The organism is Pseudomonas sp. P42 (assembly GCF_017973755.1).
GTDB classification, from domain to species: domain Bacteria; phylum Pseudomonadota; class Gammaproteobacteria; order Pseudomonadales; family Pseudomonadaceae; genus Aquipseudomonas; species Aquipseudomonas iridis.
Window position 1 is genome coordinate 459024 of record NZ_JACOPU010000005.1, and the last position, 57009, is coordinate 516032.

Below are 57009 nucleotides of genomic sequence, written 5' to 3' on the forward strand. Positions count from 1 at the left end.
TGTTCTGACGCAACTGGCTGATGAGCACAGCGATCTCTTCGTCGGCCGCATTCGGCTGTCGTTCCAGTTGGAACGCGACGTCATCGAGCTGCTCGGCTTTTGCGCCGAGAAACTCCACGATGTTGCTGGCATTGCGCCTGGCTTTTTCATCCTGCCTGGCGATTCTAAGGTGGGCTTCGCATTGCCCCATTCGCTCATTGGCCAATGCCATCAGCGTGGGCAACGCCATGTCCGGAGGCGGTGCCTGTCGGCGCCATTCGCCATCGCGGCGCTCGTACGTCTGCCAGACCTGCTCGACACTGCCGGGGTCTGTGACATCAATCACTTCTTCGCCTGAAGCGGTGCGTCGGGGAAGGCCGACACTGATTTTGTACACGTCGTGGTGGCGGGCCCGAAACAGGCGCCGGCGTGCAGGTGCCTGCCCGGCGTTTTCCTGATTGGGTACGAAGTCAAAGTCGATGACCTCGTCCTGCGCCGGTATCGCCAGAGTGGTCAGCTGTTCGCGGTGATAGCGACTTGCCCGCTTTTCCAGGGTCTCCTCAAATGATTGCATGACCTCGATGATTTGCCGGCGGACACCGGCCTCGGCAGAATCCGGCGCGAACGCGAGGTTTTCGTATGAGGCCTTGATCGCGGCGGTCTGGTCCAGCAGACCGGTGATGATCGCCAGGCGCGCCTGTTGCGGAACGCTGTCGATGTCATGGAACGCCGAAGCCGTTTCAATGTACGAGCGGGCCCATTGCGCCAACGCTGATTGGCTATCGCCGGGGTCGCCGCTGAGCAGTCGGCTGCGGGCCTCGACCCAACCGGAGGTAATCACCTGCAGGTCCATCGAATGCGTCGTGGGCAGGGCGGTTTCGAGCGCCGAAGAGCGTGATTGTCTGAGAATGTCGTCGACCAGTTGCTGACGGATCTGGAGGATCTCGCGTTTTTTCCACAGGTGCTCGGCAATGGCCTCGTACATTGCGCGCGTGCCGCGCAAATCACCCAGCTCGATGAGCTTGCGCCGGTCGCTGGCGCCAATCAGACGGTCACAATTGTCGACGCTCAGCACGCGCAATTCGTGCAGTTCGTTCCTGAAAATGCCTTCCGGTTTGACCCGGCTGATCCAGTACCCCTCGTTTACATACCGGCCGATGTAGGCCTTGAGCAGATCCAGCTCTTGCCGAAGACGCACCTCCAGCATTGCCAGTGCGCCTCTTTCACCTTGGCTGCCCTGCTCCTGAGCGCGCCAGTTATCGGTTGCCTCTGAGCGTTTTTCACCGGCTGCCTGCACGAGCAATCCTTCGGTTTCGAGGGCGAGTGTCTTGTCGACAAGTTGCTGGTGCATGGCTTGGCCTCGGTGCACGCGCTGCATCCCGCCTGCGCCCTGGATGCTGGCGCCGACCCACCCACGCCGGGCATCGAACACGACCGGCTCCGAGCGGCCAGGCCGCATGCTGAAGTAGACATTGTTTTCATCGTGGGCCACGGCATCCCCGGCGCGCACGATACGCATCACCTGGGTGTCGGGTGTTGAGGCATCGGTGTCATGCAGAACCTGATAAGCGCGAGTACGAATGACGGCGTAGAGCTTGCCGGCAAAGCGGTAGAGGCCGTCGCTGCCGGGTTCGATACCGGTGAAGTCCAGGTCACAGCGAAAAGCTTCGAGGCGGGTATCGGACAGGTCATGGGGCGCCTGATGTTGATCTTCCTGCCAGTATCGGCCATCGGCATCGGGCACCAGTCGCGGCCCCGACGGTACGCGTTCACTTGATCGCGTGGCCCGATAACCACCCGTTTCCGGGTCCGCCGCAACCTGCACGAAGCGGCCGTTCGCCAGGGTCACGTACTGGCGCCCTTCGATCGTGCGCACCCCCTGAACATCGGGCTCCGGTAAGCCCGGGGGCAGCGCGATCCAGAAGTCCTCCAGCGTCGGCGCCGCCGTTTGCGCCGCAAGGCCAGTGTGCGCAGGCAAGCCACTGACCTGCACGGCCGGTGCCGGGGTGATTGCGTCGATGTCGCCGCCCGCGCGCGTGGGCGCCGCCGTACCTTGGTGTGCGTGAAAGGTGCCGCCAGCAGGATCAATCCGCGCCAGGCCACCAGCCCCCGAGGTACTTGTTTTCGCGGGTTTTACTGCGGTGGGCCCGGACGGGCCCTTGGGTGTTTTGCCGATCATGAATACTCATCCTTGAGCAATCGTCGAGCAGCCCTGTCAGGCAGGGTTGCTGCAAGTCCAGTGAATGTTTGGTTCCGCCATGGAACCTCGCGCCCTACGGTTGCCGAGGGGGCAGTGGCGCGGCGACTTCACTCAGCAGAGTCTGCGGCTGCGCTTCGGTGAAGCCAGCGATGCGCAGGCGAACCAGATACAAGCGCAATTTTTCGAGGGTGGCGGTAGAGAGCGGATTGCCGCGGACATAAATCTTGTTGCTCAGCCTTCCCGAGCTCAGCAGCCGTTCTTGCGGGGGCGAGATAATCGAGTCGGCAATTTCGGTAAGTTGGTTGGACCGCAGATCGAGAATTTCAAGAAACGCTGCCTCGTTCACACCCTCCGGCCAATGCTTCAGCCCTGTGCGCGCCAGTCCGAGTTTTCGCAGAAACAGCAGGCGACTGAGGTCAAGCCTGTCCTTGATCAGGTTGTCGTTCAGCACCACCACCTCCAGTGTCAAGGGCAACGGTGAGCTGTACTTGTCGATGGTAATCCGGTTTTTCTCAAGGTTCAGGTGGGTCAGACCGTGCATTTCACGCAGGTCGTAGGGCAGGTCGATCAGTTCATTTCTCGACAGGTCGAGGCTGGTGATGTGTTTGAAAGGTTTGAGGTGCGTGGCAAGAATCAATTTATTGTTGCTCAGATCCAGGGCGGTCACATGACGCAAGTCGATGCCGTCCAGAGAGGGCAGGTTGGTCAGGCCCAGACCGCTCAGATCAAGTTTTTCGTCCGGCAGCGGGCCAGCGGCGGCCAGATGCAGAATCGCCTTCTTTCTCCAGCAATCGATAATTCGTTGGCGGGCGACAGCCTGGTCGCCGTGGTGCCAGAACAATAACTGGTGCTGCAAGGCGTTCAGTTCCCGTTCGTACTGCGCCAAGCGCGTCGGCGTATCCACGCCCATGTTCTGCAGCATTGCGTTGATCTGGTTCTCGTCCAGGAAGGGGAATAGCGCGCGCACGCGGCGCTGCGGTGACAGCAGCGCGCGCAACCTTTCGCTGTAGGAGTCCGGGATGAACCACGGTCTGGGTGTCTCGGCGCGGTACAGGCCACCGACACCCGGCACCTCCGCTCCGATCCAGCCGTGTTGAGGGTCGAAAACCACAGGCTCCGAGCGGCCCGGTCGAGTGCCCACGTAGACATTGTCGGCATCGCCAGCGACGGGGTCTTGGGCGCGAACGATGCGCCAGACCGGTGTGGTCGGTGTAGACACGTCAAGATCACGCACGACTTGATAGGCGTGGCTGCGGATCAGGGCGTAAAGCCTGCCGTCAAAACGGTGCAGGCCATCGGCGTCGGGCGCGATGCCGGTGAAATCGATCTCGCTGCGAAAGGCCTCCAGGCGACTGTCGCTCAGGTGGCGCGGTGATGCTTCGTGGCGAGGGACTTCGCGCCAGTACTGGCCGTCGGCGTCGGGTTGCAGGGGTGGGCCGGACGGCGTGCGCTCGCTCGAGTGCCTGGCCCGGTAGAACCCGGTTTCAGGATCCATCGCGATCTGCACGATGTGTTTATCGGGCAGTGTGACGTAGGTGCGCCCCTTGATGATGCGTGCACCCTGAGCTGGGGAGTCGTCCCACCCCGGCGGCGTCACCCGGTAATCTTCCAGGCCACGCGATAGCGGGGGCAGCGTCGCGTTCAGCGGCGACTGCATGGCGCTCACCTGTACGGTGGGCGCGGGCATGATGGCGTCAGGGTCGACGCCATCAGGGCGGGTGATCGCAGGTCGATGGGGCAGGACCGCAGGATGAACCGTAGGGATGTCGATGCGCGGATGACCATCAGGTCCCGGCGCGCCGGTTTTCAGTAACGTTGTCGTGGTGGCGCCGCTGGCGCCCTTGCTGGTCTTGCCGATCATGAGTACTCATCCTTGAGTCGTTGTCATGTTCGCCCCGCAATAATGCAAGGCTTGAATATCGTGATTGCATGGCCGGTACGCTTGCCCCGGCAGGGGAGTGGGCGTCCGACGGCCTCTGTGATGCAGGGATGAAGAGAAACCGACCATTGCCGTCGGAATTGGTTAAATTTTGTGCTATATTCCGCGACCGCGATTTTTCATCTCAACACCGGTCGTCCGACATGCAAGCAGCCAAGCCGTTATTTGACTATCCAAAATATTGGGCCGAATGTTTCGGGCCAGCGCCATTCCTGCCGATGAGCAGGGAGGAGATGGATCAGCTTGGCTGGGATTCCTGCGACATCATCATTGTTACGGGAGATGCCTACGTTGATCATCCGTCGTTCGGCATGGCAATCATCGGCCGGCTGCTGGAGTCGCAAGGCTTCCGCGTCGGGATCATTGCCCAACCGAACTGGCAGTCCAAAGACGACTTCATGAAGCTCGGCGAGCCGAACCTGTTCTTCGGCGTCGCGGCCGGCAACATGGACTCGATGATCAACCGCTACACCGCCGACAAGAAAATCCGTTCCGATGACGCCTACACCCCGGGCGGCATGGCCGGCAAGCGTCCGGATCGCGCCAGTCTGGTCTACAGCCAGCGTTGCAAGGAAGCCTACAAGAACGTGCCGATCGTGCTCGGCGGCATCGAAGCTTCGCTGCGCCGCATCGCGCACTACGACTACTGGCAGGATCGGGTGCGCAACTCGATCCTGATCGACGCCTGCGCCGACATCCTCCTGTACGGCAATGCCGAGCGGGCGATTGTCGAAGTCGCCCAGCGTCTGTCCTACGGTCACAAGATTGAAGACATCACTGATGTGCGCGGCACCGCGTTCATCCGTCGTGACACGCCTGCGGGCTGGTACGAAGTCGATTCCACGCGCATTGACCGTCCGGGCAAGGTCGACAAGATCATCAACCCGTACGTGAACACCCAGGACACCCAGGCCTGCGCCATCGAGCAGGAGAAGGGGCCGGTCGATGATCCGGAAGAAGCCAAGGTCGTGCAGATTCTGGCCAGCCCGCGCATGACCCGCGACAAGACCGTGATCCGTCTGCCGTCGATGGAAAAAGTGCGTGGCGATGCGGTGCTGTACGCCCATGCCAACCGCGTGCTGCATTTGGAAACCAACCCGGGCAACGCCCGTGCGCTGGTGCAGAAGCATGGCGAAGTCGACGTCTGGTTCAATCCGCCACCGATTCCGATGACCACTGAAGAAATGGACTACGTGTTCGGCATGCCTTACGCACGTGTCCCGCATCCTGCGTACGGCAAGGAAAAAATCCCGGCCTACGACATGATCCGTTTCTCGGTGAACATCATGCGTGGCTGCTTCGGCGGCTGCACCTTCTGCTCGATCACCGAGCACGAAGGCCGGATCATCCAGAACCGTTCCGAAGAGTCGATCATTCGCGAAATCGAAGAGATCCGCGACAAGGTGCCAGGCTTCACCGGCGTCATTTCCGACCTCGGCGGCCCGACCGCGAACATGTACCGCATCGCCTGCAAGACGCCGGAAATCGAATCCGCGTGCCGCAAGCCGTCCTGCGTGTTTCCGGGGATCTGCCCGAACCTGAACACCGACCATTCCTCGCTGATTCAGTTGTACCGTAGCGCCCGTGCGTTGCCGGGTGTGAAGAAGATTCTGATCGCTTCCGGCCTGCGTTATGACCTCGCGGTCGAGTCGCCGGAGTACGTCAAGGAGCTGGTGACCCACCATGTGGGTGGCTATCTGAAGATCGCCCCGGAACACACCGAGGAAGGTCCGCTCAACCAGATGATGAAGCCGGGCATTGGCAGCTATGACAAGTTCAAGCGCATGTTCGAGAAGTACACCAAGGAAGCAGGCAAAGAGCAGTACCTGATTCCGTACTTCATCGCCGCACACCCGGGCACCACCGACGAAGACATGATGAACCTGGCCCTGTGGCTCAAGGGCAATGGCTTCCGTGCCGACCAGGTGCAGGCGTTCTACCCGTCGCCGATGGCCACCGCCACCGCGATGTACCACTCGGGCAAGAACCCGCTACGCAAGGTCAGCTACAAGAGTGACAGCGTGACCATCGTCAAGAGCGAAGAGCAACGTCGTCTGCACAAGGCGTTCCTGCGTTATCACGATCCGAAAGGCTGGCCGATGCTGCGTGAAGCGCTGCAACGCATGGGCCGTAGCGATCTGATCGGGCCGGGCAAGGATCAATTGATTCCGTTGCATCAGCCGTCTACCGACACCTACCAGAGCGCCCGTCGCAAGAACTCGACGCCGGCTGGCAGCCATAAAGTGGCGAAGGAAGGTAAAGAGAAGACCACCAGGATTCTCACTCAGCACACCGGCCTGCCGCCGCGTGCCAGTGATGGCGGCAATCCGTGGGACAAGCGTGAACAGGCCAAGGCTGCGGCGTTCGCCCGCAACCAGCAGGCTGCCAAGGAGCGCAAGGACGCGGCCAAAGGCAAAGGGCCGAAGCCGACACGCAAACCGGTCGTGCCACGCTAAAGCAAACGCCAACCTTCGGGTTGGCGTTTTTTTTTGAGTCAAAAGATCGCAGCCTGCGGCAGCTCCTACAGTGGGATTCGTGTTTCCCTGTAGGAGCTGCCGCAGGCTGCGATCTTTTGATCTTCGCCACAATTAGGCGCAACTTCGCCAAACCATTTCCTCGCATCGCCCGATTTTGGTGCTGTACTGCCCTGAGCATTCCGCAAAAGCGCCCGAGCCTGTGCATGGCATAAGTCTTGCGCGCTGTCGAATACGCTTAGGGCTCGCAGGAGGCACGCCGTGTCGATTCATGTCGCATTGCATCACGTCACGCATTACCGCTACGACCGCGCTGTCGAACTCGGCCCGCAGATCGTTCGCCTGCGCCCGGCTGCCCACAGCCGCACGCGGATTCTCTCGTATGCGCTGAAAGTCTCGCCCGAGCAGCACTTCATCAACTGGCAGCAGGACCCACAGGGCAACTACCTCGCCCGGTTGGTGTTCCCGGAGAAAACCGACGAACTGCGCATTGAAGTCGACCTGCTGGCGGAAATGGCGGTGTTCAACCCGTTCGACTTCTTCCTCGAACCCTACGCCGAGAAAATCCCCTTCGCCTATGCCGCCGATGAGCGCAAGGAGCTGGCGCCGTACCTCGAAACCTTGCCGCTGACGCCGGCATTCAAAGCCTATCTCGACGGCATCGACCGCACGCCGCTGCCCGCTGTGGATTTTCTGGTCGCGATCAATCAGCTTCTGAGCGAAGACATCAATTACCTGATTCGCATGGAGCCGGGCGTGCAAACCCCGGAGCACACCCTCGAACACGCCTCTGGATCGTGCCGCGACTCGGCATGGCTGCTGGTGCAATTGCTGCGCAACCTCGGACTGGCGGCGCGGTTTGTCTCCGGTTACCTGATTCAACTGACCGCCGACGTGAAAAGTCTCGACGGGCCATCCGGCACCGAGGTGGATTTCACCGATCTGCATGCCTGGTGCGAAGTGTATTTGCCGGGCGCTGGCTGGATCGGCCTTGATGCCACGTCAGGGCTGTTCGCCGGTGAAGGGCATATTCCGTTGGCCTGTAGTCCCGATCCTTCCTCGGCGGCACCGATCAGCGGCATGGTCGAGCCCTGCGAAACCCGGTTCAGCCATGAAATGTCCGTGGAGCGGATTTGGGAGGCGCCACGGGTCACCAAACCCTACACCGACGAGCAGTGGCTGGCGATTCAGGCGCTGGGCCGGCAGATCGACGCCGACCTGCTGGAGGGCGACGTACGCCTGACCATGGGCGGCGAGCCGACCTTCGTCTCCATCGACGACCCGGACGGCGCCGAATGGAACACTGCCGCCCTCGGCGAAGACAAGCGTCGGCTCTCAGCCGAGCTGTTCCAGCGCATGCGTAAACATTACGCGCCGCAGGGGCTGGTGCATTTCGGCCAGGGCAAGTGGTATCCCGGCGAACAGCTGCCGCGCTGGTCGCTCAATTGCTATTGGCGCCGCGACGGCGTGCCGATCTGGCGCAACAACGCGTTGATCGCCGATGAACAGCAGGATTACGCCGCCGATGGCGAACTGGCCGGACGCTTTCTGGCCAGTGTTGCCGAACGTCTGAAACTGCCTGCGCGGTTTGTGTTTCCGGCCTACGAGGACAATTTCTATTACCTGTGGCGTGAGGGCACTTTACCGAGCAACGTCAGCGCCGAAGATTCGCGTCTGGAAGAACCGCTGGAGCGTGCGCGGCTGCGCAAAGTCTTCAGTCAGGGACTCGACAAGGTCATCGGCCAGGTGCTGCCGCTGGCGCGCACCGCCAAGGGCGATCAATGGCAGAGCGGGCGCTGGTATCTGCGCGACGAGCATTGCCGTCTGGTGCCGGGCGACTCGCCGCTGGGCTATCGTTTGCCGTTGGGCGCGCAGCCTTGGGTGAAAGCGGCCGAGTATCCGTTTATCCATCCCCAGGACCCGAACCAGGACTTCCCCGAGCTACCGCAGACTGCGCAACTCTACAGTCACGGCGAACCGGCCTCGGCTGACGAACGCCAACCGAAAATCGACGAATCCGCCGACTGGCTGACCCGCACCGCGTTCTGCGCCGAAGCCCGTGAGGGCCGTTTGTACCTGTTCATGCCGCCGCTGGAGCGGGTCGAGGATTATCTGGAGTTGGTCGCAGCCATCGAAGCCACCGCTGAAGAGCTGCGCTGCCCGGTGCTGCTGGAGGGCTACGAGCCGCCCGGCGATCCGCGCCTGAGCAACTTCCGTATCACCCCGGACCCGGGCGTGATTGAGGTCAACGTGCAGCCGTCGGCGACCTGGGACGAGTTGGTCGAGCGCACCGAGTTTCTCTATGAAGAGGCGCGGCAAACCCGCCTGACCACTGAGAAGTTCATGATCGACGGGCGCCATACCGGCACCGGCGGCGGCAACCACTTCGTCCTCGGTGGCGCGACACCGGCCGACTCGCCGTTTCTGCGGCGTCCCGATCTGCTGCGCAGTTTGATCAGTTACTGGCACAACCATCCGTCGTTGTCCTATCTGTTTTCCGGCTTGTTCATCGGTCCGACGTCCCAGGCGCCGCGTGTCGATGAGGCGCGTAACGACGCCTTGTATGAACTGGAAATTGCCTTCGCGCAGATGCCGGAGCCGGGCGAGGAGTGCGCGCCGTGGCTGGTCGATCGACTTTTGCGCAACTTGCTGATCGATGTCACCGGCAACACCCATCGCGCAGAGTTCTGCATCGACAAACTCTATTCACCGGACGGCGCCACCGGGCGCCTCGGCTTGCTGGAGCTGCGCGCCTTTGAAATGCCGCCGCACGCGCGCATGAGCCTGGCCCAGCAATTGTTGTTGCGGGCGCTGGTCGCACGTTTCTGGCGCGAGCCTTATGCGCCGTCGAAACTGGCGCGCTGGGGCACCGAACTGCACGATCGGTTCATGTTGCCGCACTTCATCGAACAGGATTTCGCCGACGTCATCGTTGAACTCAATAGCGCCGGTTATCCGCTGCGGGCCGAGTGGTTCGCGGCGCATCTGGAATTTCGTTTTCCCAAGGTTGGCGATTACGCGGTCAACGGTATCGAACTGGAACTGCGTCAGGCCCTTGAGCCTTGGCATGTGCTGGGTGAGGAGGGCACGACGGGTGGCACGGTACGTTACGTCGATTCATCCCTGGAGCGCTTGCAGGTCAAGCTCAAAGGCCTGCCACCGCAACGCTACCTGCTGACCTGCAACGGCATCGCGGTGCCATTGCATCCGACCGGGCGAGTCGGCGAGTTCGTCGCCGGCGTACGTTACCGCGCCTGGCAACCGGCCAACTGCCTGCAACCGACCATCCCCGTGCACGCGCCACTGGTGTTCGACCTGCTCGATACGTGGATGGCGCGCTCTGTGGGCGGCTGTCAGTACCACGTCGCGCATCCGGGCGGGCGCAATTACGAATCGCTGCCGGTCAACGCCAACGAAGCGGAGAGCCGGCGCATGGCGCGTTTCTTCCGGGTGGGACACACCCCGGGGAAACTTCCTATACCCAATGTGGAAATAAACGACGAGCTACCGATGACAATCGATTTGCGCCGTTTCTGAATCGCACACAGCGCCCGGATTTTTCGTCTATCCGGGCGTCATGTGCCTGCGTTAGTCTGACCTTTCCCTGCTGTCTGCCGAGCTTTCCATGCCTGACCTGCTAGACCGCTACCCGCTGACGGCGGGCACTTATCACGAACTGCTGGATGCCAGCGGTGCGGTGCGCCCGCATTGGCAGCGGCTGTTCGACCAACTGCAGCGCAGCACCCCGGCGCAACTGGTGCAGCGTCAGGCGTTGCTGGCGCGCCAGATTCAGGAAAACGGCGTCACCTATAACGTCTATGCCGATCCAAAAGGCGCGGATCGGCCGTGGGAGCTGGACTTGCTGCCGCACGTGATTGCGGCGGATGAGTGGCAGCAATTGTCGGCCGGGATCGCCCAGCGAGCACGACTGCTCAATGCCGTGCTGGCCGATTTGTATGGGCCTCAGCGCTTGATCAGCGAAGGCTTGTTGCCGGCGGAACTGGTATTTGGTCACAACAATTTTCTGTGGCCGTGTCAGGGCATTGTGCCGCCGGACAGTGCTTTTCTGCATCTGTATGCCGTGGATCTGGCGCGCACGCCGGACGGGCGCTGGTGGGTGACGGCAGATCGCACGCAGGCACCCTCGGGTGCCGGTTACGCCTTGGAAAACCGCACCATCGTGTCCCGCGCCTTCCCCGAGTTGTACCGTGATCTGAAGGTGCGGCATCTGGCCGGCTTCTTTCGCACGTTGCAGGAAACACTTGCTCGACAGGCGCCCACTGATGACGAGGCGCCGCTGGTGGTGCTGCTGACGCCGGGGCGGTTCAACGAAAGCTATTTCGAACACCTCTATCTGGCGCGTCAGCTCGGTTATCCATTGGTGGAGGGCGGTGATCTGACGGTGCGTGATGCCACGGTCTACCTGAAAACCCTCAGCGGCCTGCGCCGGGTGCACGCGATCATGCGGCGGCTCGACGACGACTTCTGCGATCCACTGGAGCTGCGCACGGACTCGGCGCTTGGCGTTCCCGGTCTGCTTGAGGCGGTGCGGCAGGGGCGGGTGCTGGTCGCCAACGCGCTGGGCAGCGGCGTGTTGGAGTCGCCGGGTTTGCTGGGTTTTCTGCCGAGGATCAACCAATTCCTGTTCGGCGAAGAATTGATCCTGCCCTCCATTGCAACCTGGTGGTGTGGTGAGGCGCCGGTATTGGCTCAGGCGCTGGAAAAACTGCCTGAACTGTTGATCAAACCGGCCTTTCCTTCACAAAGCTTCGCGCCGGTGTTCGGCCGCGATCTGAGTGAAAAGCAGCGCCAATCCCTCGCTGAGCGCATGCAGGCGCGTCCTTACGCCTATGTTGCGCAAGAGTTGGCCCAGCTCTCCCAGGCGCCAATCTGGCAAGCCGAAGACGGCCAGTTGCAACCTCGAGCGATCGGTATGCGTGTGTACGCGACGGCCAGCGGTGATGGCTATCGAGTGCTGCCGGGCGGGCTGACCCGAGTGGCGGCCGAGGCTGACGCGGAAGTGGTGTCGATGCAGCGCGGCGGGGCGAGCAAGGACACCTGGGTGCTGGGCGATCGTCCGCCGAGCGGCGAACAGTGGAAGACTCAGCGCAACGTCGGCGTGCACGATCTGGTCAGGCGTGATCCTTATCTGCCGTCGCGGGTGGTGGAAAACCTGTTCTGGTTCGGTCGTTACTGCGAGCGCTGCGACGACAGTGCGCGGCTGCTGCGCATCATGCTCGCGCGGTATGTCGACGGCGACGACCCGCAAGCGCTGCAAGCCGCGGTCGATCTCGGCGAGCGACTGTCGCTGTTGCCGGACGAAGGTGAACTGCCGGAGCGTTTGCTGGCCGCGCTGCTCGGCGAAGACTGGTCGTTCAGCCTGCGCTCCAACCTGCAACGCTTGCAGTGGGCGGCTTCGCAGGTGCGCGGCAAGCTCTCCCGGGAAAACTGGCAGGCGCTGGTCGAGTTGCAGCGTGAAGCGTTGGAGCTGGAGACCGACGAGCCGGATTTTGGCGAGTTGCTGGATTTTCTCAACCGCTTGGTGATGTCGTTGGCGGCGCTGTCAGGGTTTGCCCTGGACGACATGACCCGTGACGAAGGCTGGCGCTTCCTGATGATCGGTCGGCGTATCGAACGGCTGCAATTTCTCAGCAGCAGTCTGGCGGGGTTTCTGCGTGGCGCCGGTGCGTTCGATCAGGCCGGGCTTGAGTGGTTGCTGGAACTGGGCAATAGCAGCATTACTTACCGCTCACGTTATCTGGCGGTGGCTCAGTTGATTCCGGTGCTCGACCTGTTGCTGCTCGATGAACAGAACCCGCATGCGGTGTTGTTCCAGCTGAAACTGGTGACTCGTACGTTGAAACGCCTGAACGATGATTTCGGCGTGCCACGGGAGGCCGGATTGCCGCAACTGGTCGAGCGTCTGGCACGATTTGATCTGGGCTGCCTGGAGAATCCATTGTTCGGAGCATCCAGCGTGCGCTCGGCGCTCGATGGTCTGGCGGATCTGCTGCAAGAGATCGCCGAAGCCAGCGGGCAAGTCTCGGATCGACTGGCCCTGCGCCATTTCGCCCATGTCGATGATGTCAGCCAGCGCACGGTGTCCGTCTGATGAGCGCGCATTACCAGATCTTCCACGACACCTGTTACCACTACGACAGCCCGGTTTCCTTGGCCCAGCAATTGGCGCACCTGTGGCCGCGCGAGTGCAGTTGGCAGCGCTGTACGCAACGACAATTGCTGATCAGCCCGCAACCATCGGCACGGCGCGATGAGCTGGATGTGTTCGGCAATCCGTTGACGCGGTTGGCGTTCGAGCGACCGCACGATGAGTTGCAGGTCAACGCCCGGCTCACCGTTGAAGTGCTGACGCGACTGTCGCTCGATTTCAACCAGTCTCCGGCGTGGGAGCTGACACGCAATGCACTGACCTACAGCAGCCAGCCGCTGCCCTCCGATCTGCTTGAGGCTTGCCGTTATCGTTTCCAGTCACCGTACGTGCATTTGAAACGCAGTTTCGTCGAGTTCTCGCAAAGCTGTTTTCCACCCGGGCAGCCGTTAATGTTGGGCGTGCAGGCTCTGATGCAGAAGATTTTCAGCGAATTCACCTTTGATGCCGAAGCCACCCAGGTGGCGACGCCGCTCGTGGAAGTGCTTGAGCGCCGTCGTGGGGTCTGTCAGGACTTCGCGCATCTGATGCTGGCCTGCTTGCGCTCAAGAGGCCTGGCGGCACGTTATATCAGCGGCTATCTGTTGACTAGGCCACCACCGGGGCAGCCACGATTAATCGGCGCCGATGCGTCGCATGCCTGGGTATCGGTGTTTTGCCCGGTGCTGGGCTGGGTGGATTTCGATCCGACCAACAATGTGCAGCCGGCGCTGGAGCACATCACTTTGGCGTGGGGACGGGATTTTTCTGATGTGTCGCCGTTGCGCGGGGTGATTCTGGGCGGGGGGAGCCATGATCCGGAAGTGCGGGTCACGGTGATGCCAGTCGAGTGACACAATCCCTGTGGGGGCGGGTTCTCGTGTGGTGTTCGGATGCGGAGGGGAGAACTGTGAGGGCCGGCGGTCATACCGCCAGCCCCTTCACGGATCCGCGGGGTCTGATTTCGATCATCAAACCCGGTGGGGCTCAGGCGTCGGGCGCCTGATCTTTCGGTGCTTCGGTTGCATCAACATCATCATCCGTCGCCACTTCACCGTCAGGGTTCAGTGCCGCTTCTTCAGCTACTTGTTTCTTGCGCTGAAGCTTTTCCTCTTTCTTCTTTTCCTTTTCCAGGTCTCGTTGACGTTTGGCGAAGGAGTAATTGGGTTTGGCCATGGGCGATCCTCTGGGGTCGAAGGTGAGGTTGAGCGGCGCGTATTCTGCCCTGTATCGGTGCCCGGCGGTTAGCCGGGTTTTTGGTCGACCCACTTTGGCGTGACGGTCGGCTTCCAGTTATCCAGGGCGTGGAGCAGCGTTTGCGGCGATTCGCTCACTTGCAGCATGTCACGGTGTGGCTCGCGAACGAAGCCTTCGCCGACGATATGGTCGAGAAAAGCAGTGAGTTTGCTGTAGAAACCCTTCACTTCCAGCAGGCCCAACGGTTTGCCGTGGTAGCCGAGCTGGCCCCAGGTCCAGACTTCGAACAGTTCTTCCAGTGTGCCGAGGCCACCGGGCAGCGCGATAAACGCGTCGCTGAGTTCGGCCATCCGCGCCTTGCGGGCGTGCATGCCGTCGACCACTTCCAGACGCGTCAGGCCTTTGTGACCGATTTCCTTGTCCATCAGGCTCTGCGGGATGATGCCGATCACCTCGCCACCGGCGGCCAGTGCGGCATCGGCAACGATGCCCATCAAACCGACGGCGCCACCGCCATAGACCAACGTCAACTTGCGCTCGGCCAATGCGCGACCAAGGGCCACGGCGGCTTCGGTATAAGCTGGGTCAGTGCCGGCGTTGGCACCGCAAAATACACAAACGGATGTGAGAGACATGCCTTTCTCCGGTATCGAATCAGTCGCACAGGGTACTGGCTGGCACGCCTCGATCCAAGGTTTAGCGTTCGCGCTCCGGCGATTCAAAGGTACCGCTGGCGCCACAGGCATAGGCGGCGAGCAAGCTGCACAACAGGCCGTTAAAGATCATGACAGACGCTCCGTTTCAGTGAGATGCGCCGATCATGGACTCAGCCGGATGTTCTGGCCGTTAGATTGTTTCGATGAGTGTCATAGCCTGAAAGTTGTATACAATTTTTGACTCAAGTCATAGGAACTTGCGAAGATTTCAGGCAGTCTTTCAACCATTAGTGTTTTTGTTAACCCTGCCTTGGAGATTCACCATGTTTTCCAAAGTTGTTGCGGTATCCCTGCTGGCGCTGGCCAGCAGCCAATTGATGGCTGCCGAGTGCAAAACCACCGTTGACTCCACCGACCAGATGTCCTTCAACACCAAGGCCATTGAAATCGACAAGAGCTGCAAGACCTTCACCATCGAACTGACCCACTCCGGCAGCCTGCCGAAGAACGTCATGGGCCATAACCTGGTGATCAGCAAAGAAGCTGACATGCAGCCGATCGCCACCGATGGCCTGGCTGCCGGTATCGACAAGAACTACCTGAAGGACGGTGATGCTCGCGTCATCGCTCACACCAAAATCATCGGCGCCAAGGAAACCGACTCGGTGACCTTCGATGTGTCGAAGCTCAATGCCAGTGAAAAATACGGCTTCTTCTGCTCGTTCCCTGGCCACATCTCGATGATGAAAGGCACTGTGACCCTGAAGTAATCAGGTTCACCGCGTCATCGTTCTTCGCGGGCAGGCCCGCTCCCACATTCGACCGCGATCAACTGTGGGAGCGAGCCTGCTCGCGAAAGGTGCAGTTGCATCGACAGATAATCTGGCCAAAGAAAAGCCCGCTGAGGATCACTCCCCAGCGGGCTTTTTCATTCGTTCACGGATTACGGTGCGAACGGCATCACGCGTTTGTGATGGGTCTTGTTGTACGTATCAACAATGATCTTGAACGCCTCTTCACGCAGCGGCTCACCGTGCAGGAACGCATCGATCTCGGTGTAGGTCACGCCGTGGGACGCTTCGTCCGGTTTGCCCGGCGACAGGTCTTCGAGGTCCGCCGTCGGGACTTTCTCGACCAGCGACTCCGGCGCGCCGAAGCTGCGGGCGATCGCCCGTACCTGGTTTTTCACCAGACCGCTGAGCGGGGCGAGGTCGCAGGCACCGTCGCCGAACTTGGTGAAAAACCCCATCACCGCTTCCGCTGCATGGTCGGTCCCGATCACCAGACCACCCGCCGCACCAGCAATCGTGTACTGCGCAACCATGCGCATCCGCGCCTTGGTGTTACCGAGCACAAAATCCACCGATACCGCGTGCTTGCCTTCGAACGCCGCGACTTCACTGGCCAGCGCTTTTACCGCCGGGCCGATGTTGACGGTGTGGCGTTCGTCTGGATCGATGAAATCCACCGAGGCCTGCGCGTCGTGCTCGTCGAACTGTGTTTCATACGGCAGGCGTACGGCGATGAACTTGTACGCATTGTCGCCGCTACGTTCGCGCAATTCACGCATCGCGCGCTGGGCCAGCAGCCCGGCTGTCAGCGAGTCGACGCCGCCGCTTATGCCCAGCACCAGCGCCTTGAGCCCGGAATTGACCAGGCAGTCCTGAATGAAGGTAATGCGCCGGGCGATCTCGGCTTGCAGGGCCTGATGGTCGGCGAACGGCGGTTGCACCTTGAGCTGTTCAGCAATCTCACGCTGTACGGCTTGCATGAATTCACTCCTTGCTAGATAGACTGGAATCGGCAGGAACCTGGAAAACGTGTCGCAAATAGGCGACAAAATTCGGATCTTTGCAGTGGGTCTTGCCTGGCTCGTCGGAGATCTTTGCCACCGGTTGGCCGTTGCAGGCGGTCATTTTAAGCACGATGCTCATCGGTTCGACACCCGGAATGTCACAGGTCAGGTTGGTACCGATGCCGAAGCTCACGTTGATCCGCTCGTGCAGTGCGCGGAATATCTCCAGCGACCGGGGCAAGGTCAGGCTGTCGGAGAACACCAGCGTCTTGCTCATCGGGTCGATGCCGAGCTTGTGATAGTGGGCGATGCATTTTTCGCCCCAGGCCACAGGGTCCCCGGAATCGTGGCGCAAACCGTCGAAAAGCTTGGCAAAGAACAAGTCGAAATCGCCGAGGAAAGCATCGGTGGTGATGCAATCGGTGAGGGCGATCCCCAGCAACCCCCGGTACTCGCGGACCCAGCAATCGAGGGCGGCGATCTGACTGTCGATCAGCCTTGGGCCGAGTTGCTGGTGCGCCATGATCCACTCGTGGGCCATGGTGCCCAGCGGTTTCATGTCCAGTTCGCGCGACAGGTGCACATTGCTGGTGCCGACGAATCGGCCGGGGAAATCGTGCTTGAGCACGTTCACCACTTCTTCCTGTACCCGGTAGGAAAACCGCCGACGGGTGCCGAAATCGGCGACCTGCAATTGCGATAGTTCATCGGCCGAAGCATTGGCGGTGAGCCAGTCGAACTTGCGATAGAGCTGTTCACGCGCCTGTTCGAGCACGGTCTCGCGGTAGCGATAACGGTTGCGCACTTCGCTGACGATGGCCAGCAGCGGCACTTCGTAGAGGATCACATGCAGCCACGGTCCGCGCAGGCGGATAAACAGTTCGCCGTTTTCGATGCCGGTGTGCAGGTAGCGCAGATTGAAGCGGAACAAGCCGAGGAAGCGCAGGAAGTCCGGTTTCAGGAAGCTGATGCGCTCCAGAAAACTCAGTTGATCGGCGCTCAGGCTCAGTTCGGCCAGACGCTCGATCTGAAAGCGGATCTCGGCCAGATACGGACGCAAGTCCTCACTGTTACGGCAACGAAACTCCCATTCGACTTCGACGTTGGGGTAGTTGTGCAGCACCGCCTGCATCATCGTCAGCTTGTAGAAGTCGGTGTCGAGCAGGTTCTGCACGATGCGATCGGCAAACACACTCTCGCTCATAACGGGGTCTCCAGGTGCGCCGCGCCGTAGCGCGGTCTCGAACAATGGCGCTAGTGGCGCATATCAGTGGTGGGGATTGCCAGCGCTTTTTTAGACAACATCAATCTCTGTGGGAGCGAGTCTGCTCGCGAAAGCGTCATGGCAATCGACATTGATATTGAATGTGGCGGCCTTTTCGCGAGCAGGCTCGCTCCCACAGTTTGAATATGATCAGGCAATGGGACTGTCGATCTGCTCCAGCATCCACTTCACAAAATCCCTCACCTTGGGCACTTCCGCAGAGTGTTCCGGGTAGGCCAGGTAATAGGCGTCGGTGCTGGGCATTGCATGCTGCCAGGGTATGACCAGTTTGCCGTCGGCCAATTCCTCTTCCACCAGAAACCGTGGCAGCAGCGCTACACCGCAGCCGACCTGTGCGGCGCGGATGCACATGTAAAAGGTTTCAAAGCGCGGGCCGTGGTAGCTGTGTTCGGTCTGATGACCCTGACTGTCGAACCAGTCGTGCCAGGCCTGTGGGCGCGAGGCATTCTGCAGCAGCACCAGGTCGGTGAGTTGCGTCGGATCAGTGAAAGGCTGGTCGGGCAAGCTGCCGGGCGCGCACACCGGCACAAGCTCTTCGCCGAACAGCTTCAGGCATTCAGTCCCCGGGCGTGAGCCTTGGCCGAAATAGAACGCCAGATCGCTGCGCCCTTGCAGCAAATCGTCGGCCTCCTGTTCGTTGCACAGGTCCAGATGGATCGACGGATGGCGCAAGCGCCAGCCTTTCAGGCGGGGTACCAGCCAGCGGGCGCCGAAGGTCGAAGGCGTGGAGACGCGCAGGACTTCGGTTTCACCGCCGTAGGAACGCAGGTAGTGGGTCGACATCTCTACCTGCGTGAGGATTTTTCTGACTTCCACCAGGTACAAATCCCCAGCCGGGGTCATCTGCAAACGCCGACGTATCCGGCGGAACAACAAGTGCTGCAACAACTCCTCTAGCTGCGCGACCTGTTTGCTGACGGCGCTTTGGGTGAGGTTCAGTTCCTCGGCGGCCCGGGTGAAACTCAGGTGCCGGGTCACGGCCTCGAAGCACTGCAATGCGGTGATCGAAGGCAAGTGGCGTTTGTTCAGCATGGCCGATCCTTTTCTTGTCTTTCTATGCGCAGCATGAATAAACGGAATGATATCTCGCGTAAAGGTCGTTTGTTGCCTCGCCGTACTGACGCTACAACTAAAGGCCTGCCCGGTCGTGAAAAACCGACCGCACACATTCAGTTTTTTGCTTGAGGAGTGACCCATGGTTGCCGCATTGCTTGATCGTCTTGGTGTGAACCCGGCCCTTTATCAGAACGGCAAAGTGCCGGTGCATTCGCCGATCGACGGCAGCCGCATTGCCGCCGTCAACTGGGAAGGCCCGGCCGAAGTCGAGCAGCACATCAGTCGCGCAGATCATGCGTTCGAAGCGTGGCGCAAGGTGCCGGCCCCGCGCCGCGGCGAATTGGTGCGCCAATTCGGCGAAGTGTTGCGCGAGTACAAAGCCGATCTCGGCGAGCTGGTCTCGTGGGAGGCGGGCAAGATCACTCAGGAGGGCTTGGGTGAAGTGCAGGAGATGATCGACATCTGCGACTTCGCCGTCGGTCTGTCCCGCCAACTGTACGGCTTGACCATCGCCTCCGAGCGTCCGGGCCACCACATGCGTGAAACCTGGCATCCACTGGGCGTGGTTGGCGTCATCAGCGCCTTTAACTTCCCGGTTGCCGTGTGGGCGTGGAACACCACGCTGGCGCTGGTCTGCGGCAACCCGGTGGTGTGGAAACCTTCGGAGAAAACCCCGCTGACGGCGCTGGCCTGTCAGGCGCTGTTTGACCGCGTGGTGAAGAATTTCAGCGATGCTCCGGCGAGTCTCTGCCAAGTGATCATCGGTGGCCGTGACGCCGGTGAGGCGCTGGTCGATGACCCGCGAGTGGCGCTGATCAGTGCAACTGGCAGCACCCGCATGGGCCGCGAAGTGGCGCCCAAAGTCGCTGCGCGTTTCGCGCGCAGCATTCTCGAACTGGGCGGCAACAACGCGATGATCCTCGGTCCGAGTGCCGACCTCGACATGGCCGTGCGCGCAATCCTGTTCAGCGCGGTCGGCACTGCTGGCCAGCGTTGCACCACGCTGCGTCGCTTGATTGCCCACGAGTCGGTGAAGGAAGAAATCGTCACTCGCCTCAAGGCTGCGTACGCGAAGGTGCGTATCGGCCACCCGCTGGAAGGCAATCTGATCGGCCCGCTGATCGATAAACACAGCTTCGAAAACATGCAGGATGCGCTGGAGCAGGCGTTGAGCGAGGGCGGCCGGGTGTTCGGCGGCAAGCGTCAATTGCAGGATCAATTCCCCAGTGCTTACTACGTCTCGCCAGCGATTGTTGAAATGCCGGAGCAGAGCGACGTGGTCTGCAGCGAGACCTTCGCGCCGATCCTGTACGTGGTCGGCTACAGCGATTTCGAGGAAGCGCTGCGCCTGAACAACGCTGTGCCGCAAGGCCTGTCATCGTGCATTTTCACCACGGATGTGCGCGAGGCCGAACGGTTCATGTCGGCGGTCGGCAGCGACTGTGGCATCGCCAACGTCAATATCGGCCCGAGCGGCGCGGAAATCGGCGGCGCGTTTGGTGGCGAGAAGGAGACCGGTGGCGGTCGTGAGTCGGGCTCCGATGCCTGGCGCGGGTACATGCGCCGCCAGACCAACACCGTGAACTATTCGCTGGAGTTGCCGCTGGCGCAGGGCATTACGTTCGACTGATATCAGGGCGGCTCTTTCCCTGTGGGAACGTGGCTGTTCGCGAAGACCATGAGTCAGTCGACATCAAAGTTGGCTGAAACGCCGCTTTCGCGAGCAGGCTCGCTCCCACAGGATCACCAGTGTGTTTGGCAGGTTTCTGTTGGAGTCTGGCAATGCCGTTACGCGAAGAATGTCTGTGGGAAAAGCTCACGCCACTAAGGCCCGATAACACGGCGCTCAAGGGTGAGGTCAAGGTTGATGTCTGCGTGATCGGCGCCGGGTTCACCGGGTTGTCGGCGGCACTGCATCTGTTGGAAAAAGGCAAAACCGTCTGCCTGCTGGAAGCTCATCGTGCCGGTCACGGCGGCTCCGGGCGCAATGTCGGACTGGTCAACGCCGGTATGTGGATCCCGCCGGACGAGATCGAAGCCGGTTTCGGCGAGGCGATCGGCAGCCAGCTCAACCGCATGCTCGGGGCCGCGCCTTCACTGGTGTTCAGCCTTGTGGATAAGTACAGCATCGATTGCCAGCTACGCCGCGAAGGCACGTTGCACATGGCGCACAACGCCAAGGGCGAGGCGGATCTGCGCAGTCGTGAGCAGCAATGGAAACGCCGCGGCGCACCGGTCGAATTGCTGACCGGCAAGGCCTGTGAACAAGCCACCGGTACGCAGAAAATCGCCGCTGCCCTGCTTGATCGTCGCGCCGGCACGCTCAATCCGATGGCGTATGTCACCGGTCTGGCGAATGCCGTGATCAGCCTCGGTGGGCAGATGTTTGATCATTCTCCGGTCACTCGACTTGAGCGCGTGGGGCAACATTGGTCAGTGCAGACCGAGCACGGTTCGGTGCTGGCCGAGCAAGTGGTGATCGCCTCCAACGCCTATACCGAAGGCGACTGGACCGAACTCAAGCGCAACTTCTTCCCCGGTTACTACTATCAGGTCGCCTCGGTGCCACTGACCGAAGATGCCGCGCAGGACATTCTGCCGGGCGGGCAGGGGTCGTGGGATACGCGGCAAGTGTTGAGCAGCATTCGCCGCGACAAAGAAGGGCGGTTGTTGCTCGGCAGTCTCGGCAACGGCAATCAGAAACCGGCCTGGTTTCTCAAGGCCTGGGCCGATCGGGTGCAACAGCATTATTTCCCCAATCTGAAACCTGTCGAATGGGAATGCACCTGGACAGGGCGTATTGCGTTCACGCCCGATCACTTGATGCGCCTGTTCGAACCGGCGCCCGGTCTGGTTGCCGTCACCGGTTATAACGGCCGTGGCGTGACGACCGGCACCGTGGTGGGCAAGGCCTTCGCCGATTACCTGTGTAATGGCAATCCTCAGGCCCTGCCAATTCCCTTTGCACCGATGCAGCCGCTGGCAGGCGTGGGGTTGCGCAGTTGTCTCTACGAGGCCGGGTTTTCGCTGTATCACGCGGGCCAGTGCCTGCGCATCGTCATCTGATTGTTGAAATATGTTGCGTGGAGCGGCGCTTTTTCGCTTAGCGACTAGCCTGTAATGGTGCGGGTTGTAGCAGTCCCGCACCAGCAGTGTGCAGTTCGGTGACGCGGGCTGTTACAGGCTGGTTGCACGTCGATTGGTGCCGCGGTTGCAATGATGGCGCGAGTGGGTTGCGCCTGAAGAAATAAATGGTTTCACCTTCCGCGGTTTAGACGGTTGCACGCCCAATGAAAATGGGAACGAAACAGTCGAAATAACAAGAAAGCAGCGACTTTTTGAAGAATAAAAAACCGATGGCACGGCCCTTGCTCTGAGCATCAGGAGAAGTGAAGTCGCAGTGCCAACTAAAAAAAACCTTGGAGCACCACCTCATGTCCCAGACGTTTTACAAGAAAGGCTTTCTGGCCCTCGCAGTAGCTACTGCGTTGGGTGTTTCTGCGTTTGCTCAAGCTGATGTGAAAATCGGTGTAGCGGGACCAATGACTGGCGCCAACGCGGCATTTGGCGAGCAGTACATGAAGGGGGCACAGGCAGCGGCTGATGCGGTCAACGCAGCAGGCGGCGTCAACGGGGAGAAAATCGTACTGGTCAAGGGCGATGACGCCTGCGAACCGAAGCAGGCCGTGACGGTCGCCAAGGACCTCACCAACCAGAAAGTTGCCGGCGTGGTCGGTCACTTCTGCTCCTCTTCGACCATTCCAGCGTCGGAAATCTATGACGAAGCGGGCATCATCGCGATCACCCCGGGTTCCACCAACCCGCAAGTGACCGAGCGCGGCCTGAGCGCCATGTTCCGTATGTGCGGCCGTGACGACCAGCAAGGCATCGTTGCCGGCGATTACATCGTCGACGTGCTCAAGGGCAAGAAAGTCGTCGTGCTGCACGACAAAGACACCTACGGTCAGGGCCTGGCCGATGCAACCAAGGCCCAACTGGTCAAGCGCGGCGTGACCCCGGTGCTGTACGAAGGCCTGACCCGTGGTGAAAAAGACTTCAGCACCATCGTCACCAAAATCCGCGGTGCTGGCGCCGACGTTGTCTACTTCGGTGGTCTGCACCCGGAAGCCGGCCCATTGGTTCGTCAACTGCGTGAGCAAGGCCTCAAAGACGTCAAGTTCATGTCCGATGACGGCATCGTTACCGACGAACTGGTGACCACCGCTGGCGGCCCGCAATTCGTCGATGGCGTGCTGATGACCTTCGGCGCCGACCCTCGCATGCTGCCCGACAGCAAGGCTGTGGTAGATGCCTTCCGCAAGGCCGGCACCGAGCCTGAAGGCTACACCCTGTATGCCTACGCTTCGGTTCAGACCCTGGCCGCCGCTTTCAACGGCGCCAAGTCCAACAAGGGCGAAGAAGCTGCTGCCTGGCTGAAGAAAAACCCGGTGAAAACCGTCATGGGCGAGAAAGCCTGGGACTCCAAGGGCGACCTGAAAGTCTCCGACTACGTGGTTTACCAGTGGGACAAGGACGGCAAATACCACCAGCTGGAAAAACAGAAGTAAGGGCTGACGTGATTGCCTGAACCCCACCAATCCAATGTGGGAGAGAGCCTGCTCGCGAAGACGGAATGACTGCCAACACATGTGTTGAATGATCGACCGCATTCGCGAGCAGGCTCGCTCCCACAGGAACGGTGTGGGACGGGCGGATCGTGGCTGACATTGCTCCGACGTAATTCTGTATTTTTCCTAGAAGGACCGCACATCAACGATGTGCAGGTTCTCACTGCGTGAGATTGCGTTATGGATGGTATTTTCCTGCAGCAACTGGTCAACGGCCTGACCCTCGGGTCGGTCTATGGCCTGATCGCCATCGGCTACACAATGGTCTACGGCATCATCGGCATGATCAACTTCGCCCACGGCGAGGTTTACATGATTTCTGCTTACCTGGCGGCAATCAGTCTGGCTCTGCTGGCGTACTTCGGTATCGAATCTTTCCCTCTGCTGATGCTCGGCACCCTGATCTTCACCATCGTTGTCACGGCGGTGTATGGCTGGGTCATCGAGCGTGTTGCCTACAAACCCCTGCGTAACTCCACACGGCTGGCGCCGCTGATCAGCGCCATCGGTATTTCGCTGATCCTGCAAAACTACGCACAGATCGCCCAAGGCGCCAAACAACAGGGCGTTCCGACGCTGCTGACCGGTGCATGGCGGGTTGAAGTCGGTACCGGCTTCGTACAACTGACCTACACCAAAGTCTTCATTCTGGTGGCCGCGTTCGTCGGCATGGGGCTGCTGACCTACATCATCAAGTACACCAAGCTCGGCCGCATGTGCCGCGCCACTCAGCAAGACCGCAAGATGGCTTCGATCCTGGGGATCAACACCGATCGGGTGATTTCCTACGTGTTCATCATCGGTGCCGCCATGGCTGCACTCGCTGGTGTGCTGATCACCATGAACTACGGCACCTTCGACTTCTACGCCGGCTTCATCATCGGTATCAAGGCGTTCACCGCAGCGGTACTCGGCGGGATCGGCTCGCTGCCCGGCGCCATGTTGGGCGGGATCATCCTCGGCATCTCCGAGTCGCTGTTCTCCGGCTTGGTCAACTCCGACTACAAAGACGTGTTCAGCTTCTCGCTGCTCGTACTTGTTCTGGTCTTCCGGCCGCAGGGCCTGTTGGGCCGTCCTCTTGTGTCGAAGGTGTAAGCGATGTCTTCAACCACTAAAAAATCCATTGATGTCAAAAAAAGCCTGGTTGAGGCGATTCTGGCCGGTCTGATTGCCTTGATTGTTTTCGGGCCGATCGTCGGTGTCGTACTCGACGGTTACAGCTTCAACCTTGAAATGACCCGCGTGGCCTGGATCATTGCCATCGTCATGGCCGGCCGCTTTGCCCTCAGCCTGTTTCTGCAAACGCCCAAGGGCCTGAAGATTCTCGACGGATTCGAGAGCGCCGGGTCGGGTGTGCATGTATTGCCCGCCGATCACAAATCAAGCCTGCGCTGGATTATCCCGCTGGTGGTTCTGCTGGCCGTGGCCGTGCCGTTCTTCTCCAACTCGTACCTGCTGGGCGTGGTCATCCTCGGGTTGATCTACGTGCTGTTGGGGCTGGGGCTGAACATTGTGGTTGGCCTGGCCGGTCTGCTCGACCTCGGTTACGTGGCGTTCTACGCCATCGGTGCCTACGGTCTGGCGCTGGGTTATCAATATCTGGGGCTGGGTTTCTGGACGGTGCTGCCGTTGGCGGCGATCACCGCGGGGCTTGCCGGCTGCATCCTCGGTTTCCCGGTGCTGCGCCTGCATGGCGACTATCTGGCGATCGTGACCCTGGGCTTCGGTGAGATCATTCGTCTGGTCCTCAACAACTGGCTGTCCCTGACCGGCGGCCCGAACGGCATGCCGGCACCACTGCCGACGTTCTTCGGTCTGGAGTTCGGCAAGCGCGCGAAGGATGGCGGGGTGCCGTTTCATGAGTTTTTTGGCATCGCTTACAACCCGGACGTGAAATACTACTTCATCTACGCGGTGCTGTTCCTCGTGGTGCTGGCCGTGCTGTACATCAAACATCGACTGGTGAAGATGCCGGTCGGTCGCGCTTGGGAAGCCTTGCGTGAAGATGAAATCGCCTGCCGCTCGATGGGCCTCAACCACGTACTGGTCAAGCTCTCGGCCTTCACCATCGGCGCGTCGACGGCGGGTCTGGCGGGTGTGTTCTTCGCGACTTATCAGGGCTTCGTCAACCCGACCTCGTTTACGTTCTTCGAATCGGCCCTGATCCTCGCCATCGTCGTGCTCGGCGGCATGGGCTCGACCATCGGTGTGGTGATTGCAGCGTTTGTGCTGACCGTCGCCCCGGAACTGCTGCGCGGGTTTGCTGAGTATCGCGTGCTGCTGTTCGGCATTCTGATGGTGTTGATGATGATCTGGCGACCACGCGGGTTGATTCGCATCAGCCGTACCGGGGTCAAACCACGCAAAGGTGCCATTCACTACGAGAGGACTGCGCCATGAGTGAAGTCGTACTCTCTGTTGAAAAACTGATGATGCATTTCGGTGGCATCAAGGCGTTGAGCGATGTCAGCCTGAAGGTCAAACGCAACTCGATCTTCGCCCTGATCGGCCCCAACGGTGCCGGCAAGACCACGGTGTTCAACTGCCTGACCGGTTTCTACAAGGCGTCCGGCGGCAAGATCGAACTCAACGTGCGCGGGCAGCAGACTAACGTCATCCAGCTATTGGGTGAGTCGTTCAAACCGACCGACTTCGTTTCGCCGAAAAGCTTTCTCAGCCGGATGTACTACAAGATGTTCGGCGGCACCCATCTGGTGAACCGCGCAGGCCTGGCTCGTACCTTCCAGAACATTCGTCTGTTCAAGGAAATGTCCGTGCTGGAAAACCTGCTGGTGGCCCAGCACATGTGGGTCAACCGCAACATGCTCGCCGGCATCCTTAACACCAAGGGCTATCGCAAAGCCGAAAGCGACGCCCTGGACTGTGCGTTCTACTGGCTGGAAGTGGTCGACCTGGTCGACTGCGCCAACCGTCTCGCCGGTGAGCTCTCGTACGGCCAGCAACGCCGTCTGGAGATCGCCCGGGCCATGTGCACGCGGCCGCAGATCATCTGCCTCGACGAACCGGCTGCCGGCCTCAACCCTCAGGAAACCGAAGCGCTGAGCGCAATGATCCGGCTGCTGCGCGACGAGCATGATCTGACCGTGGTGCTGATCGAACACGACATGGGCATGGTAATGAGCATTTCCGACCACATCGTGGTGCTGGACCACGGCATCGTTATCGCTGAAGGCGGACCTGAAGCTATCCGTAACGACCCGAAAGTGATTGCCGCCTACCTGGGCGCCGACGAAGAGGAGCTGGTATGAGCCAACCGATCCTCGAACTGAAAAACCTGGACGTGTTCTACGGCCCGATCCAGGCACTCAAAGGCGTTTCGTTGCAGATCAATGAAGGGGAAACCGTCAGCCTGATCGGCTCCAATGGAGCGGGTAAATCAACATTGCTGATGTCGATCTTCGGCCAGCCCCGGGCGGCGAACGGGCAGATCATTTATCAAGGCGTCGACATTACCCACAAGTCATCGCACTACATCGCGTCCAACGGCATTGCGCAGTCGCCGGAAGGACGGCGGGTGTTCCCTGACATGACCGTCGAGGAAAACCTGTTGATGGGTACCATCCCGATTGGCGACAAGTACGCCAAAGAGGATATGCAGCGCATGTTCGAGCTTTTCCCACGGCTTGAAGAGCGGCGCACGCAGCGGGCGATGACCATGTCCGGCGGTGAACAGCAGATGCTCGCCATTGCTCGCGCATTGATGAGCCGACCGAAGTTGTTGCTGCTCGATGAACCAAGCCTGGGTCTGGCACCGATTGTGGTGAAGCAGATTTTCGCGACACTGCGGGAACTGGCCAAAACCGGCATGACGATTTTCCTCGTCGAGCAGAACGCCAACCATGCGTTGAAGCTGTCGGATCGCGCGTACGTGATGGTCAACGGCGAGATTCGCCTGACGGGCACCGGTAAGGAGTTGCTGGTGAACGAGGAGGTGCGTAACGCCTATCTGGGCGGGCACTGAGTTACATCGTTATGCACAAGCCCCGACGCGCGAGCCTCGGGGCTTTTTTATCCCTCAAGTTCAACACAATCCCCTGTGGGAGCGAGCCTGCTCGCGAATGCGGTGTATCAGTCACCTGATTATCTGCATGTGCCATCGACTTCGCGAGCAGGCTCGCTCCCACGGGTGAATTGTGTAATTTCCAGAATTGTGGAAAACAAATTCCGCTACCTGCCAAAGCGCGACATATAGACGCTGCAAATGGCTGTTTTTCCACAGTTTTGACTTGTCCCCGTTTGCTGTGGAGCTGGCTGTGAATAACGTGGGAGTAGCTGGCTGAATCCCTTTAAAACCGTGGCTCTCAGGCGTGTGGTTGTTTTTTGACCAGGCGTTTTTGCTGGAGTGGCAGACGTCTTTGTCAACCTTTTTGTGGGGGCCGCATCGCCGCAGTTCTGATGGGTGAAAGCCTGTGGATAAGTCTGTGATTAAACTCTGGAAAGACCCCGCTAAGGGCCGTAATTACTGGCCTCGCGCAATCACTGCTCCAACCGACCTGTCGTGCAAAATGCCATGTGCCGCACAGGTAGCGCTCCATGGTCAAGCAAAAAACTTTCCATTTCGCCCGCAAAGCCTTGTGTGGCGCGGCTTTGCGCGCTTCCACTTGCCCCCGGAAACTGTGGAAGGGACTGTGGATAACATGCGTGCACATGGCTACAGGCCACGCTGGCTATGGCGTCGGAACGATTGTTTGTTTTTTATACAGTGAGCGGGTGTTGCCCGTGCTTGCGCGGCCGGGCATGCTGCCTGCTGATTTTCTATTCCAATGGCTGCCCTCGCGGTCGAAGCAAGGAGAACACGATGTCCAACACCCTGTTTATCACCGGCGCGACGTCCGGTTTTGGTGAAGCCTGCGCCCGTCGTTTTGCCGAGGCTGGCTGGAAACTGGTGCTAACCGGTCGTCGTGAAGAACGCCTCAACGCCCTTTGCGCTGAGTTGTCCAAGCAGACTGAAGTGCATGGCCTGGTGCTTGATGTGCGCGATCGCAAGGCGATGGAGGAGGCGATTGCCAACCTGCCGCCATCGTTCGCCAAACTGCGTGGCCTCATCAACAACGCGGGCCTGGCGTTGGGCGTGGACCCTGCGCCGAAATGCGATCTGGATGATTGGGACACCATGGTCGACACCAACGTCAAAGGCCTGATGTACGCCACTCGCTTGCTGTTGCCGCGCCTGATCGCCCATGGTCGTGGCGCTGGCATCGTCAACCTCGGCTCCATCGCCGGCAACTATCCGTACCCTGGCAGCCATATCTACGGCGCGACCAAAGCGTTTGTTAAGCAGTTTTCGCTGAACCTGCGCTGCGACTTGCAGGGCACCGGCGTGCGCGTCAGCAACATTGAGCCGGGGCTGTGCGAGAGCGAATTCTCGCTGGTGCGTTTCGCCGGTGATCAGGAACGGTACAACGCCACCTACGCCGGGGCCGAGCCGATCCAGCCGCAAGACATCGCCGAGACGATTTTCTGGGTGATGAATGCGCCGGCGCATATCAACATCAATAGCCTGGAATTGATGCCGGTGAGCCAGACCTGGGCCGGGTTTGCCATCGAGCGGAACAAGGCTTAAGACTGCATGACGGCTATCGCTGGCAAGCCAGCTCTCACAGGTAACAAGTCGACTACAAGGTTTGTGTACACCGACGATCCTGTGGGAGCTGGGTTGCCAGCGATGGGCCAAAACAGGCAATAAATCCCGATAAGGTAGACTCCTCTCCCAGCAACCCCACCGCACTCCGCGGTTTTCAAGGTTTTCAGAGGAGGCTACGTGAGTAACCGAGGTGAGCAGTCGCTGCTCAAACAATCGACCATCCTGATGTTCGCCGTGTCGATTGCCGGGATCGTCACCGGTTTTGTTTCAGGTTCCCAATCCATCCTGTTCGATGGTTTTTTCTCGCTGATCGCAACCTTCATCAAAGTACTGATGCTGATCACTGCCAAGCTGATCGCCAAGCAAAGCAATCACCGTTTCCAGTTCGGCTTCTGGCATCTGGAACCCATGGTGCTGCTGATTGAAGGCAGTTTCCTGCTGTTGATTGCCATCTACGCGTTTCTCAACGGTGTGTTCGGCATCATTGACGGTGGCCGGGACATTGAGTTGGGTCTGGTGATCATCTATGCCGCCGTGTTTACCGTGGTCGAGTTCGCGTACTTCTTCTACGTGCGTCGGCGCAATCGCAAGCTCAAATCCAGCCTGATCCAGTTCGACAACATCAGTTGGCTGGTGGACGCGATGCTTTCTGTGGGCCTGTTGATCAGTTTTCTCACGGCGCTGCTGCTCAAGTCCCAGGGCTATGGCGAATGGGCGGTTTACGTCGATCCGCTGATCCTGATCGTACTGGCCCTGACCATGCTGACACCGGCCTTCAAGATCCTCGGCCCGGCATTACGCGATGTGCTGGGCATTGCACCGGACACGCTGAATGACCACGTACGCCAGGTGATGGACGCGGCGAAGGCCGAGCATGGTTTCGACGATTATGTGTCCTACGTGCAGAAGCACGGACGGGCGCGGTTTATCGAGATTCATGTGGTGTTGCCGGCGGATTACCGACTGGAGAACGTCGGGCAACTGGATGCCCTGCGTGAAGAGATTTCCGCGAAGCTGGGCAAACCGGATGCGGCGCGATGGTTGACCATCAGCTTCACGGGCGACAAGAAGTGGATCGCCTAGACACCGTATAACGGCCATCGCGAGCAGGCTCACTCTTAAAGGGGAATTCATTCCAACTATAGGAATGAGCCTGCTCGCGATAACGGTAGATCAATCAAAGAAGATATTCAGCCAGGCCGCGGTAGCACGTCGCCAGGTGATACGGGGTGGTCGAGGGCATGTCCTTGCGGCTGACTTCGCCCTGCTCATCGCGGCACTCATGCCAGCCACCGGCATGCAGAAAGCGCTGTTGCAATGCCTGCAATTGATGCAGCACCACGGCCTCGCTGTCGGGGCGCAAGGTCAGCGCGCGCAGGTATTCGGCCTGCGCCCAGATCCGCTGAGTCGAATCTTTTGGACGTCCGTCCATTTCCAGATCAAGCATCGCCCGCACCGCACCGCTGGGCTGCTCCACGCCGAATTGCTCGGTGAAGGCAAACGCCTTATCAAGCGCCGAATGCAATTTCGTACCGCGCAGCAGCGCTGACGATTGCAGCAGGAAATACCATTCGAACTGGTGCCCTGGCTCGTACCAGTTATCCACAGCACCCAAAGGTTTTTCCATCATCACGCCATGTTGCGGGTCGATGAAGCGCTTGTGCATGGCTGTGCATAACTCACGTAGCGCCTGTTGCGTAGCGCTGTCCTGGCGCACGTGCAGAGTGGCGAGGAAGGCTTCGGCCAAGTGCATCAAGGGGTTTTGCAACGGACCGGTTTCGAGGGTGAGCCAGTTGCGGTCAAGGCAGGCTTCGTAAAGGCCATCGCCGGTGGCGAAACGCTGACCAATGACTTCCAGCGCGGCGTTCAACGTCGATTCCACCAGCGGCTCGCGGGATTTTTCCCAGTAATGCGCGCAGGCAAACAGGATGAACGCGTGGGTGTAGAGATCCTTGCGCTGATCCAGCGGTTTGCCCTGCGCATCGATGCTGTAGAACCAGCCGCCGTGTTCGGCATCGTGGAAGTGTCGTTGCAGAGAACGGAACAGCGCGGCCGCACGCTCTTCTGCGTTATCCACAACGCCGATCAGGCTGGAAAACAGATACAGCTGCCGTGCACAGGCCATCGCCCGATAACGTTGCGCTGGCAAGGGCTGGTGCGCGGCGTCGAGTGCTTCGTAGGGCAGTGCCATGTCGGCATTCCAGCCCGGGCCTTGCCAGAGCGGCACGATCACGTTGACGAAGTGCTGCTGCACCTCGGTGAACAGGGCGGTCAATTCAGGCAGGGATTTGGAGCGGGAAGCATGGGGCATTGGCGGACGTCGTCACGGCTGGGGCGATTGCGCGACATGGTAGCAGAGCGGCAGCCTTTAGAGGCTCGGAGTCTGATCGATCGTCATCGCTGGCAAGCCAGCTCCCACAGGGATCTTCGGTGTTCACATGATTGTGGCTACACCAAATGACCTGTGGGAGCTGGCTTGCCAGCGATGAGGCCGGTACAGGCGACAGAGATCAGCCGGCCAGCAACCAGACCCCGGTCGCCGCCGAAGCCGCACCCGCCAAGCGCACCAGTGGCGCCGCAGCCTGCGGCAACACGCGCACGACGCCATAACCGGCCGCATGCAGGGCCGCAGTCGCAGCTACAAAACCTGCCGCGTAAGCCCAAGGGCTGCTCATCTCCGGCAACTCAAGGCCATGCGCGACACCATGGAACAACGCAAACAGCGCCGTCGCCGCTACCGCCATTACCAGCGGCGGACGCACCGCCAGTGCCACGGCCAGGCCCAGCGCCAGCACCGATGCGGCGATCCCGCTTTCCAGCGCCGGCAGTTCCAGCCCTTCAAAACCGAGCATCCCGCCGATCAGCATGGTGCCGACAAAAGTGCAAGGCAGCGCCCAGCGCGCCGCGCCTTTTTGCTGCGCGGCCCACAAGCCGACGGCGACCATCGCCAGCAAGTGGTCGAGGCCGCCAATCGGGTGGCTGATGCCCGCGATCAAGCCGCTGTCGCCGTGACCCGGATGTGCGAAGGCCAGTGCCGGGGTCAGCAGTAGCGCAACGGCGCCGAAAATACGTTTGAGTGTCATGGATAAGCTTCCTTGTTGATAAATGAATCAGGCTGCGGTCAGCAAGCCCTGGCGTTCGATGAAGGCGATGATTGCGTCCAGACCCTGACCGGTCTTCTGGTTACTGAACACGAACGGCTTGCCGTTGCGCATGCGTCGGGTGTCGCTATCCATCAGTTCCAGCGAGGCACCCACCAGCGGCGCCAGGTCGATCTTGTTGATCACCAGCAGGTCAGATTTGCAGATGCCCGGCCCGCCCTTGCGCGGCAACTTGTCGCCGGCCGAGACGTCGATCACGTAGATGGTCAGGTCGGACAGTTCCGGGCTGAACGTCGCCGACAGGTTGTCGCCGCCGGACTCCACCAGAATCAGGTCCAGCCCCGGAAAACGCCGGTTCAACTGATCGACCGCTTCGAGGTTGATCGAGGCGTCTTCGCGAATCGCCGTGTGCGGGCAGCCGCCGGTTTCCACACCGATGATCCGCTCCGGCGCCAGCGCTTCGTTGCGCACCAGAAAGTCGGCGTCTTCGCGGGTGTAGATGTCGTTGGTGACCACGGCGAGGTTGTAGCGCTCGCGCAAGGCGAGGCACAGGGCCAGGGTCAGCGCGGTTTTACCGGAACCGACCGGGCCGCCGATACCGATACGCAAAGGTTGTGTGTTCATACGGCTTCTCCAAAATAGAAGGCCCAAAATGACGGGCCCTAGGAACGGAACAGACGGCTGTACTGGCGCTCATGGGCCATGCACGTCAGGGACAGGCCGAACGCGGCGCTGCCCATGTGTTCGGGTTTGATGTGGGTGGCGTCTTGCTGCGCCTGTTGCAGCAGCGGCAGCAATTCGCTGGTCAAGCGCTGGGCGGCTTGCTGGCCCAGCGGCAAGGTTTTCATCAGCACGGCGAGCTGGTTTTCCAGCCAGCTCCACAGCCAGGCGGCGAGGGCGTCTTGGGGGCTGATACCCCAGGCGCGAGCAGCCAGTGCCCAGCCGAGCGCCAGATGCGGTTCGGCGCATTGCTCGAGAAAGCTGCGCGCCGGCGCGTCGAGTTCTGGCAAGCCGTTGAGCAACTGCTGCAGCGAGTAACCCATCTGCCGACTTTCCAGGTGCAACTCGCGAGTCTCGCGGCTGGCACGGTGGGTTTCGCAGATTTGCTGCAGTTCGTCCCAGTTTTCCTCGGCGGCTGCCTGGCAATGGGCAAGCAGCAGCGGCGCTTCGAAACGGGCGAGATTGAGCAGCAACTGATCGCTGATCCAGCGGCGGGCGCTGTCCGGGTTGTTCACGCGGCCGTTCTCCACAGCCATTTCCAGGCCTTGCGAATAGCTGTAGCCGCCAATCGGCAATTGCGGACTGGCCAGGCGCAGCAGCGCCCAGGCTGGGTTCATAAACGAACGCCGAACTGGTGCAGTTTTGGCGCGTAGTTGAAATCTTCGTCGCCGTGCCGCGAATGGTGATGGCCGCCGCCATAGGCACCGTGTTCCGGTTGGAACGGGGCTTCAAGCGCTTCGACCTGCGCACCGAGTTGTTCCAGCATGGCTTTGAGCACGTAGTCGTCGAGCAAGCGCAGCCAGCCATCGCCGACTTGCAGGGCGACGTGGCGATTGCCCAGGTGATACGCGGCGCGGGTCAGTTCGAAGGCATTGGCGCAGGTGACGTGCAGCAGTTGTTCGGCGCGGGCGCAGACACGGACGATGCGACCGTCCTCGGCTTGTAGGCATTCGCCGTCATACAGCGGCGGCTGACCGCGCTCCAAAAACAACCCGACGTCTTCGTTCTCGGCACTGAAACAGCGCAAACGGCTCTTGCTTCGGGCTTCGAAGGTCAGGTGCAACTCGGCGGCCCAGACGGGTTGAGGGTCGATTCTGCGATGAATCACCAACATCGGAAAGCTTCCAGCAGTGGACAATACTCAGGCTAGAGCAAGGGGCTTGCCAATCGGACGATATGTAGGAAATCCCTGTAGGATCGTAGAGGGTGTTGCAGGATGTTGCGGGGATTTGAAGCGTTTTGGTGCATGAAGTTTTTTACATGCACCAATTTGCGGCGCAAAAAAGATCGCAGCCTTCGGCAGCTCCTACACCGATCTCTGTAGGAGCTGCCGAAGGCTGCGATCTTTTGATTTTTATTCGGTACTGCCCAGGCCTTGCCAGTGCTTGAGCCCGATAAAGATGAAGCGCAACTGCTGGGTGATCTTCGCCTGCGGCGTCAAATGCTCGGGCAAGGCGTCGGCTGGCGGGTCAATGATGTCCGGCAGGGTGGCGAACACCGATTTGACGATCAGATCCGCCATCACGCTCAGGCCGTCAGCGTCCAGATGCTGAAGCTTGGGCATCATCGTCAGGTCGGCCGCGAGGTCGGAACTGATGTTCTCGCGCAGACGGCCAATCGCCTGGCGCACCGGCAGCGAACCACCGTACTGCTCGCGCGCCAGAAACAGGAACTGCGAACGGTTGGCGCTGACCACATCGAGGAAGATCCGCACCGACGCATCGATGATGCCGCCCATGACGAATTCGTTATGGCGCACCAAGCGGATGGTTTCGCGGAAGGTCTGGCCCACTTCGCTGACCAGCACCAGACCGAGTTCGTCCATATCGGCAAAATGCCGATAGAAACCGGTGGGCACGATGCCGGCGGTCTTCGTCACTTCGCGCAGGCTCAGGCTGCCGAATCCTCGGCCACTTTCCATCAAGTGGCGGGCAGCGTCCATCAGGGCGTTGCGGGTCTGTTGCTTCTGTTCGGCGCGGGGCAGCATCGCAGGTGTGTTCTTTGGCAGGACAAGCGCCGCACTCTAGCAAATCGGCTTTATCGGCGTCGAACGGCAGCGGGGCAGGTAGCAGGGAAATGGCGACTTATTGAGGGCTACGGCTAAAAAGGCAAAAGCCCAATCCGGGGATTGGGCTTTTTTCAGGGCCGCCATGGGCTCAGCTCACAGCGCTGTTGCGTTCGATCACACGGTCACCACCACCTTCGGCAAGCGCTTGGCCTTGTGGGGTTTTGTCATAGCCGTCTTCGACCAGACCTTTTTCTTCCAGACGATTACGACCGTTTTCGGCGACAGCCTGGCCTTGTGGGGTGTTGTCGTAGCCGTCTTCAACCAGACCTTTTTCTTCCAGACGATTGCGACCGTTCTCGGCAAGTTGACCTTGTGGAGTTTTGTCGTAGCCATCTTCAGCCAGGGTCTGACCTTGTGGCGTTTTGTCATAGCCGTCTTCGGCCAGGGTTTGGCTGAACACCGAGTGGCTGTCTTTGACTTGCGGAGTGGCTTGTTCGGCAGCGGGCAGAGCGAAAGCAGTGCTGGCTAGCATCGAAAGGGTAAGACTCAGTAGTAATTGGCGTTTCATGATGGGTTGCTCCTTGGGAGGGCGATAAAGTGGGTACGAGGGCAATGCTACTCTCGATAAGTCGATATAAAAGTTCATAAACGCAATGGTAATAATCAACAGAATTGATTGTTCAAGCGGGAGGCTCTAGAACGGGCCTTCCAGAGGGGCGCTTTTGCACCGCAGTGGGTATTTTCGACCCACTCACGCCTCGCAAAAGTGCGGGTGGCGGTAACGCTGCCTGACCGATCGGTCGGATTTGGCGCGGCTTTTTGCGTCTTAATCGGTCTTTCGATTAAACCTGCGGGCCTTTTGCCAGTCACAGATTTCATAGGGGCCGCTTTGGCCCGCCGTTTCAGCCGTACGCCGTGGCTTGGGCGTGCGGTCGTGATCAGGAGTTTTGTGCATGACGCGCACTGGAAAAATCTTCAGCTGGACCTTCTCCATCCTCGTACTGCTATTGGCTGTACTGGTGCTGATCATCGTGTTCTTCGACTGGAACCGGATCAAACCGCCGCTCAATGCCAAAGTCTCGGAAGAACTGCACCGACCGTTTGCCATCAACGGCAACCTCGCGGTGATCTGGCAGCGCGAGCCGGATGAAGGCGGCTGGCGCGCCTGGGTGCCTTGGCCGCATGTGGTCGCCGAGGATTTGAGCCTGGGCAACCCGGACTGGTCGAAGCAGCCGCAGATGGTCACGCTCAAGCGCGTCGAGTTGCGTATTTCGCCGTTGGCCTTGCTGGCGCAACGGGTGGTGATCCCGCGCATCGACCTGACCGAACCCAACGCCGAGTTGCAACGCCTGGCTGACGGCCGCGCCAACTGGACGTTCAAGTTCGATCCCAAGGATCCGAATGCCGAGCCGTCGAACTGGGTCGTTGATATCGGCGCCATCAAGTTCGACAAGGGCCACGTCACCCTTGATGATCAGACCTTGAGGACCAACCTTGATGTGTTGATCGATCCACTGGGCAAGCCGATTCCTTACAGCGATATCGTCGGCGACAAAGCGGCGAAAACCACGCAGGACAAGGTTGGCGTGCCGCAGGATTACGCTTTTGCATTAAAGGTGAAAGGTCAGTATCACGGCCAGAATCTCAGTGGTCAGGGCAAAATCGGCGGGCTGCTGTCCTTGCAGGACTCGAGCAAACCGTTCCCGCTACAGGCTCAGGCGAAAATCGGCGATACCCGCATTGAACTGGCCGGCACCCTGACCGATCCGCTCAATCTCGGCGCCCTCGACCTGCGTCTGAAACTGGCCGGTGACAGCCTCGGTAACCTCTATCCGCTGACCGGGGTGACCCTGCCGGACACGCCGCCGTACGCCACCGATGGTCATCTCATCGCCAAGTTGCACGATGATGCCGGCGCGAAATTCACCTATGAAAAATTCAACGGCAAGATCGGCAGCAGCGACATCCACGGCGACCTGACCTACGTTGCCAGTCAGCCTCGGCCCAAGCTCAGTGGCGCGCTGGTGTCCAACCAACTGCTGTTCGCTGACCTCGGGCCGTTGATCGGTGCCGACTCGAACGACAAGCCAAAAACTGGCAGTTCACAGAGCAAGCAACCGGCAGAAAAAGTCCTGCCGGTGGACGAATTCAAGACGGATCGCTGGCGCGCGATGGACGCCGATGTCGAGTTCACTGGCAAACGTATCGTCCACAGCGAAAAACTGCCGTTCACCGACCTTTATACCCATCTGATACTCAACGACGGCGAACTCAGTCTGGAGCCGCTGCGCTTCGGCGTGGCTGGCGGCAAACTCGATGCGCAAATTCGTCTGAACGGGCGCACCGAGCCGCTGGAAGGCCGGGCCAAGTTGACGGCGCGCGGGTTCAAACTCAAGGAACTGTTCCCGACCTTCGAGCCGATGAAAACCAGCTTCGGCGAGCTCAATGGCGACGCCAATATCAGTGGGCGCGGTAACTCGGTGGCGAAACTGCTGGGCGGCGCTAACGGCAGCTTGAAGATGCTGATCAACGACGGCGCGATCAGTCGCGAACTGATGGAGCTTGCAGGTCTCAACGTCGGCAACTACGTGGTTGGCAAAATCTTTGGCGACAAAGAAGTGAAGATCAACTGCGCGGCGGCGGACTTCGATATCAAGACTGGTTTGGCGTCCACGCGGCTGTTTGTCTTCGATACCGAGAACGCGATCATCTATATCGACGGCACGGCGAACATGGCGACCGAGCAACTGGACCTGACGGTGACGCCGGAATCCAAGGGCTGGCGTTTGATCTCGTTGCGTTCGCCGCTGTATGTACGCGGCAAGTTCATCAAACCCGACGCTGGCGTTAAACCAGTCCCGCTGTTGTTGCGCGGCGCGGGGATGGTGGCGTTGGGAGTGATTGCGGCGCCGGCGGCTGGGCTGCTGGCATTGGTGGCGCCGAGCGGTGGCGAGCCGAATCAGTGTGCGCCGTTGCTGGAGCAGATGAAGGCCGGTAAGGCACCGGTGACCGTAAAACCTACCAAGTAAAGACAGATCAAAAGATCGCAGCCTCCGGCAGCTCCTACAGGGAAATGCGTCCCCTGTAGGAGTTGCCGAAGGCTGCGATCTTTTGCTGTTGCGATGGTGATTCAGAAAGGTTTACAGATCTTTCAGAATGTCGGCCATGTCATCCGCATGCTCTTCTTCCTGCGCGAGGATGTCTTCGAAGATGCGGCGGGTGGTCGGGTCTTTTTCGCCGATGTACTGAATGATCTCGCGATAGCTATCGATCGCGATCCGCTCGGCCACCAGGTCTTCGTAGACCATCTCCTTCAAACTGTTCCCGGCTACATATTGTGCGTGGGACATTTTCGACAGCATGTCCGGATTGAACTCCGGTTCGCCGCCCAATTGCACAATACGCTCGGCCAGTCGGTCAGCGTGTTCGCTTTCCTGCTTGGCGTGTTCGAGAAACTCATCGGCAGCGGTGCTGGCCTTCAGACCGCTGGCCATGAAGTAGTGACGTTTGTAGCGCAAGACGCAGACCAGTTCAGTGGCCAGCGATTCGTTGAGCAAGCGCAGCACCTCTTCACGGTTGGCGCTGTAGCTTTCGGTTACGGCGCCGTTCTCGACGTGTTGGCGCGCACGTTCGCGCAGGGTTTGGACATCAGACAGATGCAGGTCGTCGCTCATTTCAGTCTCCTGGAGGCTAATCCGATTGGCGCCACGCTCTACAGGCGCGATCGCCTACCCAGGTTGTGAGTGATGCGCGAGCGGAAAAGTTTTATCGGATCTACACCGAAGCTGCCGAAGGCTGCGATCTTGGCGCCAGGCCAGACAAAAGTGCTTCCTCCTGCAACCACGCAAAAAACGCCCGCACCGGCGGATGCCGCTCGCGCCCCGTCACACACAGTGCGCTGTAGCCGGCACCGTCGACTTGGACATCGCCTTGAAATGGCACCAGCAAACCACTGGCGATGCTTTCCGAGACCAGAATATTGCTCGCCAGCACCAAGCCTTGCCCGGCGATCGCCGCTTGCAATGCATAATGCTCTTCATCGTATTCGCGAATCGCCGGATGCTGATTCAGCCAGTTCGCACCGGACTTCGCGCACCACGCGTCCCAGCCATGGGCATACAGCTTCGAGTTGTGCCAGCGCACGCTGATCAGCGTCGGCGTGCGTCGCCCGGCCAACGCGACTTGTTCGGGCGATCCATAGACCCCGAACGATTCATCGAACAGACACAGGCCATACAGGTTCGAGTAGTCGTCGAGGCTGTAACGCAGCACCAGATCGACGCTGGCGTCCTGATGCAGATCGATGACTTCGCAGTGCGTGTCCAGGCGGACATTGATGTTCGGGTGCCTGGCATAAAACCGCCCCAGGCGCGGCACCAGCCACAGCGCGGCAAACGCGGCAGTGGTCGACAGCGTCAGGCTGCTGCCGCTGCGTTGTGGGCGCAGGGTGTCGACGCTTTGCGCCACTTCCAGCAGCGCGCCATGCAGGCTGCGAAACAGCCGCTCGCCGCCCTCCGTGAGGCGCACCTTGCGCGGCAGACGTTCGAACAGGGCAACGCCGAGCCAATCCTCCAGCACCCGGATCTGATGGGAGATCGCCGTGGGCGTTACCGACAATTCTTCGGCGGCAGCCTTGAAGCTCAGCAAGCGTGCAGCGGATTCGAAGGCGCGCAGGGCGGTCAACGGTAAAGAGGCAAACATTGAAACTCCATGGATGAAATGGATTCATCCTGAATGATTTTTGCTCATTTGAAGACGGGCAGCTACGAGCCTCAAGCTGAAAGCCACAAGCAGTTGGATTCTAGTCCGGAGGAAGTACAGATGAGCAAAATTCTTGTAATCCACGCCAGCCCGCGTGGCGACCGTTCGCACTCACGGCGTCTGGCGGAAGGTTTTCTCAGCGCTTGGCAGGGGCGTTATCCACAGGCCCAAGTGACTCGTCGTGAAGTGGGCCGGACGTTGATTCCGGCGGTCAACGAGGCCTTTGTCGCGGCGGCATTCCATCCCGAGCCCGAAGCTCGTTCGCTGTCGATGCAGGCTGATCTGGCGCTCAGCGATCAATTGGTCGCTGAGTTGTTCGAACACGATCTGCTGCTGATTTCCACGCCGATGTACAACTTCAGCGTGCCCAGCGGCCTCAAGGCGTGGGTCGATCAGATTGTGCGATTGGGGCTGACCTTCGATCACACGCTCGACAACGGTGTGGCCCAGTACACGCCACTGTTGCAGGGCAAGAGGGCGTTGATCGTCACCAGTCGCGGCGGCTTCGGGTTCGGTCCGGGCGCAGAGCTGGAGGCACTGAATCACGCCGACCCATGGCTGCGCACGGCGCTGGGCTTCATCGGTATCAACGACGTCACGGTGGTCGCGGCCGAAGGCGAGGAGTCTGCCGAACGCACTTTCGCGGTATCGGTGGCCGAGGCGGAGCAGCGCTTGCTCGAACTCGCGAGGAAGTTCCAGGTGGCCTGATTGTGGCGGGGGTTGCAGGGCTGAAGTAGGCTGGACGCTGCGTTGTCATCATTACAGCGGATGCTTGGCGGGTGTTTTGCACGCCTTGCATCCACTCACCGACTACAAGGATGTTTGCCTATGTCGACGCGTTATCCATTGGTGCTGGTGCCGGGAATGCTCGGGTTTATCCGGCTGGTGATTTATCCATATTGGTACGGGATCATCAAGGCGTTGCGCCGTGGTGGTGCAACCGTGATTGCGGTGCAGGTGTCGCCGCTCAATTCGACCGAGGTGCGTGGCGAGCAGTTGCTCGCGCGCATCGACGAGATTTTGCGCGAAACCGGGGCGCAGAAGGTCAATCTGTTTGGCCACAGTCAGGGCTCGTTGACGGCGCGTTACGCCGCAGCGAAACGCCCGGATCTGGTGGCGTCGGTCACGTCGGTGGCCGGGCCCAATCATGGTTCGGAACTGGCCGACTATCTGCACAAACACTACCCCGCAGACAGCGCCAAGGGTCGTATCCTCGAAGTGCTGCTGCGTGTTGTCGGCTGGCTGATGGCGTTGTTGGATACCGGTTATCACGGGCCGAAACTGCCGGTGGATATCCACGCCTCGCACCAATCGCTGACCACTGAAGGCGTGGCGCTGTTCAATCAGCTTTATCCACAGGGCCTGCCTGAAACCTGGGGCGGCCACGGGCCGGAAGAGGTCAACGGCGTGCGGTATTACTCGTGGTCAGGGACGTTGCAGCCGGGCAAGACGGATCGTGGCGGCAATTTGTTCGACGGGACCAATCGCAGCTGTCGGTTGTTTGCGAAAACCTTTGTCCGTGAGCCGGGGCAGTGCGACGGGATGGTCGGGCGTTACAGCTCGCACCTGGGCACGGTGATTGGCGACGACTATCCGCTGGATCACTTCGACATCGTCAACCAGTCGCTGGGGCTGGTGGGCAAGGGCGCGGATCCGGTGCGGCTGTTTGTCGAGCATGCGGCGCGTCTGAAAGCTGCCGGGGTCTAACAGACGCACCGAGTTATCGTTCATCGCTGGCAAGCCAGCTCCCACAAGTGATGAGGTCGTTCACAAAAGTTGCGTTCGACACAAAAACTGTGGGAGCTGGCTTGCCAGCGATGAGGCCCGATCAGGCGATACTGGTCTGTCGGCCCAACACCGTCGTCCAGCGCTCGGAAAGAATCACCCCGCCCAACGTCAGTAAACCACCCACCAGGTGATACATCGCCAGTTGCTCCTTCAACACCAGCGCGGCAATCAGCGCGGTAATCAACGGCAGCAAGTTGAAGAACAACGTCGTCCGGCTCGGCCCCAGGCGCATCACCGCTTGCATCCACGCCAACGGCGCGAGCATCGAGGCCAGCAGGCACGCATATAACACCAGCGGAATATTCTGCAGCGTCAGCCCGGTTTTCGGTGAGGCGGCAAACAGCGGAAACAACACCACAATCGCCACCAGCACCTGCAGATACAGCAACACCAGCGGTGGCAGACGCAGCTGCCATTTCTTCAGCAACGTGCTGTAAATCGCATAGGCCAGCGTGGCGATCAGCATCATCGCATCGCCCAGGTTCACGCCGTGTTGCAGCAATGCGCCGAGGCTGCCCGACGACACCACCACCAGCACACCGGCAAACGACAGCACCGCCCCCACCAACGCACCGGCAGTCAGGCGCTGGCCGAGGCTGATGATTGCCATGGCCAGCGACATCAATGGCATCAGCGACAGGATGATGCCCATGTTGGTTGCCGTGGTCAGGGTCGCGGCGAAGTAGGCGAGGCTTTGATACACCGCCATGCCGAGCACGCCGAGGACGAAAATCTTGCCCAGGTTGGGGCGGATCTGCGGCCAATGCGCGATCACTTGTTTGAGCATGAACGGGGTGAACAGCACACCGGCGAGCAGCCAGCGGTAGAAACCGATCTCGGCCGGGAAGATCGCGCCGACCGCGAGTTTGTTGATCACGGTGTTGCCGGCCCAGATAAAGATCGCCAGCAGGGGAAAAGCGTATTGCATGCGTTGAAACCAGTACGTTGATGAAACGTGATTATCCCCTGTCTGGATGCAGCCCTATACTTCGAACCAGACAACCTGCCACTGAAAGCGGACAGCATGAACAGTAAACACATCGATCTGCTCGATTTCAGCGAACTGCCGTCAGCGGTGTACTTCCGTTACGCCGATTTCAACGCTCATGAGTTTGCCGCGCCGCACCGCCATCCGTGGGGCACTTTGGAATACGCCGCTCACGGGGTATTGCACATGGACGTCGACGGCAGTCGTTTCATGTCGCCGCCGCAATACGCAGTGTGGGTGCCACCGCAGGTCGAGCACAGTTTCTACAGTCATCAACCGGTCAATTACCGGGCGGTATGCCTCGATCCCAAGGTTTGCGCCGAGCTGCCGGCGCGGGCCTGTACGCTGGCGATCAGCGATATCCTCAAGGCGATCCTCAAGGACTTCGCCGCCCGTGACGTAAAGATTCCCGAACGGGAGGCTGATCAGCGTCTGGCTCAGGTGCTGGTCGATCAACTGCAACAGGCGCCAGTGCATGAGTGTTATCTGCCGTATGCAAGCAGCCCCGGACTGCTGGCGATTCTTGAGACCCTGCAAGCGGAGCCAGGCAACAACCAGCCGCTGGCGCACTGGGCGTTGCAGGTGCATGTCAGCGAGCGCACGTTGGCGCGGCAGTTTGTTCGAGAACTGGGGATGAGTTTCGGTGAGTGGCGCCAGCGTCTGCGCTATCTCGCGGCCATTGAAGCGCTGGAAACGCCGCGCAGCGTGCAGGAAATCGCTTTTGATCTCGGCTACAGCAGCGGCTCGGCGTTTATTGCCATGTTCGCGCGGCAGGCCGGCTGCACGCCGGAGCAGTACCGCCGCAGTCACCTGGAAGGCAGGAAGATGTAACAGGATTTGGCTACACTCCAGCGAAGGCCGCCTCCATCGAAGCGGCGACAAGGAGAAAACTCCATGAAGATGTTGCGTGTCCCTTTGTTGATGATTGGTTTGCTCCTGTGTTCCCAGGGTTTCGCCGCCACGGCGCAACAGAACAAAATGACCACCTGCAATGCCGATGCGACCGCCAAGAGTCTGAAAGGCGATGAGCGCAAAACCTTCATGAGCACTTGCCTCAAGGCAGCGCCGGCGGCCAATGACGCCAAGGCCCTGACCCCGCAGCAGCAGAAGATGACCACGTGCAACGCCGATGCGAAAACCAAAGCCCTGAGCGGCGATGCGCGCAAGGCATTCATGAGTGAGTGCCTGAAGAAAAAGTGATCCTCTGACCTTGTGGTGAGCGTGCCGGCCTCATCGCGGGCAAGCCCGCTCCCACAGGGTTTTGGTGGGCTCAGATAATTTGTGTACGACGCAATCACTGTGGGAGCTGGCTTGCCAGCGATGAGGCCAGATAGCCCCCTGAGCTTTTGACTCATGGCCCCGATCAGGCTTGCCCCAGCATATCCCTAGTGCTCCCACTCGATCGCTGGCAGACTGCCCATCCTTTAACGCCGTTCGTTTTGAGGCTGTATGCCAACGTTTTCTGAGCGTCATGTTGTGTTCTGGGTCAGTTGCATCATCATTTTCGGCGGGTTGCTGCTCGTCCTGCCGCTGCGTTTGTTGCCCAGCCTGCTGGCCGGGTTGCTGGTGTTCGAGCTGGTCAACATGCTCACCCCACAACTGCAACGGCTGATCGAAGGCCGGCGTGCCCGTTGGCTGGCGGTGGCACTGCTCGGGACGCTGGTGGTCAGTGCGCTGGCGTTGCTCTTCGCCGGGGCTATCAGTTTCCTCCTGCACGAGGCGGAGAATCCCGGCGCCTCTCTGGACAAATTCATGGGCGTGGTCGACCGTGCGCGCGGTCAATTACCGCCGTTCATCGACGCCTATTTGCCGGCCAGCGCCGCTGAATTTCGCGTGGCCATCGGCGAATGGATGAGCAAACACCTGTCCGATCTGCAACTGGTAGGCAAAGACGCGGCGCACATGTTCGTGACCTTGCTGATCGGCATGGTGCTCGGCGCGATCATCGCCTTGCAGCGCATACCGGACGTGACCAAGCGCAAACCGTTGGCCGCCGCGCTGTTCGACCGTCTGCACCTGCTGGTTCAGGCCTTTCGCAACATTGTTTTCGCGCAGATCAAGATTTCTCTGCTGAACACGTTTTTCACCGGGATTTTCCTCGCGGTGGTCCTGCCGCTGTTCGGCATTCATCTGCCGCTGACCAAAACCCTGATCGTCCTGACCTTCCTGCTCGGCCTGTTGCCGGTGATCGGCAACCTGATATCGAACACGCTGATCACCATCGTCGGCCTGTCGCTGTCGATCTGGGTGGCGATGGCCGCACTGGGTTATCTGATTTTTATCCACAAGCTCGAATACTTCCTCAACGCGCGCATTGTCGGCGGGCAGATCAGTGCCAAGTCGTGGGAGTTGCTGCTGGCGATGCTGGTGTTCGAGGCCGCATTCGGCCTGCCGGGCGTAGTGGCGGGGCCGATTTATTATGCGTATCTGAAGAGTGAGTTGAAGCTCGGCGGAATGGTTTAAAACAGCAGGTTCGAGTTTTCAGCTGCAAGCTGCAAGTAAGGGCAAAAGCAGATGCGCTTTTGATCCTGCTTGCAGCTTGAAGCTCACAACTTGCAGCTGGCGTTAAACGCCATACCGTTTACGGGCTTCAATCGCCAAACCGCTGCCAATGCTGCCGAAGATGTTCCCCTCGACATGTCGCGCATTCGGCAACATCGCCGAAACACTGTTGCGCAGCGCCGGGATGCCGCTGGAACCACCGGTGAAGAACACCGTATCGACTTGATCGACGCGCACATTGGCGTCGTTCAGCAAATTCGTGACGCTGCCGCGTACCCGCTCCAGCAGCGCATCGATCGCTGATTCAAACAATGCTCGCGTCAGTTCCACACTCAACCCGGCTTCGATGCGGTCCAGCGGCACATGGCGGCTGTCGGCGTGGGTCAGCTCGATCTTGGTTTCCTCGACTTCCATCGCCAGCCAGTGCCCGGCGCGTTGTTCGATCAACTTGAACAGACGATCAATGCCGCCCGTGTCTTCGATGTCGTAGCGCATGCTGCCCAGCGCCAAACTCGATTTTTGCGAGTACACCGAGTTGATCGTGTGCCAGGTTGCCAGGTTCATGTGGTGGCTGGTCGGCATATAGGCGCCGCTCTTCATGCGGCTGCCGTAGCCGAACAGCGGCATCAGGCCCTGCAGGCTCAGCTGTTTGTCGAAGTCGGTACCGCCGATGTGCACGCCGCCGGTGGCGAGGATGTCGTCGTGGCGGTTACCCACACCGCGACGCTCGGGCGACAGGCGGACCAGCGAGAAGTCGGATGTACCACCGCCGATGTCGACGATCAGGACCAGCTCTTCCTTTTCGATGGTCGACTCGTAGTCGAAGGCCGCAGCAATCGGTTCGTACTGGAACGAGACGTCTTTGAAACCAATTTTTTTCGCCACGTCCACCAACGTGTCTTCGGCTTCCTGGTCGGCCAGCGGATCGTCATCGACGAAAAACACCGGGCGGCCAAGCACCACTTGCTCGAATTCCCGACCGGCGGCGGTTTCGGCGCGGCTCTTCAATTGGCCGATGAACAGGCCGAGCAGGTCCTTGAACGGCATCGCCGTGCCGAGGACGCTGGTGTCGTGCTTGATCAGCTTGGAGCCGAGCAGGCTTTTCAGCGAGCGCATCAGGCGGCCTTCGTAGCCTTCCAGGTATTCGTGCAGCGCCAGGCGACCGTACACCGGGCGGCGCTCCTCGAAGTTGAAGAAGACCACCGACGGCAGGGTGATCTTGTCGTCTTCCAGCGCGATCATCGTTTCCATGCCGGGGCGCAGCCAGCCGACGGTGGAGTTGGACGTGCCGAAGTCGATGCCGCAGGCACGGGCTGGAGAGGCGTCTTTCATGTCTTTCGGTTCCGGTCAAAAAAACGGCCGCGCAGTGTATGTCAGTGCGCGGCAGATTCGTAGGCCGGTCATCTGCTATTTGATGACTAATCTTGCTTGAAACTCGCAGCTTTGCCCCAAACTTGCTGGCATGGGCCGGCAGATACACCGGCGGTCGCAAGAACCGCCGTCCACTGCCGATAAACTTCTGCAGCGCCACCCGGTCACAAACTTGAGATCGGTCAACCCGGCACGCGCGAATCGGCGCATGCTGGCATGGGCGCGAAATCGATAACGGATGGTGATTCCTTCAATGGACTTCAAAGACTATTACAAGATACTCGGCGTGGAGCCGACAGCAGACGACAAGGCTATCAAGGCTGCCTATCGCAAGCTGGCGCGCAAGTACCACCCCGATGTCAGCAAGGAAAAAGACGCCGAGTCCAAATTCAAGGACGCGTCGGAAGCCTATGAAGCGCTGAAAAGCGCCGACAAACGCGCCGAATACGACGAGCTGCGCCGCTACGGCCAGCACGGTCAGCCGTTCCAGGGGCCACCGGGCTGGCAGAGCCGTGGCGGTTTTGGTGGTGGTCAGGACACCGGTGACTTCTCGGACTTCTTCAGTTCGATATTCGGCAATCGCGGCCCCGGTTTCGGTGGCGGTGACGGTCGGCAACAACGCAGTGCAGGGCGCCGAGGGCAAGACGTGGAAATGGAACTGCCGATCTTCCTCGAAGAAACCCTTTCGAACGAATCGAAAAAGGTCACCTTCCAGGTGCCGCAATACAACGCGGCGGGCCAGCACGTCAGCAACACCAGCAAAAGCCTGAACGTGAAGATCCCCGCGGGCGTGACCGACGGCGAGCGCATCCGCCTCAAGGGCCAGGGTGCACCGGGTGTGGGGGGGGGAGCGAGTGGCGACCTGTACCTGACCATCCGTCTGGCGCCGCACCCAAAATTTGATGTCGAAGGCGAGAACCTGATCATCACGCTGCCGTTGGCACCTTGGGAGTTGGCGCTGGGTGCCGAAGTGGCCGTGCCGACCCTGACCGGCAAGATCAACCTCAAGGTGCCGGCCGGCAGCCAGAACGGCCAGCGCATGCGCGCCAAGGGCCATGGTCTGAAAAACAAGGCCGGTGAGCGTGGTTATCTGTTCGTGCAGCTCAAAGCCGTCATGCCAAAGACCGCCGACGACGAGGTCAAGGCGCTGTGGCAGGAACTGGCGAAGAAAGCCGCTTTCAATCCGCGAGAGAACTTCTGAACCCGACGACGGAGTAGCCCATCATGAGCAGCCCCCTGATCGTTCAACTGGACATGGCAGAATTCTGTGAGGCGGCCGATTTGTCGGACGTCTACGTGATCGAAATCGTTGAACACGGCATCCTCGAACCTCAGGGCGCGCAGCCCCGGGAATGGCGCTTCACCGATTACGAACTGGCTTTGGCCAAACGCGCCGCCAAGCTGCGGCGCGATCTCGATCTGGAGTGGGAAGGCGTCGCACTGGCGCTTGACCTGCTCGAAGAGGTTCGTGAACTGCGCGCCGAGAACCTTATGCTCAAGCAGCGGTTGGGGCGACTGGTCGTCGAATAATCGAATCGCGCCTCGGTATGGGCGGGCGTAATTTTCCGTCAGCGAGCCACTTTCAGTATCGATTATTCGGTTTCATTTTTTCATCCGGGTGTGATTAAGTCGGCGCCGCGCATATGGATATGCGCGCCAGTGACACCGTTGAGTAAGTGCATTTCGGCTTTGCCGGTACCGCCTCAACGGGTCACGACGCCAGATAACCTTTCAAGGATGAACAGCAATGCTCAAAAGACCCTCCCGCCGAGCGAGCGGCTCGGCTGATGTACACCCTCGCCCCGCCCAGACCACCGATGCACATTCGCGATCAGAACCGCCGCTACGTGTCGACGTAGGCTCATCGCACACCTTGCGTTCCTCATCCTCCAGAGAGCCCGTAACAGGCTCAGTCGACCCCGACCTGCCGACGGCGACTGCTTCGATCCGGGTCACAGAGATATTTACGCCATCGACCGACTCCGCCGCTGCATTGGGTGAGCGTCACCGACCGGTTATTGCGCAGTTCGGCCTGCCCGAGGCGGATGCCCAAGGGTTCCGGATGTTCAAGGATCGCCTGTACGTCGACTTGCCTGACGGCGTTCTGCAAATCGGTGTCGACCCGCAAACCGGGCGATACCGCGCCAAGAAACCGAGTGAGCGGATTCCCTCAGGTCCGGAGCTTGTGTTCGACCCTGTCAGCAAGTTCTGGGTCCCTTCCACGCTGAAACGAGCGTCCGGCCAGGCTGAGGCGGCAACGAACAAGTCGACCAGGGAGCCTGATACGGGTCGATCTGATGACGAGTTCGAGCTGGCTTCCGAATCGATGCCGATCGCACACTTCACTGAGCGGGAGCTGGTGGGCATGAGGCGCGAAGAGCACTACTCCGCCGACACCAACACGCTGGGTTCCTACGACCGCGTCAACAACGGCAAGTATCCGTTCAGAGACCGTTTTGGCAGGCCTGTGCGCATTCGCAAGCTTGAGCGCGAAGTCGTTCTGGAATCAGGCGAGCGCTACACGTCCGAGCAGATCAAGCCCTACATCAAGTTTCAGGGATATGAGCAGGTCGCCAGGTTGTACGAAGAAAAGTTGCAGTGGCGGCGGTTCACCGAAGCGGATGTAAAGGTCCCCGGCGAGGCTGCGCTGATCGGACAATCCATGGTGGTTGCCAACAGACGCATCGCCAGTGGCGAGTTGATCGGTGTTTACGGCGGCACATTACGCCCTGGACGATTCCTGCAGCCCAACGAGCTGACGTTCGCCATGTCTGTCTCCGACAATACGCTCAAGGCCAGCGTAGCCATCCCCGGAATGCATGTCGCCGGGGACAACATCATCTCCAGAATCAACACCTGTTTTATTTACGATGCCGCTGGCAAGCCCATCGCGCAGGCGCGCGATGGTTATAACCTTCAGGTGGTCGGCTTCACGGTCGAGGCTGACCTGTTGATGGGGGACAAACCGAACCGCAACAAATACTCGTTGAATGCATTCTTTGCGACGCAGGATATTGCGGCCGGAACGGAATTGCGCTGGGACTACAACTACTCTGATGAAGCGATGAAGCTGCTCTTCCCATAACTAGCGACTGAGGCGCGCCATGTGCTTCGGGAGGTGTCGAGCTTTCCACCTCCCGAAGACAGGTCGCAATCAGAACAGAAAGTAACGCTGCGCCATCGGCAGGGTTTCTGCTGGTTCACACCACAACAACACACCGTCGGCCTTGACCTGATAGGTCTGTGGATCGACATCGATGTTCGGCAAGTAATCGTTGTGGATCAGATCGGTTTTCTGCACATCGCGGCAACCTTTGACCACCGCGATTTTCTTCTTCAATCCCAGTTGTTCCGGCAACCCGGCTTCCTGCGCCGCCTGACTGATAAACGTCATGCTGGTGGCGTGTAGCGAGCCACCATAACTGGCGAACATCGGCCGGTAGTGCACGGGTTGCGGCGTAGGAATCGAGGCGTTGGCGTCGCCCATCAGGCTTGCCGCAATGGCGCCGCCCTTGAGAATCAACGTCGGTTTCACGCCGAAAAACGCCGGACGCCAAAGCACCAGATCCGCCCATTTCCCCACTTCGATGGAGCCCACTTCATGGCTGATGCCATGGGTGATCGCCGGGTTGATCGTGTATTTGGCGATGTAGCGTTTGGCGCGGAAGTTGTCGTTGCCGGCGCCGTCCTGTGGCAGCGGGCCGCGCTGCTTTTTCATCTTGTCGGCAGTCTGCCAGGTGCGCGTGATGACTTCGCCGACGCGACCCATGGCCTGGCTGTCTGAGCTGATCATCGAGAACGCGCCGAGGTCGTGGAGAATGTCTTCGGCGGCAATGGTTTCGCGGCGAATGCGGCTCTCGGCGAACGCCACGTCTTCGGCAATGCTTGGGTCGAGGTGGTGGCAGACCATCAGCATGTCGAGGTGTTCGTCGATGGTATTGCGGGTGAACGGTCGGGTCGGATTGGTCGAGCTGGGCAGCACGTTGGCGAAACCGCAGGCCTTGATGATGTCCGGTGCATGGCCGCCACCGGCACCTTCGGTGTGATAGGTGTGGATGGTGCGGCCCTTGAACGCGCCGAGGGTGGTTTCGACAAAACCGGATTCGTTGAGCGTGTCAGTGTGGATCGCCACCTGCACGTCGTACTGATCGGCGACGTTCAGGCAGTTATCGATGCTCGCCGGGGTGGTGCCCCAGTCTTCGTGCAGCTTGAGGCCGATGGCGCCGGCCTTGACCTGCTCGATCAACGGCTCCGGCAGGCTGGCGTTGCCCTTGCCGGTGAGGCCGATGTTCATCGGGAACGCGTCGGCGGCCTGAAGCATGCGCGCCAGATGCCACGGTCCGGAAGTGCAGGTCGTGGCGTTGGTGCCGGTGGCCGGGCCAGTGCCGCCGCCGATCATGGTGGTGACGCCACTCATCAGCGCTTCTTCGATCTGCTGCGGGCAGATGAAGTGGATGTGCGTGTCGATGCCGCCCGCGGTGAGGATCATGCCTTCACCGGCAATGACTTCGGTACTGGCGCCGATGGCGATGGTCACGTTGGGCTGCACGTCCGGGTTGCCGGCCTTGCCGATTGCGGCGATGCGCCCATCCTTGAGGCCGACGTCAGCCTTGACGATGCCCCAGTGATCGATGATCAGCGCGTTGGTGATCAGCGTGTCGACGACTTCGGCGGCCAGCAGTTGGCTTTGGCCCTGACCGTCGCGGATGACTTTGCCGCCACCGAATTTCACTTCTTCGCCGTAGGTGGTGAAGTCCTGTTCGACTTCGATCCACAGTTCGGTGTCGGCCAGGCGCACCTTGTCGCCGACGGTGGGGCCGAACATGTCGGCGTAGGCTTGTCTTGAAATCTTCATTTAGTGTCCTTCAAAAAAATAGCGGTGACACATCGACCCTCACCCTGGCCCTCTCCCAGAGGGAGAGGGGACTGACCGCGGGTTTCTTTCGAGTTTCGTCGAGCTGAAATATCGAGCCGTACTCAGGATCTGAACGAGCCCCAATCAGCGCCCTCTCCCTCGGGAGAGGGCTGGGGTGAGGGGCTGCGTTACACGCGCAATTACAAGTCCCCCATGATCCGCCCGGCAAAACCGAACACCCGCCGATGCCCGGCGTAATCCACCAGCTCGACTTCCCGGCTCTGCCCCGGCTCAAAGCGCACCGCCGTGCCCGCCGGGATGTTCAGGCGCATGCCACGGCTGGCCGCGCGATCAAACGTCAGGGCGTCGTTGGTTTCGAAAAAGTGATAGTGCGAGCCGACCTGGATCGGCCGATCGCCGCTGTTGGCGACTTTCAGGCTGAGGGTGCGGCGGCCGACGTTGAGTTCAATGTCGCCGGGCTGGATCTGGTATTCGCCAGGAATCATCACTGGGCTCCTTGCAGAATTTTGTAATAGAGGGCGGTCGGTCGATACGTGCCGTGCGGATCGCAGGCGTAGTCGGGGATGGCCCCGGCGCGGGTGTAACCCAGGGCTTTATAGAAATCTTCAGCCGGCGAACCCGCTTCTGTGTCGAGGTAGAGCATGCCGCGTTTGTGCTTGGACGCTTCGAGCTCCAGCGCACTCATCAATTGCTGACCGAGGCCGCGACGACGGGCGTGTTCGCGCACCAACAATTTCTGCACCTCGGCGCGGTTCAGGCCATTGGCCTTTTGGCACAGGCCCAACTGCACACTGGCCAGCACTTGCTCGTCGTTGACCACCACCCAAAGCAACACGCTGCCCTTGTTGACGTTGTCTTGCACCTCGTCGAAATAGGCGCGGGCCTGCGCGGCATCGAGGTCGGCCATGAAGCCGACACTGGCGCCATACCCCACGGCATCAAGCAGCAGATCGATCAGTCCCTGACGATAATGCGCAAAACTTTCAGCGTTGACGCGGCGCAGTTGGGCGGCGTTCATCGGTGTCACTCCTTGTTGGTGTCGGGCGGCTCCGCGCCAGGGTTGAGGGTCAGTTGCATGAAGGTCAGGTCCAGCCAGCGACCGAACTTGGTACCGACTTGCGGCATCTGCCCGGTGATGAGGAAACCGGCGCGCTCGTGCAATCGAATGGAGGCGGCGTTGCCGCTTTCGATGGCGGCGACCATGACGTGTTTGCCGCAGGTTTTTGCGCGTTTGATCAGTGCCGTCATCAGTTGTGGACCGAGGCCGTTGCCGCGTTGGTCGCTGCGCACGTAGACCGAATGCTCGACGGTGTGGCGAAAGCCGTCGAAGGGCCGCCAGTCACCGAACGAAGCGTAGCCGAGCACCGTGTTGTCGCTGTCGACGATCACCAGGATCGGGTAAGCCTGAGCCTGGCGTGCGGCGAACCACGCTTGCCGGTTGCCGAGGTCGACGGCCGATTCGTTCCAGATCGCCGTGGTGTTGAGCACGGCATCGTTGTAGATATCGCGGATCGCCGGCAGGTCGGCGTGGAGGGCATCGCGAATGGCGTAAGTCATGGCGCGGCCTCAGACAATCGGTTGGTGGACGGTGACCAGTTTGGTGCCGTCGGGGAACGTTGCCTCAACCTGAATCTCCGGGATCATTTCCGGGATGCCTTCCATTACTTGGTCGCGGCTGAGCAGGGTGGTGCCGAAGTGCATCAGCTCGGCCACGGTGCGGCCGTCGCGGGCGCCTTCGAGCAGGGCTGCGGAGATGTAGGCCATGGCTTCCGGGTAGTTGAGCTTCACGCCGCGAGCCAAACGCCGCTCGGCGACGAGGCCGGCGGTGAAGATCAGCAGCTTGTCTTTTTCGCGTGGGGTCAGGTCCATTGTGGGGTTCCATCAGGGCAGATTGAAAAGAGTCGGGACTGTTGGCACAGATCCCTGTGGGAGCGAGCCTGCTCGCGAATACGGACTCATATTCAGCACATGTGTTGGCTGACACAGCGCTTTCGCGAGCAGGCTCGCTCCCACATTGAATTGCATTTCAGGTGTTCCAGATTCGTGGGGGCTGGGCGTCGCGGCCTAGCAAGGCTGGGCGCAGCAAGCGCCATAAATCGATCAGCCAAGCACGCGCCAACAACGCTTCACTGGCCAGACAACGGGCAACCACCAGCCCCGGCAGTTGGGTCAGGTCACCGCGCACCTCATGGCCCAACGAGCGGCAGCGCTCCAGCAGTTCAGCATCAATTTCGCCGGTAACCAGCAACGTCGCAAACACCGGTTTCCCGTCCAGCCCGATCGGCGAGTCGAGCAAACCGTCCCCGCCGACAATGCGCTGACGTTCATGCCAGAGCAATCGACCATCACGACGAATATCCAGATGACTCTGAAAATGGCCCAGATCAAAGCGCTCGCCACTGGCCGGACGACCCAGCGCGACCACGTCCCAGTAGAACAACCGCGCATCGCCTTGAAGATCAATCGACGTCGTCAGTTCAGCCTGCGCGGCGCTGTAGACGATGGTCTCTTGCGGCAACCATTCCAGCGTCGCCCCGGCAGCTACCTTCAAATCCAGCTGCTGATACGCAGGGCCTGCCGCGCGGTACCACTTGGCCGCGCCGGGGCTGGTGATCTGCGCCCAGGCGTGCTGTTCGACGCGGGCGCTGATGTCCAGCCGATCGCCGCCGGCGATCCCGCCGGGCGGGTGGACGATGATGTGTTGGCACACTTCAGGACCTTCGGCGTACAGATGCTTTTGCACCCGCAGCGGGCCGAGGTGACGGCGCATGACCGGGCGCGTGCAATCGCCGAAGCGCGCGTAGGCCAGCTCCAGCTCAGCGTGCCAGCTCGGGGTAAACAGGGCAGTGGAAATGGGTAAATTCATGGTTTGTAATTATCGTTAGGAAGCTACAGGTTAGATCGTATCGTTAAATCGTGACTAGCCCGCGCACACCTTCGGCCTCCATATTTTCGCCGCGACCCTGTTGCACGATCTCGCCCCGGGACATCACCAGGTACTGATCGGCCAGCTCCGCGGCGAAATCGTAGAACTGCTCCACCAGCAGAATCGCCATGTCGCCACGCGCCGCCAGCTTCTTGATCACCGCACCGATCTCCTTGATCACCGACGGCTGAATGCCTTCGGTGGGCTCGTCGAGGATCAGCAGGCGCGGACGGCTGGCCAGTGCTCTGCCGATGGCAAGCTGCTGTTGCTGTCCGCCGGACAAGTCGCCGCCGCGACGCTGTTTCATCTGCAGCAGCACCGGAAACAATTCGTAGATGAACGCAGGGACTTCCCTGGCTTCGCTGCCGGGAAACCGCGAGAGGCCCATCAGCAGATTTTCCTCCACCGTCAGCCGGCCGAAAATCTCGCGACCCTGGGGCACATAGGCAATTCCGGCGTGGACCCGTTGGTGCGGTTTGAACGTGGTGATGGGTTTGCCTTCCCAATTTACCGCGCCTTCTTTCGCCGGCAGCAGGCCCATCAGGCATTTGAGCAGCGTGGTCTTGCCCACGCCGTTGCGCCCGAGCAGGCAGGTAACTTCGCCGACCTTCACGTCAAAGCTCAGGCCACGCAGGATGTGACTACCACCGTAATACTGGTGCAGCTTTTCGACTTGCAGCATGTCCAAATTCCTTCTGTTCTACACAGAACACTGTGGGAGCTGGCTTGCCAGCGATGTCGGTGGTTCAGTCGACATCGATGCTGGATGTGCCGGCCTCATCGCTGGCAAGCCAGCTCCCACAGTTTTTGATGAGTGTTTGCAGTTCAGCGGCCGAGGTAAACCTCGATCACCCGCTCGTTTTCCTGCACCTGCTCAAGCGACCCCTCCGCCAACACGCTGCCCTGGTGCAACACCGTCACGTGGTCGGCAATCGAGCCGACAAACCCCATGTCATGCTCCACCACCATCAGCGAATGTTTGCCGGCCAGGCGCTTGAACAGTTCTGCCGTGAACTCGGTTTCGGCATCGGTCATGCCCGCCACCGGCTCATCGAGCAGCAGCAGTTGCGGGTCCTGCATCAGCAACATGCCGATTTCCAGAAACTGTTTCTGCCCGTGGGACAACAACCCGGCCTGACGGTTGACCGAGGTGGTCAGGCGAATCGTGTCCAGCACTTCGCTGATGCGATCACGTTGTTCGCCGCTCAAGCGCGCACGCAAACTGGCCCACACCGATTTGTCGGTTTTCTGCGCCAGTTCAAGGTTTTCAAACACGCTCAGCGCTTCGAACACCGTGGGTTTCTGAAACTTGCGACCGATGCCGGCCTGAGCGATCTGCACCTCGCTCATCTGTGTCAGGTCCAGGGTTTCGCCGAACCAGGCTTTGCCGTGGCTGGGACGGGTCTTGCCGGTGATCACGTCCATCAACGTGGTTTTGCCTGCGCCGTTGGGGCCGATGATGCAGCGCAATTCGCCGACGCCGATGTACAGGTTGAGATTGTTCAGTGCGCGAAAGCCATCGAAGCTGACGCTGATGTCTTCCAGGGTCAGGATCGTGCCATGGCGGGTATCGAGGCCCGGGCCGACGCGTTGGCCGAGGCCGATGGAATCGCGGCTGGTGCCGGCATCCTTGTTCGGCTCGACGGGAAAGAAGGCGGGTTCAAGCATGAATTCTGCGCTGGCTGTGACTCTCATGATTCACCTCGTTTTTTCAGCAGACCGATCACGCCTTTGGGCAAGTACAGGGTCACGATGATGAACAGCGCACCGAGGAAGAACAGCCAGTATTCAGGGAACGCCACGGTGAACCAGCTCTTCATGCCATTGACCACACCAGCGCCCAGCAACGGGCCGATCAAGGTGCCGCGTCCGCCGAGGGCGACCCACACTGCGGCTTCAATCGAGTTGGTCGGCGACATTTCGCTCGGGTTGATGATCCCGACTTGCGGCACGTACAACGCACCGGCCAAGCCGCACAGCACCGCGCTCAACACCCAGACAAACAGCTTGAAACCGCGGGGGTCATAGCCGCAGAACATCAGACGGTTTTCCGCATCACGCAGCGCGGTCAGCACCCGACCGAACTTGCTACGCGCCAGACGCCAGCCGATAAACAGACTCGCCACCAGTAACAAAACCGTCGCCAGAAACAGCACCGCGCGAGTGCCGGGTTCAGTGATGCCGAAACCCAGAATCGTGCGGAAATTGGTGAAGCCGTTGTTGCCACCAAACCCGGTCTCGTTGCGGAAAAACAGGAGCATGCCGGCGAAGGTCAGGGCCTGGGTCATGATCGAGAAATACACGCCTTTGATTCGCGAGCGGAAGGCAAAAAAGCCGAACACCAGCGCCAGCAATCCCGGCGCCAGCACCACCAGGCACATGGCCCAGAGGAAGCTGCTGGTGCCGGTCCAGTACCACGGCAATTCGCTCCACGACAGGAAGGTCATGAACGCCGGCAGGCCATCGCCGGCAGCCTGACGCATCAGGTACATGCCCATCGCATAACCGCCGAGGGCGAAGAACAGACCGTGGCCCAGCGACAGCAAACCGGCGTACCCCCAGACCAGATCCAGCGCCAGAGCGACGATGGCGTAGCAGAGGATTTTGCCGACCAGCGTCAGGGTGTACGCCGAGACATGCAGCGCATTGTCCGGCGATAACAGTGACAGCAGCGGCAGGGCGATCAGCAGTGCGAGGGTCACACCACCCACCGCAATCGTGATTTTCGGGCCGGCCTTTTGCGTGGCCGTAACGAGCAGGGGCTGGTTCATCAGTCGATCACCCGTCCTTTCAATGCGAAGAGGCCTTGCGGACGTTTCTGGATGAACAGAATGATCAACGCGAGGATCAGGATCTTGCCGAGCACCGCACCAATCTGCGGTTCAAGAATCTTGTTGGCGATGCCCAGGCCGAATGCCGCGAGTACGCTGCCTGCCAACTGGCCAACACCGCCGAGTACCACCACCAGGAACGAGTCGATGATGTAGCTCTGGCCCAGATCCGGGC

General features: G+C 60.2%; 51 protein-coding genes (2 of these 51 running past the window's edge). 23 read left to right on the forward strand and 28 right to left on the reverse strand.

All coding sequences use genetic code 11. The features are described 5' to 3' along the window. Both H8B20_RS18770 and H8B20_RS18775 read right to left on the reverse strand, forming a co-directional pair. Positions 1 to 2158, reverse strand: the 5' portion of a protein-coding gene (locus tag H8B20_RS18770) for a hypothetical protein (protein WP_210624160.1). It extends 416 nt beyond the left edge of the window; the window shows 2158 of its 2574 coding nt (coding positions 1–2158); it begins with the start codon at positions 2156 to 2158; its stop codon lies beyond the left edge, outside the window. 94 nt (positions 2159 to 2252) lie between these two features. Next, positions 2253 to 4040, reverse strand: coding sequence for a leucine-rich repeat domain-containing protein (locus H8B20_RS18775; protein ID WP_210624161.1), 1788 nt, complete (start codon positions 4038 to 4040; stop codon positions 2253 to 2255). Positions 4041 to 4261: 221 nt separating this feature from the next. Here H8B20_RS18775 and H8B20_RS18780 point away from each other — a divergent pair, with 221 nt between their 5' ends. The 4 genes from H8B20_RS18780 to H8B20_RS18795 all read left to right on the forward strand — a co-directional run bounded on the left by H8B20_RS18780 (position 4262) and on the right by H8B20_RS18795 (position 13594). Then, positions 4262 to 6574 carry a YgiQ family radical SAM protein gene (locus tag H8B20_RS18780; RefSeq protein ID WP_047299499.1) on the forward strand — a complete coding sequence of 771 codons (2313 nt, stop codon included), beginning with the start codon at positions 4262 to 4264 and terminating at the stop codon, positions 6572 to 6574. A 279-nt stretch (positions 6575 to 6853) separates the two neighbouring features. Next, a complete protein-coding gene (locus tag H8B20_RS18785; RefSeq protein ID WP_210624162.1) occupies positions 6854 to 10129 on the forward strand; it encodes a transglutaminase family protein in 3276 nt (1091 codons plus the stop codon). Positions 10130 to 10217: 88 nt separating this feature from the next. Then, entirely contained in the window at positions 10218 to 12704 is a 2487-nt protein-coding gene (locus H8B20_RS18790) for a circularly permuted type 2 ATP-grasp protein (protein WP_210624163.1), read from the forward strand. Next, positions 12704 to 13594 (forward strand): transglutaminase family protein, encoded by an 891-nt coding sequence (locus H8B20_RS18795; RefSeq protein ID WP_210624164.1) that lies wholly within the window; start codon positions 12704 to 12706, stop codon positions 13592 to 13594. The genes H8B20_RS18790 and H8B20_RS18795 overlap by 1 nt, the downstream gene beginning before the upstream one ends. A 133-nt stretch (positions 13595 to 13727) precedes the next feature. Here H8B20_RS18795 and H8B20_RS18800 read toward each other — a convergent pair whose 3' ends face one another. Together H8B20_RS18800 and H8B20_RS18805 are read right to left on the reverse strand one after the other, a co-directional pair. Further along, positions 13728 to 13916 (reverse strand): hypothetical protein, encoded by a 189-nt coding sequence (locus H8B20_RS18800; protein WP_042557406.1) that lies wholly within the window; start codon positions 13914 to 13916, stop codon positions 13728 to 13730. Positions 13917 to 13984: 68 nt separating this feature from the next. Further along, positions 13985 to 14572 carry an LOG family protein gene (locus H8B20_RS18805; RefSeq protein WP_047299503.1) on the reverse strand — a complete coding sequence of 196 codons (588 nt, stop codon included), beginning with the start codon at positions 14570 to 14572 and terminating at the stop codon, positions 13985 to 13987. Between the two features lie 344 nt (positions 14573 to 14916). Here H8B20_RS18805 and azu point away from each other — a divergent pair, with 344 nt between their 5' ends. Further along, a complete protein-coding gene (gene azu, locus H8B20_RS18810; RefSeq protein ID WP_042557408.1) occupies positions 14917 to 15363 on the forward strand; it encodes an azurin in 447 nt (148 codons plus the stop codon). Positions 15364 to 15536: 173 nt separating this feature from the next. Here the strand turns inward: azu and nadE are convergent, their stop codons facing one another. The 3 genes from nadE to H8B20_RS18825 all read right to left on the reverse strand — a co-directional run bounded on the left by nadE (position 15537) and on the right by H8B20_RS18825 (position 18705). Further along, positions 15537 to 16364, reverse strand: coding sequence for an ammonia-dependent NAD(+) synthetase (gene nadE / locus H8B20_RS18815; RefSeq protein WP_042557409.1), 828 nt, complete (start codon positions 16362 to 16364; stop codon positions 15537 to 15539). Between the two features lie 4 nt (positions 16365 to 16368). Further along, on the reverse strand, positions 16369 to 17592 hold the full coding sequence (pncB, locus tag H8B20_RS18820) for a nicotinate phosphoribosyltransferase (RefSeq protein WP_042557410.1): 1224 nt from the start codon (positions 17590 to 17592) through the stop codon (positions 16369 to 16371). A gap of 210 nt (positions 17593 to 17802) precedes the next feature. After that, a complete protein-coding gene (locus tag H8B20_RS18825; RefSeq protein WP_042557411.1) occupies positions 17803 to 18705 on the reverse strand; it encodes a LysR family transcriptional regulator in 903 nt (300 codons plus the stop codon). A gap of 163 nt (positions 18706 to 18868) precedes the next feature. Here H8B20_RS18825 and amaB point away from each other — a divergent pair, with 163 nt between their 5' ends. The 9 genes from amaB (at position 18869) to H8B20_RS18870 (ending at position 30045) form a co-directional block, all read left to right on the forward strand. After that, positions 18869 to 20359 (forward strand): L-piperidine-6-carboxylate dehydrogenase, encoded by a 1491-nt coding sequence (gene amaB / locus H8B20_RS18830; RefSeq protein ID WP_210624165.1) that lies wholly within the window; start codon positions 18869 to 18871, stop codon positions 20357 to 20359. Positions 20360 to 20511: 152 nt separating this feature from the next. After that, entirely contained in the window at positions 20512 to 21795 is a 1284-nt protein-coding gene (amaA, locus tag H8B20_RS18835) for an L-pipecolate oxidase (protein WP_210624166.1), read from the forward strand. Positions 21796 to 22163: 368 nt separating this feature from the next. Then, positions 22164 to 23297, forward strand: coding sequence for an ABC transporter substrate-binding protein (locus H8B20_RS18840; RefSeq protein WP_042557414.1), 1134 nt, complete (start codon positions 22164 to 22166; stop codon positions 23295 to 23297). A gap of 240 nt (positions 23298 to 23537) precedes the next feature. Further along, positions 23538 to 24452 (forward strand): ABC transporter permease subunit, encoded by a 915-nt coding sequence (locus H8B20_RS18845; protein ID WP_042557415.1) that lies wholly within the window; start codon positions 23538 to 23540, stop codon positions 24450 to 24452. A gap of 3 nt (positions 24453 to 24455) precedes the next feature. After that, positions 24456 to 25757, forward strand: a complete 1302-nt coding sequence (livM, locus tag H8B20_RS18850; protein WP_210624167.1) for a high-affinity branched-chain amino acid ABC transporter permease LivM — start codon at positions 24456 to 24458, stop codon at positions 25755 to 25757. Further along, positions 25754 to 26626, forward strand: a complete 873-nt coding sequence (locus H8B20_RS18855; RefSeq protein ID WP_016985385.1) for an ABC transporter ATP-binding protein — start codon at positions 25754 to 25756, stop codon at positions 26624 to 26626. Before livM ends, H8B20_RS18855 begins: the two co-directional genes overlap by 4 nt. Further along, the gene (locus H8B20_RS18860) at positions 26623 to 27339 is read left to right on the forward strand and encodes an ABC transporter ATP-binding protein (RefSeq protein WP_150594063.1); all 717 of its coding nucleotides are present in this window, start codon (positions 26623 to 26625) and stop codon (positions 27337 to 27339) included. The genes H8B20_RS18855 and H8B20_RS18860 overlap by 4 nt, the downstream gene beginning before the upstream one ends. 837 nt (positions 27340 to 28176) lie before the next feature. Continuing rightward, positions 28177 to 28941 carry an SDR family oxidoreductase gene (locus H8B20_RS18865; RefSeq protein WP_008087168.1) on the forward strand — a complete coding sequence of 255 codons (765 nt, stop codon included), beginning with the start codon at positions 28177 to 28179 and terminating at the stop codon, positions 28939 to 28941. 198 nt (positions 28942 to 29139) lie between these two features. After that, positions 29140 to 30045 carry a cation diffusion facilitator family transporter gene (locus H8B20_RS18870; RefSeq protein ID WP_115145920.1) on the forward strand — a complete coding sequence of 302 codons (906 nt, stop codon included), beginning with the start codon at positions 29140 to 29142 and terminating at the stop codon, positions 30043 to 30045. A gap of 94 nt (positions 30046 to 30139) precedes the next feature. Here H8B20_RS18870 and H8B20_RS18875 read toward each other — a convergent pair whose 3' ends face one another. From H8B20_RS18875 to H8B20_RS18905, 7 genes are all read right to left on the reverse strand, one after another. Beyond that, on the reverse strand, positions 30140 to 31273 hold the full coding sequence (locus H8B20_RS18875; RefSeq protein WP_210624168.1) for an AGE family epimerase/isomerase: 1134 nt from the start codon (positions 31271 to 31273) through the stop codon (positions 30140 to 30142). A gap of 199 nt (positions 31274 to 31472) precedes the next feature. Then, the gene (locus H8B20_RS18880; RefSeq protein WP_210624169.1) at positions 31473 to 32045 is read right to left on the reverse strand and encodes a HupE/UreJ family protein; all 573 of its coding nucleotides are present in this window, start codon (positions 32043 to 32045) and stop codon (positions 31473 to 31475) included. A 27-nt stretch (positions 32046 to 32072) separates the two neighbouring features. Next, entirely contained in the window at positions 32073 to 32687 is a 615-nt protein-coding gene (gene ureG / locus H8B20_RS18885; RefSeq protein ID WP_210624170.1) for an urease accessory protein UreG, read from the reverse strand. 38 nt (positions 32688 to 32725) lie between these two features. Then, positions 32726 to 33400 carry an urease accessory protein UreF gene (locus H8B20_RS18890; RefSeq protein ID WP_210624171.1) on the reverse strand — a complete coding sequence of 225 codons (675 nt, stop codon included), beginning with the start codon at positions 33398 to 33400 and terminating at the stop codon, positions 32726 to 32728. After that, complete coding sequence (gene ureE / locus H8B20_RS18895; protein WP_115145917.1) at positions 33397 to 33897, reverse strand: urease accessory protein UreE; 501 nt, start codon at positions 33895 to 33897, stop codon at positions 33397 to 33399. The genes H8B20_RS18890 and ureE overlap by 4 nt, the downstream gene beginning before the upstream one ends. A gap of 240 nt (positions 33898 to 34137) precedes the next feature. After that, positions 34138 to 34770, reverse strand: coding sequence for a TetR family transcriptional regulator (locus tag H8B20_RS18900; RefSeq protein WP_042557424.1), 633 nt, complete (start codon positions 34768 to 34770; stop codon positions 34138 to 34140). 169 nt (positions 34771 to 34939) lie between these two features. Continuing rightward, positions 34940 to 35359 carry a DUF2790 domain-containing protein gene (locus H8B20_RS18905; RefSeq protein ID WP_042557425.1) on the reverse strand — a complete coding sequence of 140 codons (420 nt, stop codon included), beginning with the start codon at positions 35357 to 35359 and terminating at the stop codon, positions 34940 to 34942. A 385-nt stretch (positions 35360 to 35744) separates the two neighbouring features. On the opposite strand from H8B20_RS18905, the gene H8B20_RS18910 reads away from it, so the two are divergent. Then, positions 35745 to 37820 carry an AsmA family protein gene (locus H8B20_RS18910; protein ID WP_210624172.1) on the forward strand — a complete coding sequence of 692 codons (2076 nt, stop codon included), beginning with the start codon at positions 35745 to 35747 and terminating at the stop codon, positions 37818 to 37820. Positions 37821 to 37931: 111 nt separating this feature from the next. Here the strand turns inward: H8B20_RS18910 and H8B20_RS18915 are convergent, their stop codons facing one another. Next, positions 37932 to 38465, reverse strand: a complete 534-nt coding sequence (locus tag H8B20_RS18915) for a ferritin-like domain-containing protein (RefSeq protein WP_042557427.1) — start codon at positions 38463 to 38465, stop codon at positions 37932 to 37934. Positions 38466 to 38565: 100 nt separating this feature from the next. Further along, positions 38566 to 39492, reverse strand: a complete 927-nt coding sequence (locus H8B20_RS18920; RefSeq protein ID WP_210624173.1) for a LysR substrate-binding domain-containing protein — start codon at positions 39490 to 39492, stop codon at positions 38566 to 38568. Between the two features lie 120 nt (positions 39493 to 39612). Here H8B20_RS18920 and H8B20_RS18925 point away from each other — a divergent pair, with 120 nt between their 5' ends. After that, positions 39613 to 40260 carry an FMN-dependent NADH-azoreductase gene (locus H8B20_RS18925; protein ID WP_210624174.1) on the forward strand — a complete coding sequence of 216 codons (648 nt, stop codon included), beginning with the start codon at positions 39613 to 39615 and terminating at the stop codon, positions 40258 to 40260. A 120-nt stretch (positions 40261 to 40380) separates the two neighbouring features. Continuing rightward, positions 40381 to 41259 carry an esterase/lipase family protein gene (locus H8B20_RS18930; protein WP_210624175.1) on the forward strand — a complete coding sequence of 293 codons (879 nt, stop codon included), beginning with the start codon at positions 40381 to 40383 and terminating at the stop codon, positions 41257 to 41259. Positions 41260 to 41380: 121 nt separating this feature from the next. Here H8B20_RS18930 and H8B20_RS18935 read toward each other — a convergent pair whose 3' ends face one another. Further along, on the reverse strand, positions 41381 to 42268 hold the full coding sequence (locus H8B20_RS18935; RefSeq protein ID WP_115145912.1) for a DMT family transporter: 888 nt from the start codon (positions 42266 to 42268) through the stop codon (positions 41381 to 41383). A gap of 96 nt (positions 42269 to 42364) precedes the next feature. On the opposite strand from H8B20_RS18935, the gene H8B20_RS18940 reads away from it, so the two are divergent. From H8B20_RS18940 to H8B20_RS18950, 3 genes are all read left to right on the forward strand, one after another. Further along, on the forward strand, positions 42365 to 43159 hold the full coding sequence (locus H8B20_RS18940) for an AraC family transcriptional regulator (RefSeq protein ID WP_042557432.1): 795 nt from the start codon (positions 42365 to 42367) through the stop codon (positions 43157 to 43159). A 63-nt stretch (positions 43160 to 43222) separates the two neighbouring features. Further along, the gene (locus tag H8B20_RS18945; RefSeq protein WP_042557433.1) at positions 43223 to 43528 is read left to right on the forward strand and encodes a PsiF family protein; all 306 of its coding nucleotides are present in this window, start codon (positions 43223 to 43225) and stop codon (positions 43526 to 43528) included. Between the two features lie 249 nt (positions 43529 to 43777). After that, complete coding sequence (locus tag H8B20_RS18950) at positions 43778 to 44791, forward strand: AI-2E family transporter (protein WP_042557434.1); 1014 nt, start codon at positions 43778 to 43780, stop codon at positions 44789 to 44791. 102 nt (positions 44792 to 44893) lie between these two features. On the opposite strand, the gene H8B20_RS18955 is transcribed toward H8B20_RS18950, so the two are convergent. Continuing rightward, positions 44894 to 46162, reverse strand: a complete 1269-nt coding sequence (locus H8B20_RS18955; RefSeq protein WP_210624176.1) for an Hsp70 family protein — start codon at positions 46160 to 46162, stop codon at positions 44894 to 44896. Between the two features lie 292 nt (positions 46163 to 46454). Here H8B20_RS18955 and H8B20_RS18960 point away from each other — a divergent pair, with 292 nt between their 5' ends. The 3 genes from H8B20_RS18960 to H8B20_RS18970 all read left to right on the forward strand — a co-directional run bounded on the left by H8B20_RS18960 (position 46455) and on the right by H8B20_RS18970 (position 49286). Further along, complete coding sequence (locus tag H8B20_RS18960; protein ID WP_210624177.1) at positions 46455 to 47402, forward strand: DnaJ C-terminal domain-containing protein; 948 nt, start codon at positions 46455 to 46457, stop codon at positions 47400 to 47402. Between the two features lie 23 nt (positions 47403 to 47425). Then, positions 47426 to 47731 carry a chaperone modulator CbpM gene (locus tag H8B20_RS18965; protein ID WP_042557437.1) on the forward strand — a complete coding sequence of 102 codons (306 nt, stop codon included), beginning with the start codon at positions 47426 to 47428 and terminating at the stop codon, positions 47729 to 47731. Positions 47732 to 47948: 217 nt separating this feature from the next. Then, positions 47949 to 49286 (forward strand): hypothetical protein, encoded by a 1338-nt coding sequence (locus tag H8B20_RS18970; protein WP_210624178.1) that lies wholly within the window; start codon positions 47949 to 47951, stop codon positions 49284 to 49286. A 69-nt stretch (positions 49287 to 49355) separates the two neighbouring features. Here H8B20_RS18970 and ureC read toward each other — a convergent pair whose 3' ends face one another. The 10 genes from ureC to urtB form a co-directional block, all read right to left on the reverse strand. Beyond that, on the reverse strand, positions 49356 to 51056 hold the full coding sequence (gene ureC / locus H8B20_RS18975; protein WP_042557439.1) for an urease subunit alpha: 1701 nt from the start codon (positions 51054 to 51056) through the stop codon (positions 49356 to 49358). A 200-nt stretch (positions 51057 to 51256) separates the two neighbouring features. Then, positions 51257 to 51562: an urease subunit beta gene (locus tag H8B20_RS18980; protein WP_127925651.1), complete on the reverse strand. Its 306-nt coding sequence runs from the start codon at positions 51560 to 51562 to the stop codon at positions 51257 to 51259. Then, positions 51562 to 52095, reverse strand: a complete 534-nt coding sequence (locus H8B20_RS18985; RefSeq protein ID WP_042557441.1) for a GNAT family N-acetyltransferase — start codon at positions 52093 to 52095, stop codon at positions 51562 to 51564. The genes H8B20_RS18980 and H8B20_RS18985 overlap by 1 nt, the downstream gene beginning before the upstream one ends. A 5-nt stretch (positions 52096 to 52100) precedes the next feature. Next, a complete protein-coding gene (locus H8B20_RS18990) occupies positions 52101 to 52634 on the reverse strand; it encodes a GNAT family N-acetyltransferase (RefSeq protein ID WP_210624179.1) in 534 nt (177 codons plus the stop codon). Positions 52635 to 52643: 9 nt separating this feature from the next. Beyond that, positions 52644 to 52946 (reverse strand): urease subunit gamma, encoded by a 303-nt coding sequence (gene ureA, locus H8B20_RS18995; protein WP_042557443.1) that lies wholly within the window; start codon positions 52944 to 52946, stop codon positions 52644 to 52646. A 157-nt stretch (positions 52947 to 53103) separates the two neighbouring features. Next, positions 53104 to 53943, reverse strand: a complete 840-nt coding sequence (locus H8B20_RS19000) for an urease accessory protein UreD (protein ID WP_210624180.1) — start codon at positions 53941 to 53943, stop codon at positions 53104 to 53106. 43 nt (positions 53944 to 53986) lie between these two features. After that, positions 53987 to 54685 (reverse strand): urea ABC transporter ATP-binding subunit UrtE, encoded by a 699-nt coding sequence (urtE, locus tag H8B20_RS19005; RefSeq protein ID WP_042557445.1) that lies wholly within the window; start codon positions 54683 to 54685, stop codon positions 53987 to 53989. Between the two features lie 143 nt (positions 54686 to 54828). After that, a complete protein-coding gene (urtD, locus tag H8B20_RS19010) occupies positions 54829 to 55698 on the reverse strand; it encodes an urea ABC transporter ATP-binding protein UrtD (RefSeq protein ID WP_042557446.1) in 870 nt (289 codons plus the stop codon). Beyond that, on the reverse strand, positions 55695 to 56774 hold the full coding sequence (gene urtC, locus H8B20_RS19015) for an urea ABC transporter permease subunit UrtC (RefSeq protein WP_210624181.1): 1080 nt from the start codon (positions 56772 to 56774) through the stop codon (positions 55695 to 55697). The genes urtD and urtC overlap by 4 nt, the downstream gene beginning before the upstream one ends. Continuing rightward, positions 56774 to 57009: the final stretch of an urea ABC transporter permease subunit UrtB gene (gene urtB / locus H8B20_RS19020; protein WP_115145909.1), read on the reverse strand. The gene runs 1267 nt beyond the window's last position; only the last 236 of its 1503 coding nucleotides appear in the window; the start codon falls outside the window, past its right edge; the stop codon is at positions 56774 to 56776. The genes urtC and urtB overlap by 1 nt, the downstream gene beginning before the upstream one ends.

Excerpts from the sequence above, each read along its gene's own strand:
- H8B20_RS18775 (WP_210624161.1), bottom strand. The coding sequence starts at position 4,040 with ATGATCGGCAAGACCAGCAAGGGCGCCAGCGGCGCCACCACGACAACG.
- H8B20_RS18780 (WP_047299499.1), top strand. The coding sequence starts at position 4,262 with ATGCAAGCAGCCAAGCCGTTATTTGACTATCCAAAATATTGGGCCGAA.
- H8B20_RS18790 (WP_210624163.1), top strand. The coding sequence starts at position 10,218 with ATGCCTGACCTGCTAGACCGCTACCCGCTGACGGCGGGCACTTATCAC.
- H8B20_RS18795 (WP_210624164.1), top strand. The coding sequence starts at position 12,704 with ATGAGCGCGCATTACCAGATCTTCCACGACACCTGTTACCACTACGAC.
- H8B20_RS18800 (WP_042557406.1), bottom strand. The coding sequence starts at position 13,916 with ATGGCCAAACCCAATTACTCCTTCGCCAAACGTCAACGAGACCTGGAA.
- H8B20_RS18805 (WP_047299503.1), bottom strand. The coding sequence starts at position 14,572 with ATGTCTCTCACATCCGTTTGTGTATTTTGCGGTGCCAACGCCGGCACT.
- azu (WP_042557408.1), top strand. The coding sequence starts at position 14,917 with ATGTTTTCCAAAGTTGTTGCGGTATCCCTGCTGGCGCTGGCCAGCAGC.
- nadE (WP_042557409.1), bottom strand. The coding sequence starts at position 16,364 with ATGCAAGCCGTACAGCGTGAGATTGCTGAACAGCTCAAGGTGCAACCG.
- pncB (WP_042557410.1), bottom strand. The coding sequence starts at position 17,592 with ATGAGCGAGAGTGTGTTTGCCGATCGCATCGTGCAGAACCTGCTCGAC.
- H8B20_RS18825 (WP_042557411.1), bottom strand. The coding sequence starts at position 18,705 with ATGCTGAACAAACGCCACTTGCCTTCGATCACCGCATTGCAGTGCTTC.
- amaB (WP_210624165.1), top strand. The coding sequence starts at position 18,869 with ATGGTTGCCGCATTGCTTGATCGTCTTGGTGTGAACCCGGCCCTTTAT.
- amaA (WP_210624166.1), top strand. The coding sequence starts at position 20,512 with ATGCCGTTACGCGAAGAATGTCTGTGGGAAAAGCTCACGCCACTAAGG.
- H8B20_RS18840 (WP_042557414.1), top strand. The coding sequence starts at position 22,164 with ATGTCCCAGACGTTTTACAAGAAAGGCTTTCTGGCCCTCGCAGTAGCT.
- H8B20_RS18845 (WP_042557415.1), top strand. The coding sequence starts at position 23,538 with ATGGATGGTATTTTCCTGCAGCAACTGGTCAACGGCCTGACCCTCGGG.
- livM (WP_210624167.1), top strand. The coding sequence starts at position 24,456 with ATGTCTTCAACCACTAAAAAATCCATTGATGTCAAAAAAAGCCTGGTT.
- H8B20_RS18855 (WP_016985385.1), top strand. The coding sequence starts at position 25,754 with ATGAGTGAAGTCGTACTCTCTGTTGAAAAACTGATGATGCATTTCGGT.
- H8B20_RS18860 (WP_150594063.1), top strand. The coding sequence starts at position 26,623 with ATGAGCCAACCGATCCTCGAACTGAAAAACCTGGACGTGTTCTACGGC.
- H8B20_RS18865 (WP_008087168.1), top strand. The coding sequence starts at position 28,177 with ATGTCCAACACCCTGTTTATCACCGGCGCGACGTCCGGTTTTGGTGAA.
- H8B20_RS18875 (WP_210624168.1), bottom strand. The coding sequence starts at position 31,273 with ATGCCCCATGCTTCCCGCTCCAAATCCCTGCCTGAATTGACCGCCCTG.
- H8B20_RS18880 (WP_210624169.1), bottom strand. The coding sequence starts at position 32,045 with ATGACACTCAAACGTATTTTCGGCGCCGTTGCGCTACTGCTGACCCCG.
- ureG (WP_210624170.1), bottom strand. The coding sequence starts at position 32,687 with ATGAACACACAACCTTTGCGTATCGGTATCGGCGGCCCGGTCGGTTCC.
- H8B20_RS18890 (WP_210624171.1), bottom strand. The coding sequence starts at position 33,400 with ATGAACCCAGCCTGGGCGCTGCTGCGCCTGGCCAGTCCGCAATTGCCG.
- ureE (WP_115145917.1), bottom strand. The coding sequence starts at position 33,897 with ATGTTGGTGATTCATCGCAGAATCGACCCTCAACCCGTCTGGGCCGCC.
- H8B20_RS18900 (WP_042557424.1), bottom strand. The coding sequence starts at position 34,770 with ATGCTGCCCCGCGCCGAACAGAAGCAACAGACCCGCAACGCCCTGATG.
- H8B20_RS18905 (WP_042557425.1), bottom strand. The coding sequence starts at position 35,359 with ATGAAACGCCAATTACTACTGAGTCTTACCCTTTCGATGCTAGCCAGC.
- H8B20_RS18910 (WP_210624172.1), top strand. The coding sequence starts at position 35,745 with ATGACGCGCACTGGAAAAATCTTCAGCTGGACCTTCTCCATCCTCGTA.
- H8B20_RS18915 (WP_042557427.1), bottom strand. The coding sequence starts at position 38,465 with ATGAGCGACGACCTGCATCTGTCTGATGTCCAAACCCTGCGCGAACGT.
- H8B20_RS18920 (WP_210624173.1), bottom strand. The coding sequence starts at position 39,492 with ATGTTTGCCTCTTTACCGTTGACCGCCCTGCGCGCCTTCGAATCCGCT.
- H8B20_RS18925 (WP_210624174.1), top strand. The coding sequence starts at position 39,613 with ATGAGCAAAATTCTTGTAATCCACGCCAGCCCGCGTGGCGACCGTTCG.
- H8B20_RS18930 (WP_210624175.1), top strand. The coding sequence starts at position 40,381 with ATGTCGACGCGTTATCCATTGGTGCTGGTGCCGGGAATGCTCGGGTTT.
- H8B20_RS18935 (WP_115145912.1), bottom strand. The coding sequence starts at position 42,268 with ATGCAATACGCTTTTCCCCTGCTGGCGATCTTTATCTGGGCCGGCAAC.
- H8B20_RS18940 (WP_042557432.1), top strand. The coding sequence starts at position 42,365 with ATGAACAGTAAACACATCGATCTGCTCGATTTCAGCGAACTGCCGTCA.
- H8B20_RS18945 (WP_042557433.1), top strand. The coding sequence starts at position 43,223 with ATGAAGATGTTGCGTGTCCCTTTGTTGATGATTGGTTTGCTCCTGTGT.
- H8B20_RS18950 (WP_042557434.1), top strand. The coding sequence starts at position 43,778 with ATGCCAACGTTTTCTGAGCGTCATGTTGTGTTCTGGGTCAGTTGCATC.
- H8B20_RS18955 (WP_210624176.1), bottom strand. The coding sequence starts at position 46,162 with ATGAAAGACGCCTCTCCAGCCCGTGCCTGCGGCATCGACTTCGGCACG.
- H8B20_RS18960 (WP_210624177.1), top strand. The coding sequence starts at position 46,455 with ATGGACTTCAAAGACTATTACAAGATACTCGGCGTGGAGCCGACAGCA.
- H8B20_RS18965 (WP_042557437.1), top strand. The coding sequence starts at position 47,426 with ATGAGCAGCCCCCTGATCGTTCAACTGGACATGGCAGAATTCTGTGAG.
- H8B20_RS18970 (WP_210624178.1), top strand. The coding sequence starts at position 47,949 with ATGCTCAAAAGACCCTCCCGCCGAGCGAGCGGCTCGGCTGATGTACAC.
- ureC (WP_042557439.1), bottom strand. The coding sequence starts at position 51,056 with ATGAAGATTTCAAGACAAGCCTACGCCGACATGTTCGGCCCCACCGTC.
- H8B20_RS18980 (WP_127925651.1), bottom strand. The coding sequence starts at position 51,562 with ATGATTCCTGGCGAATACCAGATCCAGCCCGGCGACATTGAACTCAAC.
- H8B20_RS18985 (WP_042557441.1), bottom strand. The coding sequence starts at position 52,095 with ATGAACGCCGCCCAACTGCGCCGCGTCAACGCTGAAAGTTTTGCGCAT.
- H8B20_RS18990 (WP_210624179.1), bottom strand. The coding sequence starts at position 52,634 with ATGACTTACGCCATTCGCGATGCCCTCCACGCCGACCTGCCGGCGATC.
- ureA (WP_042557443.1), bottom strand. The coding sequence starts at position 52,946 with ATGGACCTGACCCCACGCGAAAAAGACAAGCTGCTGATCTTCACCGCC.
- H8B20_RS19000 (WP_210624180.1), bottom strand. The coding sequence starts at position 53,943 with ATGAATTTACCCATTTCCACTGCCCTGTTTACCCCGAGCTGGCACGCT.
- urtE (WP_042557445.1), bottom strand. The coding sequence starts at position 54,685 with ATGCTGCAAGTCGAAAAGCTGCACCAGTATTACGGTGGTAGTCACATC.
- urtD (WP_042557446.1), bottom strand. The coding sequence starts at position 55,698 with ATGAGAGTCACAGCCAGCGCAGAATTCATGCTTGAACCCGCCTTCTTT.
- urtC (WP_210624181.1), bottom strand. The coding sequence starts at position 56,774 with ATGAACCAGCCCCTGCTCGTTACGGCCACGCAAAAGGCCGGCCCGAAA.